This window comes from Brevundimonas sp. ZS04, from assembly GCF_001956865.1.
GTDB classification, from domain to species: domain Bacteria; phylum Pseudomonadota; class Alphaproteobacteria; order Caulobacterales; family Caulobacteraceae; genus Brevundimonas; species Brevundimonas diminuta.
In genome coordinates this window covers 216,288-271,295 of the sequence record NZ_MTHE01000004.1, presented here as the reverse complement: position 1 = coordinate 271,295, position 55,008 = coordinate 216,288, and the positions used below count along the sequence as shown (strand labels likewise).

53 protein-coding genes (2 of these 53 running past the window's edge) are annotated in these 55,008 nt (G+C 67.9%); 22 read left to right on the top strand and 31 right to left on the bottom strand.

Features of this window, described 5'->3' with window-relative positions:
* The 3 genes from BJP32_RS07735 to BJP32_RS07725 all read right to left on the bottom strand — a co-directional run.
* On the bottom strand, nucleotides 1-636 hold the 5' portion of the coding sequence (locus BJP32_RS07735) for a pyrroline-5-carboxylate reductase (protein WP_046651626.1). Its footprint begins 168 nt before the window's first position; 636 of the gene's 804 nt are visible here — the first part of the coding sequence; its start codon is at nucleotides 634-636; its stop codon lies beyond the left edge, outside the window.
* Entirely contained in the window at nucleotides 636-1,139 is a 504-nt protein-coding gene (locus BJP32_RS07730) for a YbjN domain-containing protein (RefSeq protein ID WP_004370784.1), read from the bottom strand. Before BJP32_RS07730 ends, BJP32_RS07735 begins: the two co-directional genes overlap by 1 nt.
* 79 nt (nucleotides 1,140-1,218) lie before the next feature.
* Entirely contained in the window at nucleotides 1,219-1,506 is a 288-nt protein-coding gene (locus BJP32_RS07725) for an accessory factor UbiK family protein (protein WP_046651628.1), read from the bottom strand.
* Nucleotides 1,507-1,685: 179 nt separating this feature from the next.
* On the opposite strand from BJP32_RS07725, the gene lgt reads away from it, so the two are divergent.
* From lgt to pgeF, 4 genes are read left to right on the top strand one after another with little or no spacing between them, the layout of a single operon-like run.
* Nucleotides 1,686-2,558, top strand: a complete 873-nt coding sequence (gene lgt, locus BJP32_RS07720) for a prolipoprotein diacylglyceryl transferase (RefSeq protein WP_076223533.1) — start codon at nucleotides 1,686-1,688, stop codon at nucleotides 2,556-2,558.
* A gap of 7 nt (nucleotides 2,559-2,565) precedes the next feature.
* Nucleotides 2,566-3,639: a class I SAM-dependent methyltransferase gene (locus BJP32_RS07715; RefSeq protein WP_076223532.1), complete on the top strand. Its 1,074-nt coding sequence runs from the start codon at nucleotides 2,566-2,568 to the stop codon at nucleotides 3,637-3,639.
* A 34-nt stretch (nucleotides 3,640-3,673) separates the two neighbouring features.
* A complete protein-coding gene (locus BJP32_RS07710; protein ID WP_076223571.1) occupies nucleotides 3,674-3,922 on the top strand; it encodes a Pathogenicity locus in 249 nt (82 codons plus the stop codon).
* Entirely contained in the window at nucleotides 3,919-4,689 is a 771-nt protein-coding gene (pgeF, locus tag BJP32_RS07705) for a peptidoglycan editing factor PgeF (protein ID WP_076223531.1), read from the top strand. Before BJP32_RS07710 ends, pgeF begins: the two co-directional genes overlap by 4 nt.
* Before the next feature lie 30 nt (nucleotides 4,690-4,719).
* Here pgeF and lpxC read toward each other — a convergent pair whose 3' ends face one another.
* The 8 genes from lpxC to murC form a co-directional block, all read right to left on the bottom strand.
* Nucleotides 4,720-5,619: a UDP-3-O-acyl-N-acetylglucosamine deacetylase gene (gene lpxC / locus BJP32_RS07700; RefSeq protein ID WP_076223530.1), complete on the bottom strand. Its 900-nt coding sequence runs from the start codon at nucleotides 5,617-5,619 to the stop codon at nucleotides 4,720-4,722.
* Between the two features lie 205 nt (nucleotides 5,620-5,824).
* A complete protein-coding gene (ftsZ, locus tag BJP32_RS07695) occupies nucleotides 5,825-7,417 on the bottom strand; it encodes a cell division protein FtsZ (protein ID WP_046651633.1) in 1,593 nt (530 codons plus the stop codon).
* Nucleotides 7,418-7,678: 261 nt separating this feature from the next.
* Nucleotides 7,679-10,999 carry a TonB-dependent receptor gene (locus tag BJP32_RS07690; protein ID WP_052747925.1) on the bottom strand — a complete coding sequence of 1,107 codons (3,321 nt, stop codon included), beginning with the start codon at nucleotides 10,997-10,999 and terminating at the stop codon, nucleotides 7,679-7,681.
* A 397-nt stretch (nucleotides 11,000-11,396) separates the two neighbouring features.
* On the bottom strand, nucleotides 11,397-12,722 hold the full coding sequence (ftsA, locus tag BJP32_RS07685; protein WP_046651635.1) for a cell division protein FtsA: 1,326 nt from the start codon (nucleotides 12,720-12,722) through the stop codon (nucleotides 11,397-11,399).
* Between the two features lie 27 nt (nucleotides 12,723-12,749).
* Complete coding sequence (locus BJP32_RS07680; protein ID WP_076223529.1) at nucleotides 12,750-13,589, bottom strand: cell division protein FtsQ/DivIB; 840 nt, start codon at nucleotides 13,587-13,589, stop codon at nucleotides 12,750-12,752.
* Nucleotides 13,577-14,515, bottom strand: a complete 939-nt coding sequence (locus tag BJP32_RS07675) for a D-alanine--D-alanine ligase (RefSeq protein WP_046651638.1) — start codon at nucleotides 14,513-14,515, stop codon at nucleotides 13,577-13,579. Before BJP32_RS07675 ends, BJP32_RS07680 begins: the two co-directional genes overlap by 13 nt.
* A 255-nt stretch (nucleotides 14,516-14,770) precedes the next feature.
* Nucleotides 14,771-15,691 (bottom strand): UDP-N-acetylmuramate dehydrogenase, encoded by a 921-nt coding sequence (gene murB, locus BJP32_RS07670; RefSeq protein WP_046651639.1) that lies wholly within the window; start codon nucleotides 15,689-15,691, stop codon nucleotides 14,771-14,773.
* Between the two features lie 149 nt (nucleotides 15,692-15,840).
* Complete coding sequence (gene murC / locus BJP32_RS07665) at nucleotides 15,841-17,286, bottom strand: UDP-N-acetylmuramate--L-alanine ligase (protein ID WP_046651845.1); 1,446 nt, start codon at nucleotides 17,284-17,286, stop codon at nucleotides 15,841-15,843.
* A gap of 150 nt (nucleotides 17,287-17,436) precedes the next feature.
* Here murC and BJP32_RS07660 point away from each other — a divergent pair, with 150 nt between their 5' ends.
* The 3 genes from BJP32_RS07660 (at nucleotide 17,437) to BJP32_RS07650 (ending at nucleotide 21,994) form a co-directional block, all read left to right on the top strand.
* Nucleotides 17,437-18,516, top strand: coding sequence for a site-specific DNA-methyltransferase (locus tag BJP32_RS07660; protein WP_040344441.1), 1,080 nt, complete (start codon nucleotides 17,437-17,439; stop codon nucleotides 18,514-18,516).
* 132 nt (nucleotides 18,517-18,648) lie between these two features.
* Nucleotides 18,649-19,740, top strand: coding sequence for a glycosyltransferase family 4 protein (locus BJP32_RS07655; RefSeq protein WP_046651640.1), 1,092 nt, complete (start codon nucleotides 18,649-18,651; stop codon nucleotides 19,738-19,740).
* A 106-nt stretch (nucleotides 19,741-19,846) separates the two neighbouring features.
* Complete coding sequence (locus BJP32_RS07650) at nucleotides 19,847-21,994, top strand: glycogen debranching N-terminal domain-containing protein (protein WP_046651641.1); 2,148 nt, start codon at nucleotides 19,847-19,849, stop codon at nucleotides 21,992-21,994.
* Here BJP32_RS07650 and mutY read toward each other — a convergent pair.
* Nucleotides 21,991-23,013 (bottom strand): A/G-specific adenine glycosylase, encoded by a 1,023-nt coding sequence (gene mutY / locus BJP32_RS07645; RefSeq protein WP_046651642.1) that lies wholly within the window; start codon nucleotides 23,011-23,013, stop codon nucleotides 21,991-21,993. The two genes, BJP32_RS07650 and mutY, sit on opposite strands and share 4 nt — an antisense overlap.
* 21 nt (nucleotides 23,014-23,034) lie before the next feature.
* Between mutY and BJP32_RS07640 the strand changes: the two genes are divergently transcribed.
* The 5 genes from BJP32_RS07640 (at nucleotide 23,035) to smc (ending at nucleotide 29,070) form a co-directional block, all read left to right on the top strand.
* On the top strand, nucleotides 23,035-23,598 hold the full coding sequence (locus tag BJP32_RS07640) for a DUF721 domain-containing protein (protein WP_046651643.1): 564 nt from the start codon (nucleotides 23,035-23,037) through the stop codon (nucleotides 23,596-23,598).
* A gap of 99 nt (nucleotides 23,599-23,697) precedes the next feature.
* Nucleotides 23,698-24,333 (top strand): thioredoxin domain-containing protein, encoded by a 636-nt coding sequence (locus BJP32_RS07635; RefSeq protein ID WP_003163571.1) that lies wholly within the window; start codon nucleotides 23,698-23,700, stop codon nucleotides 24,331-24,333.
* Nucleotides 24,334-24,361: 28 nt separating this feature from the next.
* Entirely contained in the window at nucleotides 24,362-24,967 is a 606-nt protein-coding gene (locus BJP32_RS07630; RefSeq protein ID WP_046651644.1) for a thioredoxin domain-containing protein, read from the top strand.
* Nucleotides 24,968-24,974: 7 nt separating this feature from the next.
* Nucleotides 24,975-25,619, top strand: a complete 645-nt coding sequence (locus BJP32_RS07625) for a DsbA family protein (RefSeq protein WP_052747926.1) — start codon at nucleotides 24,975-24,977, stop codon at nucleotides 25,617-25,619.
* 10 nt (nucleotides 25,620-25,629) lie between these two features.
* Nucleotides 25,630-29,070 (top strand): chromosome segregation protein SMC, encoded by a 3,441-nt coding sequence (gene smc / locus BJP32_RS07620; protein ID WP_046651646.1) that lies wholly within the window; start codon nucleotides 25,630-25,632, stop codon nucleotides 29,068-29,070.
* A gap of 225 nt (nucleotides 29,071-29,295) precedes the next feature.
* Here smc and BJP32_RS07615 read toward each other — a convergent pair whose 3' ends face one another.
* Nucleotides 29,296-30,156, bottom strand: a complete 861-nt coding sequence (locus BJP32_RS07615; RefSeq protein WP_003163575.1) for a WecB/TagA/CpsF family glycosyltransferase — start codon at nucleotides 30,154-30,156, stop codon at nucleotides 29,296-29,298.
* An 89-nt stretch (nucleotides 30,157-30,245) separates the two neighbouring features.
* On the opposite strand from BJP32_RS07615, the gene BJP32_RS07610 reads away from it, so the two are divergent.
* Nucleotides 30,246-30,698 (top strand): hypothetical protein, encoded by a 453-nt coding sequence (locus BJP32_RS07610; RefSeq protein WP_083673925.1) that lies wholly within the window; start codon nucleotides 30,246-30,248, stop codon nucleotides 30,696-30,698.
* Between the two features lie 83 nt (nucleotides 30,699-30,781).
* On the opposite strand, the gene BJP32_RS07605 is transcribed toward BJP32_RS07610, so the two are convergent.
* The 4 genes from BJP32_RS07605 to BJP32_RS07590 all read right to left on the bottom strand — a co-directional run bounded on the left by BJP32_RS07605 (nucleotide 30,782) and on the right by BJP32_RS07590 (nucleotide 34,220).
* Complete coding sequence (locus tag BJP32_RS07605) at nucleotides 30,782-31,204, bottom strand: MucR family transcriptional regulator (protein ID WP_040344688.1); 423 nt, start codon at nucleotides 31,202-31,204, stop codon at nucleotides 30,782-30,784.
* Nucleotides 31,205-31,368: 164 nt separating this feature from the next.
* A complete protein-coding gene (locus tag BJP32_RS07600; protein WP_076223527.1) occupies nucleotides 31,369-32,586 on the bottom strand; it encodes a DUF2336 domain-containing protein in 1,218 nt (405 codons plus the stop codon).
* 60 nt (nucleotides 32,587-32,646) lie between these two features.
* A complete protein-coding gene (cysK, locus tag BJP32_RS07595; protein WP_076223525.1) occupies nucleotides 32,647-33,636 on the bottom strand; it encodes a cysteine synthase A in 990 nt (329 codons plus the stop codon).
* Nucleotides 33,637-33,737: 101 nt separating this feature from the next.
* Nucleotides 33,738-34,220 carry an Lrp/AsnC family transcriptional regulator gene (locus tag BJP32_RS07590; RefSeq protein WP_003163583.1) on the bottom strand — a complete coding sequence of 161 codons (483 nt, stop codon included), beginning with the start codon at nucleotides 34,218-34,220 and terminating at the stop codon, nucleotides 33,738-33,740.
* A gap of 85 nt (nucleotides 34,221-34,305) precedes the next feature.
* On the opposite strand from BJP32_RS07590, the gene BJP32_RS07585 reads away from it, so the two are divergent.
* Nucleotides 34,306-35,217, top strand: a complete 912-nt coding sequence (locus tag BJP32_RS07585) for a DMT family transporter (protein WP_040344449.1) — start codon at nucleotides 34,306-34,308, stop codon at nucleotides 35,215-35,217.
* 133 nt (nucleotides 35,218-35,350) lie between these two features.
* On the opposite strand, the gene BJP32_RS07580 is transcribed toward BJP32_RS07585, so the two are convergent.
* Nucleotides 35,351-36,835: a PAS domain-containing methyl-accepting chemotaxis protein gene (locus BJP32_RS07580; RefSeq protein WP_076223523.1), complete on the bottom strand. Its 1,485-nt coding sequence runs from the start codon at nucleotides 36,833-36,835 to the stop codon at nucleotides 35,351-35,353.
* 189 nt (nucleotides 36,836-37,024) lie between these two features.
* On the opposite strand from BJP32_RS07580, the gene fliI reads away from it, so the two are divergent.
* Genes fliI through BJP32_RS07565 form a run of 3 tightly spaced genes read left to right on the top strand, consistent with a single transcriptional unit; the run spans nucleotide 37,025 to nucleotide 39,871 of the window.
* The gene (gene fliI / locus BJP32_RS07575; RefSeq protein ID WP_076223521.1) at nucleotides 37,025-38,368 is read left to right on the top strand and encodes a flagellar protein export ATPase FliI; all 1,344 of its coding nucleotides are present in this window, start codon (nucleotides 37,025-37,027) and stop codon (nucleotides 38,366-38,368) included.
* 16 nt (nucleotides 38,369-38,384) lie between these two features.
* Nucleotides 38,385-38,798 carry a flagellar FliJ family protein gene (locus tag BJP32_RS07570; RefSeq protein WP_076223519.1) on the top strand — a complete coding sequence of 138 codons (414 nt, stop codon included), beginning with the start codon at nucleotides 38,385-38,387 and terminating at the stop codon, nucleotides 38,796-38,798.
* A gap of 2 nt (nucleotides 38,799-38,800) precedes the next feature.
* Nucleotides 38,801-39,871 (top strand): endo-1,4-beta-xylanase, encoded by a 1,071-nt coding sequence (locus tag BJP32_RS07565; RefSeq protein ID WP_046651653.1) that lies wholly within the window; start codon nucleotides 38,801-38,803, stop codon nucleotides 39,869-39,871.
* A 90-nt stretch (nucleotides 39,872-39,961) separates the two neighbouring features.
* Here BJP32_RS07565 and BJP32_RS07560 read toward each other — a convergent pair whose 3' ends face one another.
* From BJP32_RS07560 to BJP32_RS17890, 6 genes are all read right to left on the bottom strand, one after another.
* Entirely contained in the window at nucleotides 39,962-40,342 is a 381-nt protein-coding gene (locus BJP32_RS07560; protein ID WP_003163589.1) for a hypothetical protein, read from the bottom strand.
* Nucleotides 40,342-40,470 (bottom strand): hypothetical protein, encoded by a 129-nt coding sequence (locus BJP32_RS17820; RefSeq protein ID WP_003163590.1) that lies wholly within the window; start codon nucleotides 40,468-40,470, stop codon nucleotides 40,342-40,344. Before BJP32_RS17820 ends, BJP32_RS07560 begins: the two co-directional genes overlap by 1 nt.
* Nucleotides 40,471-40,557: 87 nt before the next feature.
* Nucleotides 40,558-42,912 carry a bifunctional diguanylate cyclase/phosphodiesterase gene (locus BJP32_RS07555; RefSeq protein WP_076223517.1) on the bottom strand — a complete coding sequence of 785 codons (2,355 nt, stop codon included), beginning with the start codon at nucleotides 42,910-42,912 and terminating at the stop codon, nucleotides 40,558-40,560.
* A 116-nt stretch (nucleotides 42,913-43,028) separates the two neighbouring features.
* On the bottom strand, nucleotides 43,029-43,424 hold the full coding sequence (locus BJP32_RS07550) for a hypothetical protein (protein WP_046651848.1): 396 nt from the start codon (nucleotides 43,422-43,424) through the stop codon (nucleotides 43,029-43,031).
* Between the two features lie 163 nt (nucleotides 43,425-43,587).
* Nucleotides 43,588-44,205 (bottom strand): 30S ribosomal protein S4, encoded by a 618-nt coding sequence (rpsD, locus tag BJP32_RS07545; RefSeq protein WP_003169687.1) that lies wholly within the window; start codon nucleotides 44,203-44,205, stop codon nucleotides 43,588-43,590.
* Nucleotides 44,206-44,563: 358 nt separating this feature from the next.
* Nucleotides 44,564-45,481, bottom strand: coding sequence for a hypothetical protein (locus BJP32_RS17890; protein ID WP_143255440.1), 918 nt, complete (start codon nucleotides 45,479-45,481; stop codon nucleotides 44,564-44,566).
* Between BJP32_RS17890 and BJP32_RS17885 the strand changes: the two genes are divergently transcribed.
* A complete protein-coding gene (locus tag BJP32_RS17885) occupies nucleotides 45,429-45,935 on the top strand; it encodes an amidohydrolase family protein (RefSeq protein WP_083673922.1) in 507 nt (168 codons plus the stop codon). The genes BJP32_RS17890 and BJP32_RS17885 overlap by 53 nt on opposite strands.
* 7 nt (nucleotides 45,936-45,942) lie before the next feature.
* Here BJP32_RS17885 and BJP32_RS07530 read toward each other — a convergent pair whose 3' ends face one another.
* Nucleotides 45,943-46,887, bottom strand: coding sequence for an MBL fold metallo-hydrolase (locus BJP32_RS07530; protein WP_233126768.1), 945 nt, complete (start codon nucleotides 46,885-46,887; stop codon nucleotides 45,943-45,945).
* A gap of 68 nt (nucleotides 46,888-46,955) precedes the next feature.
* Nucleotides 46,956-47,570 (bottom strand): superoxide dismutase, encoded by a 615-nt coding sequence (locus BJP32_RS07525; RefSeq protein WP_076223509.1) that lies wholly within the window; start codon nucleotides 47,568-47,570, stop codon nucleotides 46,956-46,958.
* Between the two features lie 194 nt (nucleotides 47,571-47,764).
* On the opposite strand from BJP32_RS07525, the gene BJP32_RS07520 reads away from it, so the two are divergent.
* Nucleotides 47,765-47,953 (top strand): hypothetical protein, encoded by a 189-nt coding sequence (locus BJP32_RS07520; protein WP_003163598.1) that lies wholly within the window; start codon nucleotides 47,765-47,767, stop codon nucleotides 47,951-47,953.
* 15 nt (nucleotides 47,954-47,968) lie between these two features.
* Here the strand turns inward: BJP32_RS07520 and cckA are convergent, their stop codons facing one another.
* From cckA to fliQ, 4 genes are read right to left on the bottom strand one after another with little or no spacing between them, the layout of a single operon-like run.
* A complete protein-coding gene (gene cckA / locus BJP32_RS07515; RefSeq protein WP_046651849.1) occupies nucleotides 47,969-50,053 on the bottom strand; it encodes a cell cycle histidine kinase CckA in 2,085 nt (694 codons plus the stop codon).
* 59 nt (nucleotides 50,054-50,112) lie between these two features.
* Nucleotides 50,113-51,189, bottom strand: a complete 1,077-nt coding sequence (gene flhB / locus BJP32_RS07510; protein ID WP_003163602.1) for a flagellar biosynthesis protein FlhB — start codon at nucleotides 51,187-51,189, stop codon at nucleotides 50,113-50,115.
* Nucleotides 51,182-51,952: a flagellar biosynthetic protein FliR gene (gene fliR / locus BJP32_RS07505; protein ID WP_046651658.1), complete on the bottom strand. Its 771-nt coding sequence runs from the start codon at nucleotides 51,950-51,952 to the stop codon at nucleotides 51,182-51,184. The genes flhB and fliR overlap by 8 nt, the downstream gene beginning before the upstream one ends.
* Before the next feature lie 22 nt (nucleotides 51,953-51,974).
* Nucleotides 51,975-52,238, bottom strand: a complete 264-nt coding sequence (gene fliQ / locus BJP32_RS07500; protein WP_003163604.1) for a flagellar biosynthesis protein FliQ — start codon at nucleotides 52,236-52,238, stop codon at nucleotides 51,975-51,977.
* Between the two features lie 192 nt (nucleotides 52,239-52,430).
* Here fliQ and BJP32_RS07495 point away from each other — a divergent pair, with 192 nt between their 5' ends.
* The 3 genes from BJP32_RS07495 to BJP32_RS07485 all read left to right on the top strand — a co-directional run bounded on the left by BJP32_RS07495 (nucleotide 52,431) and on the right by BJP32_RS07485 (nucleotide 55,002).
* A complete protein-coding gene (locus BJP32_RS07495; protein ID WP_052747927.1) occupies nucleotides 52,431-53,048 on the top strand; it encodes a hypothetical protein in 618 nt (205 codons plus the stop codon).
* Between the two features lie 135 nt (nucleotides 53,049-53,183).
* Nucleotides 53,184-53,774, top strand: coding sequence for a GTP cyclohydrolase I FolE (gene folE / locus BJP32_RS07490; protein ID WP_076223569.1), 591 nt, complete (start codon nucleotides 53,184-53,186; stop codon nucleotides 53,772-53,774).
* Nucleotides 53,775-53,856: 82 nt separating this feature from the next.
* Nucleotides 53,857-55,002, top strand: coding sequence for an acyltransferase (locus tag BJP32_RS07485; RefSeq protein WP_046651660.1), 1,146 nt, complete (start codon nucleotides 53,857-53,859; stop codon nucleotides 55,000-55,002).
* On the opposite strand, the gene BJP32_RS07480 is transcribed toward BJP32_RS07485, so the two are convergent.
* A protein-coding gene (locus BJP32_RS07480; RefSeq protein WP_003163610.1) for a VOC family protein crosses the window boundary here: on the bottom strand, nucleotides 54,999-55,008 show its 3' end. 374 nt of this gene lie beyond the right edge of the window; the window shows 10 of its 384 coding nt (coding positions 375-384); the start codon falls outside the window, past its right edge; it ends in the stop codon at nucleotides 54,999-55,001. The two genes, BJP32_RS07485 and BJP32_RS07480, sit on opposite strands and share 4 nt — an antisense overlap.

Below are 55,008 nucleotides of genomic sequence, written 5' to 3'. Positions count from 1 at the left end.
CGCCGCAGCCGAACGCAGGGTGGCGCGCGCCAGTCGCGCGGCCGCCTCGGGCGACAGACCTTCGGCCTCCCCGGCCTCGGCCAGGGCGCGGGTGAAGGCGAAGAAATAGGCCGGTCCGCAGCCGGACACCGCCGTCGCCGCGTGCATCAGGGCCTCGTCGTCCAGCAGAACCGTCTCGGCGATCGGCTCGAACAGTTCGCGCCCAACCGCCAGGGCCTCAGCCTCCGCCGCCCACAACGTCGCCACCCCGCGCGCCTGGGCCACGCCGGTCGTCGGCATGACGCGCACGACCGGGCGGCCGTCATAGCCGTCAGAGATCGTCTCGCCGCGCACCCCGGCCATGACCGAGACGATCACGGCGTCCGCCGCCAGATGCGGCAGGACGGCCTGCGCGGCCTCCAGCCATTTGGCGGGCTTCACGCCGATGACGAAGGCGCGGGCGTTCGCCAGTTCCTCCAGCGGCGGATTGATCCGCGCGCCCCTGGCCCGCGCCGCCTCGGCGACCGGCTTTTCAGACGGCGTCAGGATGATCAGATCGGCCGGGTCGACGGCGCCCGTCGCCAGCCAGCCTTCCAGAATGGCCGAGCCCAGGCGTCCGACGCCCTGGAGCACGACCGGACGTCCAGAACCGCTCATCAGGCGTTGCCCACGGTCTCGAACAGACAGGCGTCGATCGCCTCCTTCGGCTTCTTGGAGCCGCGCACCATGAAGTCGAAAGCGGGATAGTAACGGTCCGCCGCCTCGACCGCCGCGTCGATCATGGACGCGGCCTGGGCCAGGGTCGGCCGTTCGGTGTGCGGCAGGGCCAGGGCGTGGCGGAAGACGATCTCGCCCTCGTCCGGCCAGATCTCGAAATGGCCCAGCCAGGTGCGCTGGTTGATCATGGAGACCAGTTCATAGGCCGCCGCGCGCCGCGTCTTGGCCACCCGCAGGTCCAGCGCCAGGCACAGCTGAAGGCAGTCGCCCTCGGGCCGCCAGGCGAACCACAGCTCATAGTCCTTCCAGTCGCCGGCCAGGGCGAAGGCCAGATCGCCCTCGTCCGTGCGGTCGAACGGCAGGTTCTCCGCCGTCAGGACGTGTTCGACCACATCCAGCGGATCAAAGGGCAGGTCGACCTCTTCGGGTCTCACAGCATCCATCAGGCGTTCAACTTCTTCAGCAGCGACAGCGACTCAAGTGAGCGCTTTCGAGGACGGTAGGCGTGTTCGCAGATTCGGCTCAACCGGCTGAATCCGGGGTCGAAGCCGCGTCTGTGGACGATCCCTTGGCGGCCTTCTTCGGGGCGGGGGCCGCAGCCTTCAGCGCCGCGATCTCGGCGCGCAGGGCGGCGATCTCGTCCTTCAGCACATCGAACTCGTCGCGACGGACCAGATCCATTTCAGCGACGAAGCGGTCGGCCTGGGCGCGCCAGGCGGCCTTGGCCTCTTCACCCGCGGCCTGGGCCAGGCCCATGGCGCCGGTGGTCAGCTTGGCGAACTCATCAAGGAGGGGATTGCGCGTCTGCATGGCGGCCTCTTGAGAACTCTCGGGCCATCGGCCCGAACGTGGTTAACGGTGCATTGATTTGGGTAAACCAAATCTTACCTGCCTGCGGCCTATAGACTGCTTCGCGGGAAAAGCGCGCGACGAATGCAGTCCCGCTTGCTAGACGATGGACAACTTCTGAAGGCGCAGACGGAGGCCCCGTGCCCTTTCCCGAATTCGACCCTGTCCTGATCCACCTCGGCCCCCTGCCCATCCGCTGGTACGCCCTGGCCTATGTCGCCGGCATCGTCCTGGGCTGGTGGTACGCCTCGCGTCTGGCCAAGACCGAGCGGCTGTGGGCGCCGGGCAAGTCGCCGGTGAATGGCCAGCAGTTGGACGACCTGGTGCTGTGGATCACGCTGGGCGTCATCCTGGGCGGTCGTTTCGGCTACGCCCTCTTCTACAAGCCGGAGATGTTCGCTCAGTTGTTCACCGGCGACAGCTGGGGCGAGCGGCTGGAGCTGCTGCAGCTGTGGACCGGCGGGATGAGCTTCCACGGCGGCTTCCTGGGCGTCGTCATCGCCATCACCCTCTACGCCAATCGCCAGAAGGTGAACCCGCTCAGCCTGGGCGACCTCATCGCCCCGGTCGCGCCGCTGGGCCTGTTCTTCGGCCGCATCGCCAACTTCATCAACGGCGAGCTGTGGGGGCGCGAAACGACGGTTCCCTGGGCCATCCGCTTCTGCAACGAACGCATCCAGCAGATGTACGGCTTCTGCCCCGCCGGCAACGAACCGCGCCACCCCAGCCAGTTGTATGAGGCGGGTCTCGAGGGCCTGTTGCTGTTCGTCATCCTGTCGCTGGCGATCTGGAAGTGGCGGATGTTCAAGCGTCCCGGCTTCGTCACCGGCCTGTTCCTGCTGGGCTACGGCGTCTGCCGCGCCGCGCTGGAGAACGTGCGTCAGCCCGACGCCGGGCTGGAGAACCTGCCGCTGGGCCTGACCATGGGCATGATCCTGTCGATCCCGATGATGCTGGTCGGCGCCTGGCTGATCTGGCGGGCGCTGAAGAAGCCGGCCGTCACGGAGGCGTAAGACCATCATGGCGGAGACGCTCAAGGACCGCCTGGTCCGCGAGATCGTGCTGACCGGGCCGATGACGGTGGCGGACTACGTCACCCGATGCCTGCACGACCCCAAGGGCGGCTATTACGCCACTCGCCCCGCGCTGGGCGAGCGGGGCGACTTCATCACCGCCCCCATGGTCAGCCAGATGTTCGGCGAACTGATCGGCCTGTGGGCGGTCGAGACCTGGACCCGTCTAGGCGCGCCCGAGCGGGTGCGGCTGGTCGAGGTCGGCCCCGGCGACGGCACGCTGATGTCCGACGTGCTGCGCGCGGCGCGGCTGGTCCCCGGCTTCCTGCAGGCGGTCGACCTGATCCTGATCGAGCCGAGCGGCCCTTTACGCGCCGAACAGGCGCGGCGGCTGGCCGACGCCGACCTGCATCCGCGCTGGCTCAGCGCCCTGCACAAGATCGAGACGGACGCCCCGGTCATCCTGATCGCCAATGAGGTGCTGGACTGCCTGCCCGCGCGCCAGTTCATCAAGACCGAAGGCGGCTGGGCCGAGCGCCGCATCGGCGTCACCGACGCTGATGAACTGACCTTCGGCCTGACCGCCATCGCCGACGGCTTCGAGGCGCCGGGCTTTGACGTCGAGCCGGGACAGATCATCGAGATTTCGGAACAGCAGGCCGCTTTCGGCCGCGATCTGGCCAGCCTGATCCGCGCCGCATCCGGCGCCGCCCTGCTGATCGACTACGGCCGCAGCAAGCCCGAGGCGGGCGACACCCTGCAAGCCTTGCGGCGGCATCAGAAGGTCGATCCCCTGTCGACGCCGGGCGAGGCCGACCTGACGCAGTGGGCCGACTTCCCCCTGGTGCTGGAGGCCGCCGTGCGCGGCGGCGCCGACGTCACCGGCTGCGTCGGCCAGGGCGCCTTCCTGAAGGCGCTGGGGATCGAAGCCCGCGCCCAGCGGTTGATGCAGGGACGCCCCGAAGCCGCGCCGATCATCCAGCGCCAACTGGATCGCCTGACCGCGCCGGACCAGATGGGCGAACTGTTCAAGGCGGCGGCGATCTTTTCGCCCCGTTCACTGGCCCTGCCGGGCTTCTGACGCGGCCCGCCCGATGATGGAGGCTGATGCGCCCATGACCTTCACCGACCACGAACGCCATATCCTGCTGGCGACAAGAGGCGTCGGCCCCAAGGTGATCGAACGGCTGGAGGAACTGGGCGTCGGCGGCTTCGCCCGTCTGGCCCAGGCGGATGCGGCCGTCGTCTGCGCCGGAGCCGCCGCCAGCGTCGGCTCGACCTGCTGGAAGAACAGCCCCCAGGCCCGCAAGGCCGTTCAGGCCGCCATCGACGCCGCCCGTTTCGAACTGGAGGGCGCCGCATGAGCCTGAACCCCATCACTCATCCGCTGCTGACCAAGACCGGGGTTCGCCACGGCTTCTTCACCCGCGCGGGCGGGGTATCGGACGGCCTCTACGCCGGACTGAACGCAGGCGTCGGCTCCAAGGACGACCCGGCCCACGTCGCCGAGAACCGCCGCCGCGTCGCCGAATGGATGGGCGGCGCCGCCGACGACCTGTGCGGCTGCTATCAGGTCCACTCCGCCGTCGCCCGCGTGGCCGAAAGCGGCTGGGCCGGCGAACGCCCCGAAGGCGACGCCGTGGTCGCGGGCGTGAAGGGGCCGGTGCTGACCGTCCTGACCGCCGACTGCGCCCCCGTGCTGTTCGCCGACGCCGAGGCGGGCGTCATCGGCGCCGCCCACGCAGGCTGGAAGGGCGCTCTTGGCGGCGTCATCCACTCGACGGTCGCGGCCATGCAGGCGCTGGGCGCCGAGCCGTCGCGCATCGTCGCCGTCGTCGGCCCCTGCATCGCCCAGGCCTCCTACGAAGTCGGCGCCGACTATCAGGACCGCTTCGCCCACCACGACCCCGGCAGCGAACGCTTCTTCGCCCCCGGCGCGACGGACGACAAGCGCCAGTTCGACCTGCCCGGCTTCGTCCTGTGGCGGCTGGAGCAGGCGGGCGTCGGCGAGGCGGCCTGGACCGGCGACGACACGCGCGCGGATGAAGGACGTTTCTACTCCAACCGCCGCGCCTATCTGGCGGGCGAACCGGATTTCGGCCGGTTGATCTCAGCAATCACGCTCACCTGACCCTTCTCCCCTTGTGGGAGAAGGAAGCAGTCAACCCGCCATCGCCATGTCCGGCACGCGCACCGTTTCGCGCCACGCATCCGGCTGAACCAGCAGGGCGCGGACCAGCTTGTTGTTCAGGGCGTGGCCCGCCTTGACGCCTTCATAGCGACCCAGCAGCGGCGCGCCGAGCACATACAGGTCGCCGATGGCGTCCAGCGCCTTGTGGCGCACGAACTCGCGCTCCATGCGCAGGCCGCCGGGGTTCAGGATCTGACCGCCGTCGATGACCACGGCGTTCTCCAGCGAGCCGCCGCGGGCCAGACCGGCCTGACGCAGGGCCTCGACCTCATGGGCGAAGCCAAAGGTGCGGGCCGCCATGATGTCCGAACGGAAGGTCGCCTCATCCACCACGAAATCCACCACCTGATGGCCGATGACCGGCGTCGGGAAGTCGATCTCGAAGCGCATCTCATAGCGGTCGCAGGGCTTAAGAACGGCGGACTTGTCGCCCTCCTCCACCCGGATGGGCTTCAGGATCTCGATATAGGTCTGGGGCGCTTCCTGACGGCGGAAGCCCGCGCGGTCCAGCAGTTGCACGAACTGCAGCGCCGAGCCGTCCAGGATCGGCAGTTCCGGCCCGTCCACCTCGATCACGGCGTTGGAGACGCCCAGGGCGGCCAGGGCGGCCATCAGGTGTTCGATCGTCGACAGGCGCACGCCCGCCGCGTTCTCGATCATGGTGTTCAGGCGCGCGTCCACGACCGCCTCGCCCGAGACGGGGATGCGGTTGTCGCGGTCGGTGACGTCCGTGCGCACGAAGACGATGCCGTGGCCGGGCGCAGCCGGGCGCACGACCAGACGCACGCGGCGGCCGGTGTGCACGCCGACGCCGGCGCAGATGGCCGGGGCGACGATGGTCTGTTCGTACTGGTCGTTGCGGACCGTCACTCGGAAACTCTCTGTTGCGCGACCCGCCCCAAACGGGACGGTCTTCGCCTCACCTGTCGTTTACGCCTCGGGGCTCAAGCCCGAAATGAAAGTCGGGTTTCGGATTGTTTCGGTTCGGCGACACGTCCCAGCCCCCGTCCCCACACGCAAAAACGCCCCGGAGGTCGACTCCGGGGCGTTTCTGTTTCAGGGCTTCTTAGGCCGATCAGTTCGCGAGGCGGCGGAGAAAGGAAGGGATCTCCAGGTCGTCATCCTCGGACTGGCCCACCTGCGGATCTTGCTGCTGGGGCTGCATCGCCTGGGTCTGGCGCAGTTGCTGGGTCGTGCGGTTCGACGACGGCGGCGGCGCATAGGACTGTTGCTGCTGCGGCTGCTGACGCTTGCGGCCGAACAGGCTCCAACCGCTGCGGCGATGGTCGCGCTCGTCGTAGAAGGGCTCCTCGGCGGGCTGTTCATGACGGGCGGCCGGACGCTGGGCCGGTTGCTGCGGCGCCGGCTGTTGACGCTGCGGCGCGCGATCGAAATAGAGGTCGCCCTGCTCGGAAGAGGCGGCGGGTTGGGCCCGACCGGCGCTCTGCTCATATTCCTCGACCCACGGATCGACGATCGGCTCCAGATTGCGCGGCGCGTCACGGATGACCGGCTCGGGCTTGGCTTCGATCTTCGGCTCAGGCGCGCGCGCGGCCGGAGCTTCATAGACCGGAGCGGGCGCCGGCTGCGGCGCGGCTTCGCGCACCGGATCGATGCGGACTTCCGGCTGACGCGGCGCCGCGTTCGGCAGGCCGCCGGTGCGGCCGAAGCTCCGGCCCTGCGGCTCGATCTGCTGGATGACGGCTTCATCCATGCCGGTCGCGACGACCGAGACGCGGATCTTGCCGTCCAGGGCCGGGTCGAAGGCGGCGCCGAAGATGATGTTGGCGTCGCCGTCCACTTCGCCGGCGATGGCGTTGGCGGCCTCGTCGACTTCCAGCAGGGTCATGTCCATGCCGCCGGTGATGTTCACCAGCACGGCCTTGGCGCCCTTCAGGCTGGTCTCGTCCAGCAGCGGGTTGGCGATGGCGTTCTGCGCCGCCAGCAGGGCGCGGTCGTCGCCCGTGGCCTCGCCCGTGCCCATCATGGCCTTGCCCATCTCGCTCATCACGGCGCGGACGTCGGCGAAGTCGAGGTTGATCAGACCCGGCAGGATCATCAGGTCGGTGATCGAGCGGACGCCCGAGTGCAGCACCTGGTCCGCCATGCCGAAGGCGTCGGAGAAGGTGGTGCGTTCGTTGGCAACGCGGAACAGGTTCTGGTTCGGGATGACGATCAGGGTGTCGACGTAACGCTGCAGCTCGGCCACGCCCGCGTCGGCCAGGCGCATCCGGTGGCGGCCTTCAAAGGTGAAGGGCTTGGTCACCACGCCGACGGTCAGGATGCCGCGATCACGCGCGCATTTGGCGATGACCGGCGCCGCGCCGGTGCCGGTGCCGCCGCCCATGCCGCAGGTGATGAAGACCATGTGCGCGCCTTCCAGGTGCGCATGGATCTCGTCCGCGCTCTCTTCGGCGGCGTTCATGCCGACTTCGGGGTGGGCGCCCGCGCCCAAGCCCTGCGTGATCGTCTCGCCCAGTTGGATGCGGCGGTCGGTCTTGGCGAAGCTCAGATGCTGGGCGTCGGTGTTGGCGACGACGAACTCCACGCCCTCAAGGCCGGAGTCGATCATGTTGTTGACCGCGTTTCCGCCCGCTCCGCCTACGCCGAAGACGACGATGCGGGGCTTCAATTCCGTAGCTTCCGGCCTGACCAGCGAGAGAGACATTGTATTATTCCGACCTAAGGACCCTGCCCTTCGTCCCCGATGCGAACTCCCCGCCGAATCGCATTGGTTATGAGCGCGTTAAGGAAAACCCTGACTGCGTTAACGAAGGGTTACCTCGATAGCGTGAGTCGGACGGAATGATAGTCGCTGCGAACAGCTTGACCGCAGATTTCGTGAACTTTCTTCGGTCTTGGTTCGCCGCGAATGTGAAAAGGGCGGCTCTCTCGAGCCGCCCTCTCCGTTTCGAAAGAGTTGTTCGACTTAGAACAGCTTGTAGTTCAGGCCAACGAAGAAGCGACGCCCATATGGGTCGAAGGTCGATGCGAAGCCCAGGTAGAGCGGCGGTTCGACATCCGTCAGGTTGGTCACGCCAGCGCGCACGGTGACATCATCTGTGACCTTATAGTTGAAGCTTACGTCGTGGCGGACGAAGTTGCCCGTAGTCCACCAGTCGGTCGGGGACTGATCGACGTTGCCCGACGCGATGGCGTCGCGCTTCTTGACCAAGTCCTGCGAAGCCATCCAGTCGGCCAGCCAGCTCACGCTCAGTTTATTGTTGGGCGAAGTCCAGCTCAGGCGCGAGGTGCCCTCTAGCCTCGGGTAGAAGACGTTGGTGGTTAGATCATCGAAGAAGTCACGATTCGTAAGGCTGGTGTACTGCTTCTGCTCGATCAACCACAGTGCGCCAAAGGAGTAATTAAAGCGGCCGAAGTTCTTACCAAAGATTTCTTCGGTATCGAGGCTGTAGGTGGCCGTAATGTCCAGACCGCGAGTTTCCAGCTTAGCAAAGTTCAGCGTCTGCAGGATGAAGCCGCCGATCGGATCGCCAACGGGAGCGCCAACCTTGAAGACGTTGAACGGATCAGCGTCGTTGTTCGGGTTCTCGCGGCGGATCAGGGCGCAGGCCACAGCGTCCAGTTGAGCGCCGTTGACGCACTGGTTAGCGATCTGCTGGCCCGACGGCGTGACGATCACATCGTCGATCGTGATCTCATAATAATCCAGCACCAAGCTGAAGTTCGGGATGAACCGCGGGCGCAGGATCGTCGAGAAGGTGAAGGATTCCGACGTCTCAGGACGCAGATCCGGGTTGCCAGCCAGAACACTGGCGACACCGGCCGAATAGGCGGGACGATAGTCGTCTCCGATACCGACCGTCGCCTGACCGAAGTCATATGCCAGACCCTTCTGGGCAGCCAGAGCCGTACAGTTGGCGATACGATTTGTGCGGATTTCCGCCGCATTATTGCCGCTCAAGGAAGCAATGACACGCGTGTCGCATGGATCGGAGAAGCTGTTCACGAACGTCTGGCCGTAAGGACGGTAGTTTTCGGACAGGTTCGGAGCCCGGAAAGACGTATTGAAGCTGGTCTTGAACATGATGTCCTGGATCGGACGATAGACCAGGCTAAGGCCATAGACGTCGCCCGTGCCCGCAGTCGTATAATCAAACGTGCGGTACGAGCCGTTGAACTCAGCATACTCGCCCAACCAGCTGTCACGGAACAGCGGAATAGCCAATTCTGCGAAGAATTCCGTGGTCTCGTATTCGACACCCAGGAAATCAGCGCCTGTGTTCAACTGCAGCAGGCGGTTGTTCGTGTCGCGGCTACGGCCGACGCCCTCGGTATACTCCCGGCGGTATTCGGCGCCCACCGAGAAGCCGATCTGACCAGCGCCCCAGAAGTCGCCAACCTGACCACCGAAGGTCGCGACCGCGCTTTCCTGCACGTTCTTCTCATGAACCGTTACGCTGGCCGAAATGTATTCGAGAGCTTCAGCCGATTGGTTCCCCATGCCGAAGACGTTCAGCGGCTTACAACCCGCGATTTCCGGGTTGGTGGCGGCATCGATGTAGCTCGTCGTCGTCGTGTTGGGGTTCTGCTCCTGAACCGCAATGCCGCGCGCCGCCAGGTGCTGGACCCGACAGACGATCTCGCCTGGCTTGCCGTTCACAATGCCGGCCGTATCGACGATGGAGTCCATGGCGTGGCCGAAGCGGATCGCATCCGGTCCCGTCTCACGGTTCTTATTGTTCATTTCGCCGTAGGTGTACGACAGACTCCAGTTGGCGTTGTTGATGAAGCCGATACGATCGTAATCGCCTTCGAACGCCGCGACGTAACGCTGGACCTCACGATTGTTGGTCTGATCACGCGGAATGCCGAAGCCGCGGTGCAAGGCGATCGGAGCGGTCACGGCCGTACCCGGCGCGCCCGGCGTCGTGTTCGTCGGATCAGAATAGGGAATGAAGGTGTTGTTGCGGATTGCCGTAGCGAGATTGGCCGGCAGGAAGGCGTTGTCCGTCCGCGTGGCGAACGAACTGGTACCGCCGATCAAGCCCGGAGTATTCCCGTTGTTGCAACTGCGAGCCGCGCCGCCAAACGGCGTGCCGCCGCACGCCAGAGCTGAATCGACAATGAAGATATCCCAGAAAGAGAACTGGCCCTGATCGAAGGCGTCCTCGGTCGTGTATTTCGCTTCAAACGTCGCGCGAATGTTGTCGCTCACCTGCAGGTTGGCGCCGACCTGGTAACGTTGCGCTTCTTGTTCAGGGAAACGGGTCCAGGCGTCAAAAGCCGTCATGTTAGCCAGTTCGCCGTCACCGCCGATATTCCACGGACGGTTGGCGCCGGTGTTGCCGATACGCTGGCCGAAGTCAGCCAGACGCGCCGTGGCGCCGTCAAACCAGTAGGTGTAAGCTGGGTCCACGCTGAAGCAGTTGGACGAGGTCGAGAAGCTGCGGCACGCCGCCACCGGAACGTCCGGATCACCGAACGGGCTGGGGCGTTGCATGTTGGCCAGGGTCGTCGTACCCCAGAGCGGACGATCAAGGCGGCGAGCGTTGAAGAACTCTCCGGTATCTATAAAGCCATCAGCCGCCGGGCCGATGGCCAGGTTGGTCGGGTCGGCGTCAATGCCCAGCCCGACACGACCCCGACGCATCCAACCGATCTGGTTCGAACGAAGCTCATCGGCCTTTTCCCATTCAGCATGGGCATAGACGTTCAGACGATCGTCAAACAGGTTGATGCCGCCCAGGGCCGACACGCGGCGGGTAACGGCGTCGCCGCCCTTGACCAGCTGACCATAGTTGGCGTCGATCTCGAGGCCTTCGTAGTCTTTGCGCAGCGTGTAGTTGACGACGCCCGACACGGCGTCGGCGCCGTAAACCGACGAAGCGCCGCCGGTGATGATCTCGATGTTCTGAATCAGCAGGCGCGGAATCGTCGACACATCGACCGACAACGTGCCGGCCGAGGAGCCGACATGGCGGCGGCCATCAATCAGCGTCAGCGTACGGCCCGACCCGAGGGAGCGCAGGTTGGCGAATTCCAGACCGCCGTCATTCAGGCCCGAGCCCGTCGTATCCGACGGAACCAGCGAGTTGGACAGCGCCGGAATGGTCGCAAGGTAGTCGATAACCGTGGGCATGCCCGTCTCGAGCAGCGCCGCACCGTCGATCTGAATGATCGGAGCGGCCACAGTCGTCGGATCACGACGAATACGTGAACCGGTGACGACGATTTCTTCGACCTGCGTCGATTCTTCCGACACTGGCGGCGTCTGGGTCTGCGCCATGGCAGGCGCAGCGACCGCAACCACACCCGCCAAGACAGTCGTCCCAAACAGGTATTTGCGCTTCAAACTCATAATAGTTGCCCCCAAAAAGCTATGATCAGCGAACGCACGCGTCCGAAACGACGCGCATGCCTAATGACCACATCTAACGGAAAATGGCGGAAGGACAACCATTGTGACCTAAATCAGGCCATTGAGCGTCGGTAATGTAACAATCCCGCCACAGCAAAGACACATACCTAACAACGTTGCTGCTCTTGGAAAGAATTTTTTGAAATTGTTCGAAATCAGAAAAATTCTTTCAGGTATACGCGCGCATCAGCATTCTCTCTAATCGCAGTCAGAGAGAAATAGGGCCGCAAAGCGACGTTATTTAGAATGCAAACCGCGCAGACAGCTACAGATTATCCCGCAGCCAGCCCGCCGCGCGCGCCACCATGCCGCCACGGTGAACCTTTGGCGCATCCGCCGCGGTGATCTGTCGGGACATCAGCTTGCGGGCCGAGACAGCCTCGCGCGGACCGTAGGCGGCGCGCAGAAGGACGCCTGCGGCTGAGCAGAAGGCAGGGCCGGCTGCGGCGTCGGCCAGGTGGGGCGCGCGTTGCGGGCGGCCCAGGCGCACCGGGCGGTCGAAGACGCGCACGGCCAGTTCGCGCACGCCGTTCAGCTGGCTGGCGCCGCCGGTCAGGACCAGCCCCGCGCCGGGTTCGAGGCCCAGTCCGGCGTGCTTCAGGCGGTCGCGCAGCAGCTCCAGCGTCTCTTCCACGCGCGGGGCGATGACGGTCTTCAGCATGGCGCGCGGGACGATGACCGGACCGGCCGAAGCGTCCTCGCCGCGCGGCGGGGCCTCCAGCATTTCGCGGTCTTCGTTGGCGCTGGCCATGGCCGAGCCGTGCAGGGTCTTCAACCGCTCGGCGCCGACGCGCGAGGTCGACAGGCCGCGCGCGATGTCGGCGGTCACATGGTCGCCGCCGACGTTCAGGCTTTCGATATGCAGCAGGGAGCGCCCGCCCCAGACCGCCGCCGAGGTCGAGCCGCCGCCCATGTCGATGCACAGGGCGCCCAGCTCCATCTCATCCTCTTCCAGCGCGGCGAGGGAGGAGACGACCGGCGCTGCGGCCACGCCCTGCAGGTCCAGGTGCGCCAGTTCGAGGCAGTGGCTAAGGGCGTTGAACGAGCCCTCGGACATGGAGACGACCAGCAGGTCCAGTCCCAGAGAGCCGCCGCGCATCGAGCGCGGGTCGTGGACGCCGCGCGCCCCGTCCACCGACCAGGCGATGGGCAGGACGTGGATCGGGCGCCGGTTCGGCAGGCGGATCTGGGCCAGGGCCATGCCGATGGCGCGGGCCAGGTCGGCGTCGCTGATCGGATGCGAGCCAAGCGAGACGCGCGCCTGCACCCGGTGGCTGGCCATCTGGCCGATAGCCGTGGTGACGACGACGCCGGAGACAGGGGCGCCCGCCGCGCGCTCGGCGCGTTCGACGGCGTGGCCGATGGCCTGTGCCGTCTCGTCCATATTGACGATGGCCCCGCCCTTGACGCCGCGCGACTGGACATGGCCGGCGCCGGCGACGCGGATGGTACGGTCGGCGTGGCGCACGCCGTCGGGCTTCATGATGAAGCAGGCGACCTTGGCCTGGCCGAGATCAAGCGCGGCCACGACCGGCGCGCGCGGCGCGCCCCTGCCCTGTTCCGGCTTGATGTCTCGGCTGCGTCCAACCATGGGGTCGTGTCCTAGGAAGTCAGAGGGTCAAACGGCGCCTTCGGAAGGGCGGACGGCCACTTCTTCCGGCGTGCGAAGGTCGATACGGGCGAAGCCCAGGTCCAGCAGGCGTTCGCGCTGATCCAAGGCGTCGAGGCGGATGAGGGCGGATTCCTGATCCACGGCGGGCAGTTGGATCAGGGTGCCGTCCTTGAGGCGCAAGTCCCAGCGGCGCTCGTCCACCCGGACCAGGGCGTCGACCTTGGCCATCAGGCGCGGACGCTGGGCCAGCAGGGGCAGGACGTCGGAGGCCGCCTGATCGGCGCCCTTGCCCACCACCAGCGGCAGGCGCGGGTATCGGCCCGCGTCAGCGCCGGGAATGACGATCCCTTGCGCGTCGATCACGTGGGCCTTGCCGCCCACCTGCCAGACGGCGAGGCGGTCGTGCTCTTTGACGTCGACGATCAGGGTGTCAGGCAGCAGGCGCACCACGCGCGCCTCCTTGACCCAGCCGACCGACTGCACCCGGTCGCGCACGGCGGCCAGGTCCAGGCTGACGATGGGCTGATCGGCATGGACGCCGACGGCGGCGCGCACGGCGGCGGCGGCCTCGGGCGAGGCGCCGGTGACGTGGACCTGACGCACCTTCAGACCCATGCCGGTCGTGACCGAGTCAAAGCGTTCGGTGACGGCCGTCGAGATACGCTCGGCCCGCGCGCCGGTGGCCAGCACGGCCGCCAGTATGCCGACGCCGACCACCAGGGTCGCCGCCACGACGCGCGGCGACATGTCCAGACGGCCGATCTCGGCCGCGCGGCCGGACGGAGCGCCACGCGCGCCGCCCTTGCCCGAAGACTGTCGCCGACCGCCGCGCACTACCGCGGGCATGAGGCGTCCTCCACCATCCAACGAACCAGTTCGCGATAATCCATACCGACGAAGGCCGCCTGCTCGGGAACGAGCGAGGTCGGGGTCATGCCGGGCTGGGTGTTCACCTCCAACAGAACGAGAACGTCGTTAACATCGTCATAACGGAAGTCGGCGCGGGAGACGCCTCGGCACCCCATGGCCGCGTGGGCCAGCTCGGCCTGACGTAAAGCCTTGTCAAAGACGTGCGGCGGCAACTCGGCGGGCAGGACGTGGCGCGAGCCGCCGGGCGCGTATTTGGCTTCGTAGTCGTAGAAGCCCTTGGTCGGGGTGATGTCGGTGATGGTCAGGGCGCGCGGGCCGGTGGCCTCGCCGATCACGCTGACCGCCAGTTCCTTGCCAGGGATGAAGGGCTCGACCATGACCTGATCGCCATAGGCCCAGTCCTCGGCGCCGACCTCGGCCACCGGACGGTTGGCGCCCTCGCGCACCAGAAAGACGCCGACCGAGGAGCCCTCGGCGTTCGGCTTGACCACATAGGGCGGGTCGATGACGTGGCGCGACGCCACTTCATGCCGGCCGAACAGGCCGCCGCCGGGCACGATGACGCCCGCCGCGTGCAGCACGGCCTTGGACTTGTCCTTGTCCATCGCCAGGGCCGAGGCCAGGACGCCGGAGTGGGTGTATGGGATCTTCAGCGTCTCCAGGATGCCCTGGACGCAGCCGTCCTCGCCCCATTTGCCGTGCAGGGCGTTGAAAACGACGTCGGGCTTCAGCGCCGTCAGCACCTGAGCCAGATCGCGACCGGCGTCGACGCGCGTGACCTTGGCGACCTGTCCCTCCAGAGCGTCCGCGCAGCCGCGCCCCGAGGACAGCGAGACCTCGCGTTCCGACGACAGGCCGCCCATCAGGACAGCGACATGGAGGGTGTTCAGGGGCGTACGCATGGCGACATCCGAAGACTAGCCCACCCCTATGCCCTGAATACGGTTAACCGGTTGGAAACGATACGGGGTCGTGGAAGGAAATTCGTCACCTTCTTCCTTCGCCCCTTGAGGGAGAAGGTGGCTTGCGGAGCAAGACGGATGAGGGGTGCGAGGATACGGGCAAGCGGCTGGGATTGGGGCCAGGATTAGGGAACGTCGCGTCGACACCCCTCATCCGGCCCTGAAGGGCCACCTTCTCCCTCAAGGGGAGAAGGGTTACGGACGCCCGATCCGCTTGATTTCCCAGTTCAACTGCACGCCGGTCTTGGCCAGCACATCCGCGCGCACGGCTTCGCCCAGCCCCTCGATGTCAGCCGCCGTGGCCTCGCCGGGGTTGATCATGAAGTTGGAGTGCAGCTCGCTGAACTTGGCGCCGCCGCCCCCATGCGGTGCAGGCGCGGCGTGCAGCTTGCCGCGCCAGCCCGCCTCATCGACCAGCTTCCACGAGGAATGACCGTCGGGATTCTTGAAGGTCGAGCCGCCGGTCTTCTCGCGGATCGGCTGGGTCTTCTCGCGGCGCTCGGTGATCTCGTTGATCCGGGCGGCGACGGCTTCGGGCGCGTCGGGCGTTCCGCGATAAGTCGCCTCGATCCAGATGATGTCGGCCGGGGCGTTAGAATGACGATAGGTATAGCCGAAGTCGGCCACGGCCAGTTCGACCCGTTCGCCCTTGCGGTTCAGGCCCCAGGCGGACACCAGCACGTCTTTCGTCTCGGAGCCATAGCAGCCCGCATTCATCGTCAGGGCGCCGCCGATCGAGCCGGGGATGCCCGCATAGAACTCCAGCCCGGCGATGCCCGCCTTGGCCGAGGCGCGCGCCACCATGCTGTCCAGCGCGCCTGCGCCCGCCGTGACGGTGACGCCGTCGGTCGTGACCTGGCCCCAGGCGCGGCCCGCCAGACGGATCACCACGCCTTCGACCCCGCCGTCGCGCACGATCAGGTTGGAGCCGACGCCGATGGCCGTCACCGGCACGTCCTCGGGCAGGGTCTTGAGGAAGTCGGCCAGATCATCGGCGTCCGCCGGAATGAACAGGGCGTCCGCCGCCCCGCCCACGCGGAACCAGGTGTAGGGCCCCAGCGGCTCGTTCAGCAGCAGCTTGCCGCGCACGGCGGGGAGATTGTCAGTCCAGGCCATCCAGTAATCCGCTCATCCCGGCGGACGCCGGGATCCAGTGCTTTGGCTGCATCCAGCCGTTTGACGTTGATCCGATGTAGGGCGGCAAGGCTTCGTCGTGAAGCTCTCACTAGATCCCGGCGTCCGCCGGGATGAGCGGGAGCATGAGATTAAGCCAACGCCTCCAGCTGCGCCGGCAGGGCGTAGGCCCAGCTGGTGATGTCGCCGGCGCCCAGCAGGACCACCAGATCGCCGGGCTTGGCCTCATCCTTGATGACGCGCGGCAGGACGGCGGCGTTCTCCAGCGCGGCGACGTGGCGGTGGCCGTAGCGGCGGACGCCCTCGACCAGAGCGTGCTTGTCGACGCCCTCGATCGGCTGCTCGCCCGCCGGATAGACGTCGGCGACCAGAACGCTGTCGGCGTCCGAGAAGCAGGTGGAGAAGTCCTCCATCAGATCGCGCAGGCGGGTGTAGCGGTGCGGCTGGACCACGGCGATGACGCGGCCGGTGTTGTCGGCGTTCTGCACCACCTGGCGCGCGGCCTTAAGCACGGCGGCGATCTCGACCGGATGGTGGCCGTAGTCGTCGATGACGCGCACCCCATGAGCCACGCCCGTGGTGGTGAAGCGGCGCTTGACCCCGCCGAAGCCGGCCAGGCCCGTGCGGATGGCGTCGTCATCCACCCCGATCTCGCGCGCCACGGCGATGGCGGCCAGGGCGTTGGAGACGTTGTGCCAGCCCGCCATCGGCAGGTGCAGGTTCTCGATACGCGCAGGCTCGCCCAGGGCGGCCATGCCCTGCCCCTGGATCACCACGTCGAAGCGCGAGCCGTCCGGGTCCATGCGCACATTGTCGGCGCGGACCATGGCCTGAGGGTTCAGGCCGTAGGTGACTAGGCGGCGGTTGTCGATCTGGGCCGCCAGCTTCTGCACCTCGGGGTGATCCAGACAGACCACGCCGAAGCCGTAGAAGGGAATGTCTTCGATGAAGTCGCCGAACGCCTTCTTCACCGCGTCGAAGTCGCCGTAGTGGTCCAGGTGCTCCGGGTCGATGTTGGTGATGATCGCCACGGTGCATTTGAGGCGCAGGAAGGAGCCGTCGCTCTCATCCGCCTCGACCACCATCCAGTCGCCCTCGCCGACCTTGGCGTTGGTGCCATAGGCGTTGATGATGCCGCCGTTGACCACCGTCGGGTCCAGCGAACCGGCGTCCAGCAGGGCCGCGACCATCGAGGTCGTCGTCGTCTTGCCGTGCGTGCCGCCGACGCCGATCGAAAACTGCAGCCGCATCAGCTCGGCCAGCATCTCGGCCCGGCGCACCAGAGGAATGCGGCGTTCGCGCGCCACCGCCAGCTCGGGGTTGGTCGACTTGACCGCCGTGGAATAGACCACCGCCGAGACGCCCTCGGTCACATGGGCGGCGTCGTGGCCGATGTAGATGCGGGCGCCCAGCTTCTCCAGCCGCTCGGTATTGGCGCTGGCCTTGGCGTCCGAGCCCTGCACCTGATAGCCGATCTTCAGCATGATCTCGGCGATGCCGCTCATGCCGATGCCGCCGATGCCGACGAAGTGGACAGGCCCGAGGGCGAACGGAACGGGGCGAAGACGACGGATCATCTTCGCGTCATAGCCCAGACAGTATGTGATTTGCATACCCCTTCGTTCGTTCTCTCATCGCAGAGACAGGGCCGCATCTGAATCTTGGTTACTCCGCCTTAACCGTAAGGATTCACCATAAGCGTCTCATCTGTCCGGGGCCGCTTTTCCATGTCCGAGTTGAAGACCGACGTCATCCTGCGTGGCGACTGCATCGAGGTGCTGAAGGGCCTGCCGGACAAGTCGGTGGACATGGTCTTCGCCGACCCGCCCTATAACCTGCAGCTGGGCGGCGACCTGCTGCGTCCCGACAACTCCAAGGTCGATGCGGTCGACGACGACTGGGACAAGTTCGACAGCTTCGCCGCCTATGACGCCTTCACCCGCGCCTGGCTGGGCGAGTGCCGCCGGGTGCTGAAGGACGAGGGCTCGCTCTGGGTCATCGGCAGCTATCACAACATCTTCCGCCTGGGCGCGGCGATGCAGGATCTGGGCTTCTGGGTGCTGAACGACATCATCTGGCGCAAGTCCAACCCCATGCCGAACTTCAAGGGCACGCGCTTCACCAATGCGCACGAGACCCTGATCTGGGCCGCCAAGTCGCGCGAACAGAAGCGCTACACCTTCAACTACGACGCGCTGAAGGCCTTCAACGAAGACACACAGATGCGCTCGGACTGGACCCTGGCCCTGTGCACCGGCGGCGAGCGGCTGAAGGACGAGAACGGCGACAAGGCCCACCCGACCCAGAAGCCCGAGGCCCTGCTGCACCGCGTGCTGCTGTCGGCCAGCCGCGTCGGCGACGTGGTGCTGGACCCCTTCTTCGGCACCGGCACGACGGGGGCGGCGGCCAAGCGCCTGGGTCGCCGCTTCATCGGCATCGAACGCGACGAGACCTACGCCAAACTGGCTGAGAAGCGCATCAAGGCCGTTATTCCGGCCGCGCCGGAAGACCTGGTCGTCACCGGCTCCAAGAAGGCCGAGCCCAAGGTGCCCTTCGGCGCCCTGGTCGAGGCCGGGCTGCTGGCGCCGGGCGACAAGCTGTACTGCCCCAAGGGCGAGCGCGAGGCGCGGGTGCGGGCCGACGGCTCGCTGGTGTCCGGCGCCCTGACCGGCTCGATCCACAAGCTAGGCGCCCTGCTGGAGAACGCCCCGGCGTGCAACGGCTGGACCTACTGGCGCTTCAAGACGGATACGGGCCTGCGCCCCATCGACGCTCTGCGCGCCGAAATCCGCGCCGGGATGCAGTAAGGCGGCCGCTTCTCACCGCCTCATAACCTACAGGCGGCGTTGAAGAATATCGTTCCGGCAACGCTGGAACCTGGCGATCCTGGGCGGATTGAGGTTTCGGCGTCGCGTCGTCACGCGACGCAGGAGCCTGCCATGAAAATCGCCCAAGTCACGCCCTTGTACGAGGCCGTGCCGCCCCGGCTTTACGGCGGCACGGAGCGCGTGGTCGCCCACCTAACCGACGCCCTGGTCGAGTTGGGCCACGACGTCACCCTGTTCGCCAGCGCCGATGCGCGTACGCGCGCCCGCCTGATTCCGGTTCGCGATCAGGCCATCCGTCTGGACCCCGCCGCGTTGAAGTCCGATCTGGCGGCCCACATGGCCCAGTTGGCCGAGGTGCTGGACCGCGCCGACCGCTTCGACGTCATCCATTTCCACACCGACATGATCCACTTCCCCTTCTTCGAGGGCTGGGCGGACAAGACGGTGACGACCCTGCACGGGCGGTTGGACCTGAAGGATCTGGCCCCGATCTACGAGCGCTGGACGGAGTACGGCCTGGTGTCGATCTCCGACGATCAGCGCCGCCCCCTGCCCCACGCCACCTGGCGGGCGACCGTGCATCACGGCATGCCGGGCGATCTCTATCGCTTCTCGCCCCGGTCGCAGGGCTATCTCGCCTTTCTGGGCCGGATTTCACCCGAGAAGCGGCCCGACCGCGCCATCGAGATCGCGACCCGGCTGAACAAGCCGCTGAAGATCGCCGCCAAGATCGACGCCGCCGATCGCGCCTATTGGGAGGCGGAAATCGAACCTCTGGTGCGCGGCAATCCCCTGGTCGAGTTCGTCGGCGAGATCGGCGATGCGGAGAAGTCCGCCTTCCTGGGCGGGGCCGAGGCCCTGCTGTTCCCCATCGACTGGCCCGAGCCGTTCGGCCTGGTGATGATCGAGGCCATGGCCTGCGGCACGCCCATCATCGCCTTCGCCTGCGGCTCGACGCCCGAGATCATCGAGGACGGGGCCACCGGCTTCCTGGTGTCGACCATGGAGGAGGCGGTCGCCGCCGCCGCCCGGGCGCATCGGCTGGACCGGGAGGCGATCCGGGCGCGGTTCGACCTGCGCTTCTCCGCCACGGCGATGGCGCGGCGATATCTGGACGTCTACGCCGACCTTCTGGCGCAGCGGCCGTTCGCCGCCCCGATGAGGACGATCGAGGAAGAGCGCAGCTTCGCCGCCCTGGCCTAACCCTATCGGCCCGATGACGAACGCCGTTTTCATCTGAACTGAACCGCGCGCCGACCGTTCGCTTCTGATCCCAAGCCGGGGGGACGAACCGCAAGCGGAGACGCTTATGGACGACGCCTATTCGGTCCAGACCACCGCCGCCGACACCAACGACCAGGACGGGCTTGAAACCCTGATGGCGCTGAAGGACGGCGACGCCTTCCTGGTCGCCGATCACTGGGGAGACGTGAAGTCGGGCGCCGACGGCCTGTTCGAGCGGGACACGCGGCTGCTGTCGCGCTTCGTCCTGACGGTCGGGCGGGCGCGGCCGTCGCGGCTCAGTTCGGGCGTGACCAAGGACAACGTCTTCTTCACCTGCCATTCCACCAACCGGCCCCTGCCGCCGATGGGCGGGCGCTCCGCCCCGGCGGGGGTGCTGCATCTGGAGCGGCGGCGCTTCCTGTGGGACCGGCGGCTGTTCGAGCGTGTGCGGATGGTCAACCACGGCGTCGAGGACATCCTGCTGCCGCTGACGTTCGAGTTCGACGCCGACTTCGCCGACATCTTCCAGGTGCGCGGCACGGTGCGGGCACAGCGCGGCGAGATCCATCCGCCGGTGATCGACGGGCGGCGCGTGACCTTCAGCTACACCGGCCTGGACGGCGTGGGACGGACGAGTTGCCTGGCGTTCTCAGAGCCGCCCGCGCGCCTCAGCGCCAATCGGGCCGAGTTCATGTTCAGCCTGCCGCGCGGCCGCAGTCTGGACCTGTTCGTCGAGTGCGGTCTGGACGCCTGCGAACAGCCGGACGAGGCGCGCTGGCGCTGGCACGCCATTCTGGCGCGGCTGGCCATGCGACGACGGCTGCGTCGCGGCGCCATCGTCGAGGGCGGACGCAACCAGGGCTTCAACGACTGGCTGCGGCAGTCGAGGGCCGACATCGCCCTGCTCGTCACCGACCTGCCGACCGGCCCCTATCCCTATGCGGGGACGCCGTGGTTCTCGACCCCGTTCGGGCGCGACGGCATCATCACCGCCTGGCAGATGCTGTGGATCGACCCCGGCCTGGCCAAGGGGGTGCTGACCTATCTGGCCTCGCGTCAGGCGACTGAGACCAACGCCTTCATGGACTCCGCCCCCGGCAAGATCATGCACGAGACGCGCGGCGGCGAGATGAGCGTGCTGGGCGAGGTGCCCTTCGGCCTCTACTACGGCGGGGTCGACACCACCTGTCTGTTCATCGCCCTGGCCGGAGCCTACGCCAAGCGCACCAACGACTATGGGACCATCCGCGCCCTGTGGCCCCATCTGATCGCGGCGGCGGGCTGGATGAGCGACTACGGCGACAGCAACGGCGACGGCCTGATCGACTACGCCCGCGCGGCGGACACCGGCCTGTCGAACCAAGGCTGGAAGGACTCTGAAGACTCCATCTTCCACGCCGACGGCCGTTTTCCCAAGGGGCCGGTCGCCCTGCTGGAGGTCCAGGGCTACGCCTTCGCCGCCTGGAAGGCCCTAGCCGAGATGGGCGCGGCGCTGGGCGACGGCCGCGCCGTCGAATGGGCGGCGCGGGCAGAGGCGCTGCGCGCCCTGGTCGAGGACCGCTACTGGATGGAGGACGAGGGCTTCTACGCCATCGCCCTGGACGGCGACGGGGAACAGTGCCGCGCCGTCGCCTCCAACGCCGGGCACCTGCTGTTCATGGGCCTGCCCTCGCATGAGCGGGCGCGGCGGGTGACGCGACGGATGCTGACGGCCGAGTTCCGTTCCGGCTGGGGCCTGCGCACCCTGGCCAAGGGACAGGCGCGCTATAACCCGATGAGCTATCACAACGGCTCGGTCTGGCCGCACGACACGGCCCTGGCGGCGGCGGGGATGGCCCGTTACGGCGAGCGACACGCGGTCGCCATGCTGCTGGGCGAGATCTACGGCTCGGCCGCCCATTTCCAGATGCGCCTGCCCGAATTGTTCTGCGGCTTCGTGCGCGAGACGGGCGAGCCGCCCATCGCCTATCCGGTCGCCTGCCTGCCCCAGGCCTGGGCGGCGGGGTCGGTCTTCCTGATGATGCAGTCGGTGCTGGGCCTGAGCATCGACGCCGCCGAGGGCCTGGTCGAGGTCAACAATCCCACCCTGCCCGCCGGGCTGGACCGGCTGTCGATCACGCGGCTGAAGGTCGGCGACGGGGTGATCGACCTGCATTTCCAGCGTCTGAAAGGCCACGTCGTGGTCATGCCGCGCGAACGTAGCGGCGCGGTGAACCTGAGGGCGACGGGCTAGGCCGCGCTCAACCCGCGCTCCAGCGCCTTCCTGAACACGGTCGGCAGGGCCTTCGCCGCCTCAGCCGCTGTCGTCCACAGAAAGTCGCCCTGCCCTTCGGCCACATGCACCTCCAGCGTCAGGCTGAAGTGGGTGAAGACGTGTTCGACCGATCCGGCCGCCCGCCAGTCGCCTTCCATCGGCGGAGCAAAATCCGGCGCCGCGCTCCAGTCCGAGGTCGGCAGGCCCGCCATGCCGCCTAGCAGCCCCTTGTCCGGCCGCCGCACCAAAGCGACGCGCCCCGTCGCGTCGGTCAGCACATAGGCGTGGCCGCGCCGATGCGGCCGCTCGGCCTTCTTCGTCTTCAAGGGATAACGTTCGGGCGCCCCTGTCTTCAGCGCCTCGCAGCCGAAAGTCAGAGGACACTGATCGCACAGCGGCGACCGAGGCCGACAGACGCCCGAGCCGAGATCCATCAGCGCCTGCGCCCAGTCGCCGGGTCGGTGGTCGTCGACGAACAGGGCGGCCAGGCGGCGCAGCTCGGGCCGCGCGGCGGGCAGCGGAGTCTCGACCGCGAACAGACGGCTCATCACCCGCTCGACATTGCCGTCGACGACGTTGGCGGGCCGGTCGAAGGCGATGGCGGCCACGGCGGCGGCGGTGTAGGCGCCCACTCCCGGCAGGGCCAGCAGCTCGGCCTCGGTCTGCGGGAAGGCGCCGCTGTGATCCGCCGCCACGGCGCGGGCGCAGGCCAGCAGATTGCGCGCGCGGGCGTAGTAGCCCAGCCCCGCCCAGGCGGCCATCAGTTCGGCGTCCTCGACGGCGGCCAGGTCGCCCACCGTCGGCCAGCGCGTGGTGAACCGCTCGAAATAGGGGGCGGCGTGCGGCACCGTCGTCTGCTGCAACATCACTTCGGACAGCCAGACGCGATAGGGGTCGGTCTTCGCCTCAGCCCCCGGCGGCGCGCGCCACGGCAGGCTGCGCGCATGGGCGTCATACCAATCGAGCAGGGCGGCGCGGAGAGAGGGGACGTCGGTCATCGGTCAGGCTATATAGGACGAATGCGTCGTCCCCTGCCCACCGAAAGCGAAGCGCGCCAGATCCTGGCGCAACGGCGCACGCGTCCCGCTCCGCGCCCGCCGCCTCCGGCTGGTCGGTCGCTGGCGCCGCTGATCAAGAAGCTGGACGCCCAGTTCGGGCGCGGCGCCTCGGCGCTGGAGCCGCGCTGGGTCGAGATCGTGGGCGAACGTCTGGCCCGCGTCACCCGCCCGCAGAAGCTGACCAAGGGGCGCGGCAATGCAGGCGGGACGCTGGAACTGCGCGTCGCCGGCCCCGCGGCCCTGCTGGTCCAGCATCAGTCGGCCGACATCATTCAGCGCGTGAACCTGTTCCTGGGCGCAGGCTCGGTCGAGAAGCTGCGCATCGCCCAGGGGCCGGTGAAGCCTCTGCCCGCTTCGGGCGCCAAGCCCCGCCCGCGCGGCCGCGCCGTCCTGCCGCCCCTCCCCGCCGCGACGGAAGCTGAACTGAACGCTTCGGTGGAGGCGGCGCCCGACAGTCTGAAAGCAGCCCTGGGCAAGCTGGGCCGCGCCGTGCTGTCGCAGCCTCCACGCGACGAGGGGCGTTGACAAACCTTCGCCATCGGCGTTCTCGACATTCAGACGATTTCGCCTGCGCGCACGAATCGCGCGACGTTTCTGAATCTCATTTCTGACAAGGACCAGCCGATGGCCCCGATCTTCAAATACGCCGCCATGAGCCGCCGCGCGGCCCTGTCCGCCGCAGCCCTGGCCTCGATGGCCGTGCTGGCGGGCTGCTCGGCCGGCGGCGCTGGCGGCGAGGTCGAAGGCGACATGGCCAAGGGCGCCCCCGAAGGCGCCAAGGTCACGGTCGTGGAGTACGCCTCGGTCACCTGCGGCCACTGCGCCGTGTGGAATGAAGAGGTCTGGCCCGAGTTCAAGACGAAGTACGTCGACAACAACAAGGTCCGTTTCGTCTTCCGCGAATTCCCGACCCCGCCCCAGGACATCGCCGTCGCCGGCTTCCTGATCGCGCGCTGCGCCGGTCCGGACAAGTATTTCGACGTCGTCAGCGACATCATGGCCAGCCAGAAGGAATGGCAGGCGGGCGTCGCGCCGCGCACCACCCTGTTCCGCGCCGGTCAGGCGGCAGGCCTCAGCGAGCAGCAGATCAACGACTGCATCCGCGACAAGGCCGCCATCGAGGCCATGGAGAAGCGCATCCAGGCCGGCATCAGCGCCGGCGTGACCGGCACGCCCTACTTCACCGTCAACGGCGTGAAGGTGGCGGACAGCTCGCTGTCGGGCCTGTCGGAAGTCATCGACGCCGAGCTGGCGAAGTAAGTCGTCCAAACGGGAGGAGGGGGCGGACATGATGAAACGTGCAGCGGTCGTCGGCATGGCGGCCATGGCTTTGATCTTGTCCGCCTGCAACCAGAGCGGCGGAAGCGGAGCGGCGGCGACGCAGGGCGATATGGCCATGGGCGCGGCCGAGGGGGCCAAGGTCACGGTGGTTGAGTACGCTTCTACCACCTGCGCCGGGTGCGCCGCCTGGAATGAGACAGTCTGGCCTGACTTCAAGGCCAAATATGTCGACAACAACAAGGTTCGTTTCGTTTTCCGGGAGTTCCCCACTCCGCCCCAAGATGTTGCCGTGGCGGGGTTCCTGATCGCCCGCTGCGCCGGAGACGATAAGTATTTCGAGGTCGTCGACCACCTGATGCGGGCGCAGACTGAAATGCGCAACGGCGTCCCGCCGCGCGAGATACTGCTACGCACCGCCCAGGCCGCTGGCCTCAGCGAAGCCCAGTTCCAAGAGTGCACCACCGACAAGGCCGCCGTCGCCGCCCTGGAACAGCGTATCAAGCAGGCGTCGGCGGCAGGCGTGACCGGTACCCCGACCTTCATGGTCAACGGCCAAATCGTGACCGACAACTCCCTGTCCGGTCTGTCGGCCAGCATCGATCCCCTGCTATAGAATCCGCATGACTGTTCGCCTCCTGCACCTTCTGTCAATCGTGGCCCTAGCCAGCCTGAACACCGCTCCAGTCCTGGCGCTCGATCCGGCTATGACGCGCGCCTCCGCGACGGCGGCCGTGCCCGCTGTCACGGCGGCGGACCGCGTGATGGGCCAGGCCGATGCGCCGGTGACGGTGATCGAGTACGCCTCCTTCACCTGCAGCCATTGCGCCCATTGGACCAACGACATCCTGCCGCAGTTCAAGGCCCGCTATATCGACACGGGCAAGGTGCGGCTGGTGTTCCGCGACATGCCGACCCCTCCGGCGCAGATCGCGGCGACGGCGGCGGGCATCGCGCGCTGCGCCGCTCCGAACCGCTTCTTCGACGTGGCCCACAGCCTGATGAGCGGTCAGGCCGCCGCCTTTGAAAAAGGCGACGCCCGCGACTGGTTCGCCGCCGCCATCGCCGCCAGCGGCCGCACTCAGGAGCAGATCGAAGCCTGCATGAAGAACCCCGCGACCAGCCAGGCCCTGCAGGCCGAGGTCGACGGCGCCGTGGCGGCGGGCGTGACGGGCACCCCCTCCTTCTTCGTCAACGGCAGGCGGATCAGCGACCATTCGCTGGAGGCCCTGTCGGCGGCCATCGACCCGCTGATCCGGGCGCGCTGATCGAGACGCGATGCAGTTCCAGCGCCTCCGGCTCGTCGGCTTCAAATCCTTCGTCGACCCGGCCGAGGTGCAGATCGAGGCCGGGCTGACCGGCATTGTCGGGCCGAACGGCTGCGGCAAGTCGAACGTGCTGGAAAGCCTGCGCTGGGTCATGGGCGCCAACTCGGCCAAGGCCATGCGCGGTCAGGGCATGGAGGACGTGATCTTCGCGGGCGCCGCGGGCCGTCCGCCGCGCAACCACGCCGAAGTCCAACTGACCATCGACAACGCCCAGAAGCGCGCGCCCCAACCCTTTACCGACAGCCCCGTGCTGGAAGTCTCGCGCCGCATCGAGCGCGGGCGAGGTTCGACCTATCGCATCAACGGCAAGGAGGTGCGGGCGCGCGACGTGCAACTGCTGTTCGCCGACGCCTCGACCGGCGCCAACAGCCCGGCGCTGGTGCGTCAGGGCCAGATCAGCGAACTGATCGCCGCAAAGCCGCAGAACCGCCGCCGCATCCTTGAAGAGGCCGGGGGCGTGGCGGGCCTGCACACCCGGCGCCATGAGGCGGAGCTGCGGCTGCGGGCGGCCGAGACCAACCTCGACCGGCTGGACGACATCGGCAAGGAGTTGGAGTCGACGCTGAACCGGCTGAAGCGCGAGGCGCGTCAGGCAGAGAAGTACAAGAAGATCTCCGCCGAGATTCGCGCCCTGCAGGCGGCCTTGCTCTACGTCCGCTGGACCGACGCCAAGGCGGCGGCCGAGACGGCGGCGGCCGAACTGCGTGAGGCCGACCGGCTGGTCGCCGAGACGACCACGGCGGCGGCGGCGGCCCAGACGGCGGCCCTGAACGCGCAGGAGGGCCTGAAGCCAGCGCGGGAGGAAGACGCGGTCGCCACCGCCCTGCTGAACCGAGCCATCATCGAACGCGACCGGCTGGACATGGCCGAACAGGCCGCCCGCGCCGAGGTCGACCGCCTGAAGGCCGAGGTCGCCCGCATCGAGGCCGACCGCGTGCGCGAGGACGGCATGGCCGCCGACGCCGGGCGCGAGCTGGAACGACTGGACCGGGAACTGGAGAAGCTGAAGGCCGAGATCGCCGCCGCCCCCGAGCGCGGGCCAGAGCTGGAACGCGCCCTCTTGGAAGCCGAAGACGCGCGCAAGGCTGCCGACGCCGAGGTCGAACGACTGGCCGGAACGCTGGCCGCCATCGAAGCCCGCGCCAACGCCGAAAGCGCGCGGAAGCGCGACGCCGAGGCCCGGCTGGCGCGCGTGAAGGGCCAGCACGAACAGGCCCGCCGCGAACGCGGGGCGCTAGGCCCGCTGGAGACGCCCGAGATCGAAACGGCCAGGGCGGCGCTGGAGACGGCGCAAACCGACCTCGCCGCCGCGCGCGAGGCCGTCGAGGCCGCCGAGGCCAAACGCAGCGACATCGCCCGCGCCGAGCAGGAGGCCCGCACGGCCGCCCGCGCCGCCGAGGACCGGCTGGGCCGCCTGCAGACCGAGGCGCGCGGGCTGGCGCAACTGCTGGTCACGGGCAAGCGCGAACATCCCCCAGCGCTGGATCAAGTGTCGGCCGCCAAGGGGTATGAGGCCGCGCTGGCGGCGGCGCTGGGCGATGATCTGGACGCCGCGCTGGACGCCCGCGCCCCGGCGCACTGGGCGGGCGCCGACGCCGCGCCGCCGGACTGGCCGAAGGGCGTCGCGCCCCTGTCCGCCCATGTGACCGCGCCGGATCAGTTGGCGGCGCGTCTGGCCTTCTGCGGCGTGGCCCCGCGTGAGCGGATCGTCGAACTGGCCCGCGCCCTGCCGCGCGGCGCGCGCCTGACGACGGTCGAGGGCGACCTCTATCGCTGGGACGGCTTCGTCAGCCGCGCCGAGGCGCCGCGCCCCGCCGCCGTACGTCTGGCCCAGCGCACCCGCCTGTCGGAACTGGAAGCCGAGATCGACCTCGGCAAGCCCGCGCTGGAGACGGCGCAAGGCGCGCTGAAGGCGGCGGGCGAAGCCTTCCGCGCCGCCGAGGAAGAGGTGAAGGCCGCGCGCCTGCGCCCCTTCACGCTGGACAAGCAGGTCGTCTCGGCGCGCGACCGGCTGGAATCCCTGATGCGCGATCAGGCCCGCAAGGAGGCCCGCGCCCAGTCGCTGGACGAGACCGTCGCCCGACTGGACGGCGAAGTGCAGGAGGCCGAGGCCGCCTTCGCCGAGGCCAGTTCGGTGGAATCGTCCTCTGACGTCGTGGTCGGTCTGCGTCAGGAGCTGACGGAGGCGCGCGGCGGGGCCGAACGCGCCCGGCTGGCGGCGCAGGCCGCGCGCTCGACCCGCGACGAGGAGGCCCGCGATCGCGCCATGCGCGAGCAAAGGCTGGGCAGTCTGACCCGCGCCCGCGAGGGCTGGGTCACGCGATCCGGCGACAGCGCCGCGCGCCTCAAGACGCTGGAGCGCGACGCCGAGAAGGCGCAACTCGCCCTGACCAAGGCCGAGGCCGCGCCCGCCGGTTTCGCCGAGCAGCGCAACGCCCTGATGGACTCTCTGGCCGAGGCCGAGAAGCGCAAGCAGTCGGCGACCGACGCCGTGGCCGTCGCCGAGGCAGGCGCGCAGGAGGCCGACCGCGCCGCGCGCGCCGCCGAAACGGCCGCCTCTCAGGCCCGCGAGAGCCGGGCGGGCCTTCACGCCCGCGCCGAGGCGGCCGCCGAGAAGCTGGCCGAAAGCGCCGCCAACATCCGCGAGACGGCGCAGATGTCGCCCGAGGAACTGGGCAGGAAGCTGACCGACGACGCCATCGCCCGGCCGCCCGACGCGGCAGGCGCCGAGAGCCTGCTTTACGGCCTTGAACGCGAGCGCGAGGCGCTGGGCGCCGTCAACCTGCGCGCCGAGGAAGAGGCGGCCGAATACGGCGACCGGCTCAGCGCCATGAAGACCGAGCGCATCGACCTGACGCAGGCGATCGCCAAACTGCGCGACGGCATCGACGAACTGAACGCCGAGGGGCGCGAGCGGCTGATCGCCGCCTTCGACGTCATCAACACCAACTTCAAGACCCTGTTCGAGGCCCTGTTCGGCGGCGGTCAGGCCGAGTTGAAGCTGGTCGAGAGCGACGATCCGCTGGAGGCGGGTCTGGAGATCTACGCCTGTCCGCCCGGCAAGCGGCTGTCGGTGATGAGCCTGATGTCGGGCGGCGAGCAGGCTCTGACGGCGGCGGCGCTGATCTTCGGCGTCTTCCTGGCCAATCCGGCGCCGGTCTGCGTGCTGGACGAGGTGGACGCTCCGCTGGACGACGCCAATGTCGACCGCTTCTGTCGGATGCTGCACGAGATGCGCAGCCGCACCGACACCCGCTTCATCGTCATCACCCACAACCCGGTGACCATGAGCCGGATGGACCGCCTCTACGGCGTCACCATGCCCGAACGCGGCATGAGCCAGCTGGTCAGCGTCGACCTGCAACAGGCCGAAGAGATCGTCACGGCCTGACCTGGAGGCGCAGGGTCGAAGCGGACGCGAAAAACAGAGTCCAATTCGTCTGAATCGTCTGAAATCGGCGCGGTCGTCTCCTTGTCAGCCCGCGCCGTCGTCGGCGTGCTGAGGAGTATGCGGGATGGCTAGAGAACGGCCGGTCGATCCCGTCCAGTCGAGACAAAGGCCTAGGAATTCAAAGCCTCGACCAGCGTCATTGCGATGGCTGACGAGAGGCGCGGTTCAGCGTTTCCTGCGCCGCATGGCCTCTCGCACATCCGCCAACGCCGGGCCGATCAGGAACCAGGGCTCGATGCAGTAGCGGGTGAACAGCCGCTTGGGATCGGCGAACAGGCGGAACAGCCATTCGACGCCCAGCCGTCCCATCCAGCGCGGGGCGGCCTTCTGAACCCCGGCCTCATAGTCGAAGGCGGCGCCGACCGGCAGGATCGGAACCGGCGGCAGGGAGGCCAGATTGTCCGCGATCCACAGTTCTTGGCGCGGCATGCCCATGCCGACGAACAGCACGTGCGGGGCGAAGTCCTTGATCGCCGCCAGAACCGCCGTGTTGCCCAACGACCCCGGCGTGGCGTCGAAATAGCCGCTGAGCCCCTTCACCATTGCGCCCGGATAGCGGGTCGTCAGTCGCCGCGCCGCCTCTTCGGCCACGCCGTCCTCGCCGCCGACATAGAGGACGCGCCAGCCTTTGCGGTCGGCCAGGCTCCAGAAATGATCGCGCCAGTCCAGATAGGTGCAGCGGTGCTGCGGACGCGCCGGATGCCCCAGCAGACGGGCGAAATGGATCAGCGGCGTCGAGTCCAGCTCGATCAGATCGGCCGCGTCGTACAGGCGCCGCATCCCCGGCGTGCGCCGGATCAGATAGAGGCTGTGCAGATTGTGGTTGGCGACGACGCTCTGCACGCCCGCCTCGACGCTGCGTTCGACGTGCAGCAGCACCTCTTCAGGACGCACCAGGTCGACCGGCTCGCCCAGCAGGGTGATGCGTTCTTCCGGACGGCGCGTCTGACGAAACGGCGCACGAACCCGTCGCCGCCGATCAGGCGGAGGGCCGGAAGGATCGAAACCGGAAGGCGCGTGGTACATGACGTCTGTCTAGCGCAGCCGTTTCAACGGCGGGTATGCGGACAGGGTTAACCGCCGCCGCTCGTTCGGTCATGTAAAAGGACGTCATCTTGCCCCTCGCCCTGCTGTTGACCGCCGCCCTCGCCGCCGCGTCCGCCCAGGAGACGCCCGAGATGGAGTTGGCCCTGACCGGCGTGGGCCGGTTCGCGGTCTTCGCGGATCGGGCCTCGATCATGCCCGACGGCGACGGCGTGCGGATGCGGTCCCTGCAGGTCAGCGAAGAAGACATGATGATCGGCGGCGTCGCCTATGTCGGGGGCTGGTCCTGGTGGCGGTTCGACTGCGCCGCGCGCACGGCTGACCGTCTCGACTTCGCCTCCCTGCGCGCCGACGGGACGGAAGGGCCGCGCACCGCCGAAACCGCCCCGCCCTACGCCATCGCCCACGGCGGCGACGCGGACGAACTGGCCGCCGTCGCCTGCGGCTCAGTTCGCCCCGAGACGTTCGCCTCCAGCGCGGCGGAGGCCGTGCTCATCGGCCGGGCGCGAATGACGGAAGACTGACCCTCTGCATTGACCTTCTGACAGCAAAACGCCCGCCCTTCGACCGAAGAGCGGGCGCTTCATGTCTTGGTCGCTGAGTAGAATTACTTACGCGACGCGCGGGCCGGCTTACGACCGCCTTGGCCCAGACCCATCTGCTTGGCCAGTTCCGAACGCGCCTTGGCGTAGTTCGGGGCGACCATGGGATAGTCTTTCGGCAGACCCCACTTGGCGCGGTATTCCTCGGGGCTCATGTTGTATTTGGTGCGCAGGTGACGCTTCAGCGACTTAAACTTGCGGCCGTCTTCCAGGCAGATCAGGAAGTCAGGCGTGATCGACTTGCGAACCGGGACCGCCGGTTCCTGGGGCTCGGGCTCGGGCTCGACCGGAGCCACCGAAACGCCCGACAGAGCGGCGTGGATCTGAGCGATCAGACCCGGCACGGCGTCCGCCGAAACGGTGTTGTTGCTGACATAGGCCGACACGATGTCAGCGGTCATCTCGAGCAGTTCGGGTTTTTCTTCCATCTGCATCAGCCTCTTGCATGCCCCATTTTCAATCGACTGATCTGAATCGACCTGCCGTCGATCAGTTTCATACTTATGTTTCACATTGAAAGCAATGCAACGCGCGTTGCTCGCTTATGAAGCGAAATCAACGCCTGAATTCAGCTCGCACAGGAATGGCGATTTCAACGACCGAAGTTATCCGCCAAGGCGAGAGCCGCCGCACGCTCTGGCGCCGAGTATTCGTCGACCGCCTGGTCTTCCCCGTCACGGATCGCACGCAACAAGGCCGGCGTCAGGGCCGATGACAGCGACCAGTTCCAGTAACGCAGCACTGTCTGAGCGCGATCGACCGCCAGCATTTCATAGGTCAGTTGAACACGATCCCAGTCGGGATGCGCCGCGCCGTCGGCGGTCGTCTCAGGCCGCCGCATGGATCGCCACAAGGCCCGAAGATTTGGCCGCGTCAGCCCTGTCGCCTTACACAGTATAGCTACGGGTTCTCCGCCAGGATCGCTCATGATCTTGGCGGCGGTCAGCGGTTTGACGCCTGACAGATAGCCGATCTCGCTGACCAGTTCGCGCGACAGGCCCTGCGCGGCGGCCGCCGCCACGGCGGCTTCAAGATCAGCAAAGGGGCTCTTCTCAATCGCGGCGCGGTTTCTCTGGCGCCGTTCGATGAACTGAAGGGCCTTGCGCGCCACGGGATCATCCCAGCCCTCGGCCGCCGCCATGGCGAAGACGTCCTCGACGCTGGTCTGCATCACTTCGCGCGAGACGGCGAACCGTTGCAGGATGACGCGTCGCTCGTCCGGCCCGCACCACCAGAACATGACATAGGCGCCGGAGGGTCTTAACTCGTGTCGCTTCAGCAAGGCCGCGCACAGGTCGCGCGACGAGCGGCTGAGGGCGATCACGCCCTCAAGGCTGGTCTGGGTCAGACGGGCGGAGGGGTTGGCCAGTACGGCGGCGATCACCGCCTCCTCGCCCCAGCTCAGAAGGGTGTCCGTCACGGCCTCGGACAGGTCGCGCCGCGTCGCCATCATCAGTCGATGCTGGATCGTGGCGTCTCGCGCGCAGCCGATCAGGTCCGCATCCGACAAGGCGGCGCAGTCTTCCAGCAAGGGCGCCGCCACCTGAGGCTCGTCACGAATGAGCAGGCGCTTCAGCGCATCCGGCAACTCGCCCGAGGAGGCCAGGCGCAGGGACACGCGACGACGTTCCTCTAGCGGCGCCGGGCGCAGGACATCGACCAGAAGATCGCCGGCCACCGCCCGCTCGAACGCATTGATCCGGCTGGCGGGCAGGCTGACGACATCGGCCAGCCGGCGCAGCAGCACCTGCCGCGCCGTACGGCCGCGCGGCGCGTGCGTATCTTCCAAACTGGCCTGGATCTCGCCCATGCCCGCAGCCTAGACGCCAGCGGTTAACCAGCAGTGCAGTTGCGGGGCCCGGACGCGCCGTTACAGCCCTTCGAACAGGGCCGTCGACAGATAGCGTTCGGCGAAGCTGGGGATGATGGCCACGATGGTCCGGCCCGCATACTCATCCTGGGCCGCCAGGCGGAAGGCCGCCGTCAGGGCCGCGCCCGAGCTGATGCCGACCGGGATGCCTTCCTCGCGCGCGGCGCGGCGGGCCATGTCGAAGGCGTCCTCGTTCGTGACCTGCTCGACGCCGTCGATGACCGCGCGGTCGACCACCGCGGGGACGAAGCCCGCGCCGATGCCCTGAATCTTGTGCGGACCGGGAGCGCCGCCCGACAGCACGGGCGAGGCCGTCGGCTCGACCGCGATCATCTTCACCGAGGGCTTCTTCGCCTTCAGCGCATGGCCGACGCCGGTGATGGTGCCGCCGGTGCCGACGCCGGACACCACCACGTCCACGGCGCCCGCCGTGTCGTTCCAGATCTCCTCGGCCGTCGTGGCTTCATGGATGGCGGGGTTGGCCAGGTTCTCGAACTGGGCCGGGCTGACCGAGCCGGGGATTTCCGCCAGCAGTTCCTCGGCGCGGGCGATGGCGCCCTTCATGCCCTTTTCGGCGGGCGTCAGTTCCAGCCGCGCGCCCAGCAGGGCCAGCATCTTGCGCCGCTCGATCGACATGCTCTCGGGCATGACCAGGATCAGCTTATAGCCCTTGGACGCCGCCACGAAGGCCAGGGCGATGCCGGTGTTGCCGCTGGTCGGCTCGATCAGAGTGGCGCCCGGCTTGATCTTGCCCAGTTGCTCCAGCGCCTCGACCATGGCCACGCCGATGCGGTCCTTGACCGAGGCGATCGGGTTGAAGAACTCCAGCTTGGCCAGAACCGTGGCCTTGGGCTGCAGCGCCGCCGTCAGATTGGGCAGCCGCACCAGGGGGGTGTCGCCGATGGTGTCGACGATGCTGTCATAGACCCGGCCCCGGCCCGCCTTCTTGTGGCGGCTGGCGTCATAGGCGGCTTGAGAAGCGTCGGACATGGGAAGGTCTCCGTGCGGCGATGTCGGCTCAACAGATAGGCCTTATACGCCGCGAGCAAAGCAGACCCGCGCAGGAATTCTGACGCAGGCTTTAGATGATCTCATCGCACCAGGGCGCGACGGGCGGGATCGAAGGGCAGAACTTCGCGGATCGAGATCAGGGTCTTGAAGGCGCGGACGCGCGCGTCGTCGTTCAGCATCTCGCGGGTGAAGACCTCATAGGCCTCCATCGTCGGCACCACGACATAGAGGATCAGGTCGGTGTCGCCCGTCACATACCAGGCGGCCTGAACCTCCGGTCGGGCGGTCAGCTTGTCGATCAGCGCGTCCAGCACGGCGGTGCCTTCGCGCTCCATCTCGACCAGGACGTGCATGGTCAGGGCGCGGCCCAGTCGGGCCGGGTCCACCACGGAGACGTCGGCGATGATGACGCCCTCGTCGCGCAACCGCCGCAGCCGCCGCGACACCGCCGATTCCGACAGGCCGACCTTTTCCGCCAACACGCGCGCGGGCTGAAGATTGTCGCGCCGGACCAGGGCCAGCAGTCGGCGATCGAAAGAATCGAGATCGATGTTTTCTTGCATCTGATACAAACATACGCCTGTTTCTTGCGTCATGGCAGGTGAAATCAGCGAGAAACACAGACGGGTTTTGGCTAGGTTCCGCGCCATGTCCTCCCTGACGCTCGCCCTTCGCACGCCGCGCATCGCGGCCATCCTGCCCTATCTCGCCCTGATCGGCGGGATGGTGTCGCTTTCGGCCGGCACCTCCTTCGCCAAGACGCTGTACCCCATGGTCGGACCGGCCGGGACGGCGGCCCTGCGCGTGGGACTGTCGGCCCTGTTCCTTCTGCTGGTCTTCCGCCCCTGGCGCAGCGCCTTCACGCGCAGCGACCTGCGCGCCCTGGCCGTCTACGGCGGCGTCATGGGGCTGATGAACCTCAGCTTCTACATGGCGCTAAACACCATTCCGCTGGGCGTCGCGCTGGCGATCGAGTTCATGGGACCGTTGTCGGTCGCCCTGTTCAACTCGCGCCGCCTGATCCATTTCGTCTGGGTCGGCCTGGCGATCCTGGGCCTGGGCCTGCTGTTGCCGCTGGACGGCAGCGTGGCGACGCTGGACCCGGTCGGCTGCGCCTATGCGGCGGCGGCGGCGGTGTTCTGGGCGGGCTACATCGTCTTCGGCAAGCGCGTCAGCCACCTGCCCAGCGGCGCGACGGTCGCCATCGGCATGTCCGTGGCGGCCATGACGGTGGTGCCGTTCGGCATCGCCGGCGCGGGCCTGGCCCTGTTCGACCCGAGGATCCTGGTCCTGGGTCTGGTGGTCGCCCTGGTGTCCAGCGCCCTGCCCTATACGCTGGACATGATCGCCCTGCGCCACATTCCCAAGCGCACCTTCGGCGTGGCGGTCAGCGGCGATCCGGCCATCGGCGCCCTGGCCGGGCTGTTCGTCCTGGGCGAGCACCTCAGCACCCTGCAATGGCTGGCCATCGCCGCCATCATCACCGCCTCGGTCGGCGCGGTGCTGACCTCGCCTTCCGATGAGGCTCAGCCGCTGCAAGATCCGGCCGCCCCCGCCTGACGACAGACGCGCGCCCATGAAGTTCCTGCTGTCCCGGCTGCAACGGCCGGTCCCCAACCTGATCGCCTGCCTGGTGTTCGGCGCCGTGCTTGCCCTGTTGATGCGGGGCGCGGTGAAGCTGCTGTTCTAAACTCTAGAACTCCGTCCATTCCTCAACCGCCGGGCCGTTGACCACGGCGCGCAGGCGAGCGCGCTGCGCCTCCAGCGCCGGCGGCGGGCCGCCGCGCTTCGCCAGCTCGCGCACCACGCCGTCGTCGGCGCCCGTGCGGAAGCGACCGACCAGTTCGGCCAGATGCTCGGCCTCGGTCTTCAGATTGGCCGCCGCCGCCGTCGTCTGCTCGACCATGGCGGCGTTCTGCTGGGTGACCTGATCCATCTGGTTCACCGCCTGATTGACCTGGCCCAGGCCCGAGGCCTGTTCTTGAGCCGATGCGGCGATCGCAGCGACCAGGGCGTCCATCTCATCGACCTGCTCCGCGATCGTCTCCAGGGCGCGGCCGGTCTCGGCGACCAGTTCGACGCCCTGCGCCACCTCGGCGCCCGAGGCGGCGATCAGGGTCTTGATCTCCTTGGCGGCCTCGGCCGAACGCTGGGCCAGGGCGCGCACCTCGGAGGCGACCACGGCGAAGCCGCGCCCGCTGTCGCCCGCCCGCGCCGCCTCGACCCCGGCGTTCAGGGCCAGAAGATTGGTCTGGAAGGCGATCGCGTCGATCACGCCGACGATGTCGCTGATCTCGGCCGAGCGGCGGCTGATGCCGTCCATGGCGGCGACCGCCCGGCGCACGACCTCGCCCGAGCGATCCGCCTCGGCGTGGGCCTGAGAGGCGACGGACGCCGCCTGACGAGCGCCCTCGGCGCTGCGCTGAACGGTGGCGGTGATCTGATCCAGCGCCGCCGCCGTCTCTTCCAGACTGGCCGCCTGCTGTTCGGTGCGGCGCGACAGGTCGTCCGACGCCCGGCTGATTTCATCCGAACCGCCGCGCAGCGTCGTCACCGCCGCCAGCACCTGCTCCAACGCCGTCCTGAGACTGGCCACAGCGCCGTTGAAGTCGACCTTCACGGCCTCATGGGCGCCTTCCATCTCCTGTTCGATGGCGGCGCGCAGATCGCCGTCCGACAGACGCGAAAGCTGTTCCGCCAGGGCGCCGACCAGTTCCGCCTGCGCCGCCTCGACCGCGAGACGATCCCGCTCGGCGCGCCGCGAGGCCTGTTCGGTCTCAGTGATGTCGACAGCCAGCTTGACCACCTTCAGCGGCCGCCCCGCGTCGTCCAGCACGGGGTTGTAGGAGGCCTCAAGCCAGACCTCGCGCCCGCCCTTGGCCATGCGCCGGAACTTGCGGGCGACGAAGCGCCCCTCGTTCAACTCGCGCCAGAAGGCGGCGTAGTCCGGCGCCGCCGCCTCGGCCGGGTCCATGAACATCCGGTGATGCTGGCCCCGGATCTCGTCCAAGCCGTAGCCCATGGTCTGCAGCAGATTGTCGTTGGCGTCGCGGATCGTGCCGTCCAGGTCGAACTCGATCACCGCCTGGGATCGTCCGATCGCCGCCATGCGGCGGTCCAGCTCCTCAAGCCGCAGCTGGTCCGCAGCCTGTTTCACGCGACGACTTCCACTGAACATCCGAACCGCTCCCCTTCAGAACAACGGTGATGACCCAGACCCGCCTGCGGATAGTAGCGATACCAATGGTTTCATAATTATTATAAAACACGCATAGATTGATATTCCGGCCGCATTTCATCGCCCGTTAACCATGATGGCGCATGAGCGTGTGGATCGGCTGCGCCTCTTGCGGCCAAGGGGCCCTCTTTGCGCAATCTCGTCGCCGCCGTTGAAGCGATCGACCCGCTGGTCGTCACCGGCAAGGTGGCGGGCGTCAGCGGCCTGTTGATCGAGTCGCGCGGCGGACTGTCCCGCCTCGCCGTCGGCGCGCGCGCCGAGATCGAGCGGCGCGGCCAGCCCCCTCTGCCCGCCGAGGTCGTCGGCTTTCGCGAGGCCAAGGCCCTGTTGATGCCCTTCGGCCCGGTCGAGGGGGTGGCGCCGGGCGCCGACATCCGCATCATCGACGCCGCCGCCAGCGTGCGCCCGACCGCCGCCTGGCTGGGCCGCATCATCGATTCCTTCGGCGAGCCGATCGACGGCCTGGGGCCGTTGACGCCGGGCCTCGTCCCCTACCCCCTGCGCGCGCCGCCGCCGCCGGCCCATTCGCGCGGCCGGGTGGGCGAGCGGCTGGATCTGGGCGTGCGGGCGATGGACGTCTTCACCACCACCAGCCGGGGCCAGCGCCTGGGCATCTTCGCCGGTTCGGGCGTGGGCAAGTCGGTGCTGCTGTCCATGCTGGCGCGTCAGGCGACGTGTGATGTCGTCGTCGTCGGCCTGATCGGCGAACGGGGCCGCGAGGTCCGCGAGTTCATCGAGGAGACTCTGGGCGAAGAGGGGCTGAAACGCGCCGTCGTCGTGGTCGCCACCTCAGACGAGCCGGCGCTGAAAAGGCGTCAGGCGGCCTATATGACCATGGCCGTGGCCGAGTTCTTCCGCGATCAGGGGCTTGAGGTGCTGTGCCTGATGGACAGCGTCACCCGCTTCGCCATGGCCCAGCGCGAGATCGGCCTGGCCGCGGGCGAGCCGCCGACGACCAAGGGCTACACCCCCACCGTCTTCACCGAACTGCCCAAGCTGCTGGAGCGCGCCGGGCCGGGGCCGATCCGGCCGGACGGGACCGAGGCGGGGCCGATCACCGCCCTATTCACCGTGCTGGTGGACGGGGGCGACCATGACGAGCCGATCGCCGACGCGGTGCGCGGCATCCTGGACGGCCACATCGTCATGGACCGCAAGATCGCCGAGCGCGGCCGCTTCCCCGCCATCGACGTGCTGAAGTCCGTCAGCCGCACCATGCCCGGCAACCAGTCTCCGCCCGAGCGCGAACTGAACCGCCGCGCGCGCCAGTGTCTGAGCGCCTATTCCAACATGGAAGAGCTGATCCGCATCGGCGCCTATCGCACCGGGGCCGACCCCATCGTCGACCGCGCCATCGCCCTGAATCCGGCCCTGGAAGGTTTCTTGACCCAGGACAAGGACGACGTGACGCGCCTGGCCGACAGTTTCGACAGACTTGAAACCATCCTGAACCAGGGCATGGTGGACCAATGATCACGGGAGACGACGCATGACGGCCTGGGCCCAATCCCTGATCCGCATCTCCAACTATGAGGTCGAGACGCTGCAGAAGCGGCTGGCCGAAATCAGCGCCCGCAAGGCCGAGGCCGAAATGCGCGTCGCCGTGCTGGACGCCGAGGCTGAGGTCGAGCGTGACAACGCGCGGCACGATTCGTCCTCCGGCATGATGTTGCAGGCCTATCTCAACGGCTGGAAGCAGCGCCGCGCCGACGCCGAGGCCGAGGTCGCCGCGATCGCCGCCGAGGAAGAAGGCGCCCGCGACGCCCTGACCGGCGCCTTCGAGGAGTTGAAGAAGTTCGAGCACGTCGCCGAGACCACCCGGCTGAACAAGCTGACGGCCGCCGCCAAGCGCGAGGCCGCCGCCTATGACGAAATGGGCCTGCGTCGCCGCGCCGAGGGCTAGACGTGATCGACCGTCGCGCCCTGCTGGCCTCGACCCTCGCGCTTGCCTCCTGCGGCGCGGGCGAGGCGCCCGCCACGCCGCCGACCGGCCCTGTTCGGCCGCTGAAAGCCGTCGCCCCCTTCCCGGTCGGAACCGTCGCCATGTCCGGCCAGCTGTCGGATCAGGACTGGTTCCGGCTGGTCTCCACCCACTTCTCCCAGCTCACGCCCGAGTGGGAGATGAAGATGGAGTACATCCTCCAGAAGGACGGCTCCCTGCGCTTCGACGCGCCGGACCGCATCGCCTATTTCGCGCGCGATCTGGACATCCGCCTCTTCGGCCACGCCCTGATCTGGTACGCGCAGGACCACCCGTGGTTCACCGCCCTTGTCGACGACCGCCCGCGCTTCATCGCCGAGCATGACCGCTATATCGCCGAGGTGGCCGGGCGCTGGCGCAGTCAGATCGTCGGCTGGGACGTGGTCAACGAACCGGTCGAGGATGACGGAAGCGGCTATCGCGACTGCGTCTGGAGCCGGGGCCTGGGCGGCGTGGACGCCTATATCATCCGCGCCTTCGAACAGGCGCGCATCGCCGCGCCTGAGGCGACCCTGTTCCTGAACGACTACAACCTGGAGAACACGCCCAAGAAGGGCGCGGCCTTCCTGCGTCTGGTCGAGCGGCTGCTGAAGGCGGGCGCCCCGGTTCAGGGCATCGGCATCCAGTCCCACCTCGACATCGAAATCCCCAAGGGCCGGATCGCCGCCTTCATGAATGAGGCCCGCCAGTTCGGCCTGCCCATCCATGTCTCCGAACTGGATGCGTCGCTGAAGCGCGGCGGCCGGATGCCGGACCTGCGTTCCCGCGCCCAGCGCCGCGAGCAGCAGACGGCGCGCGTGGCGGAACTGGCCGAGGCCTTCATGAGCCTGCCCCCCGCACAACGCTTCGCCTTCACCGTCTGGGGCGTGCGCGACAGCGATTCCTGGCTGCGTCGCGGCGAGAACGACGACGGCCGGGACAGCCCCCTGCTGTTCAATGATGAGGGGCAGCCGAACCCGCTGTTCGGCGTCCTGTCCGGCGCGTTCGACGCCTGACGACGAAGGAAAAGGGGTGCGGAACGCAAGTCCCGCACCCCCTATATGTCCCGACCGACGAACGGTCCCCCCTCGAAGAGAAGGCGACGCCTACAGGCTGATCGGGTTGATCACCCGGACCGGCTGGCCCGCTTCCAGGCCCAGTTCGGCATAGGTCCAGCTGACCGTCACGCCCTCGGGCGCGAGGGCGCGGCACACGTCAGGCGTGCGACGCACCAACTTCAGCTCAGCCGGATCAGAGTCCTTGATCTGCACTTCGAAACTGGACGCCTCGGTGCAGCCGTTGGACCCGACCACGACGTTCAGGCGCTGGCCGTCGAAGTCGACGCGGCGCACCGCCTCCACGACTTCCGTCTTGGCCATATTGGGCTCCGTGACGACCGAAACCTTCTCGCCGCCCCCATTGGAATAGATGACGCAACCGCCCAGCAAGGGCAGCAGGGCGACGGCGGCCAGCAGAGCGCCGCGCATCAGGCGCCTTCCGCCGGCGGCGTGTGGATGACGCGCGTGGTCGGCTTCTCAGTGGCGATGATGATGCAGCCCGACAGAGCCGGCGCGGCGACAGCCGCCAAGGCCAGGGCGATGATGATGCGGCGCATGAGACGCGTCCCTTTTTTTAACTTGGCCGCACCCTGCCAGCGCCGGGTCGCAGGGTCATGTGAATAATCGGCAAGGATCGCCGCCCGTCACGCGGCTGTCGCCGTCTCCTCCAGGTCGATCCAGGCCGCGCCGTGGTGCAGGGCGTCGGCTTCGGGTTGGGGCCGGCCGAGCAGGTAGCCCTGCACCTCATTGCAACCCTGGGCGCGCAGGAAGGCCAACTGCTCGGCGGTCTCGACGCCTTCGGCCAGCACCGGGATCGACAGGCTTTCGCCGATGGTCAGAACGGCGCGGATGATGGCCCGCGACTGCGGCGCCTCGCCGTCCAGTTCGGTCATGAAGGAACGGTCCAGCTTGATCTTGTCGAAGGGGAAGGCCTTCAGCGTCGACAGCGAGGAATAGCCCGTCCCGAAGTCGTCCATGGCGATGGTCACGCCCAGCGCCTTCAGCTGACGCAGCACATGGGTGGTGCGCGCCATGTCGGTGATCATGGCCGTCTCGGTGATCTCCAGCTCCAGGCGCGACGGCGCAAGGCCGGTCTCCAGCAGGATCTGATGCACCAGACGAGGCAGATCGACGTGGCTCAACTGCACCGGCGACAGGTTGACCCCGATGCGATGCGGCTCCTCCCAGGCGGCGGCCTGGCGGCAGGCCTGACGCAGCACCCACTCGCCGATCGGCAGGATCAGGCCGTTCTCCTCGGCCACGGGGATGAAGTCGGCCGGCGAGATGTAGCGGCCTTCATCGTTCTTCCAGCGCAGCAGGACTTCATAGCCGGTGGCCTTGCCGGTCTCGACCGAGGCCTGGACCTGATAGTGCAGCTCGAACCGCTCATTCTCGAGCGCCTCGCGCAGGGCCTGGGTCACGCGACGGCGGGCGCGGACCGCCTGGTCCATGTCCGCCTCATAGAAGCAGACGTCCTGGGTCAGCGACGCCTTGGCCCGGTACATGGCCAGGTCGGCGTTGTTGATCAGGGTGGACACGTCCTGGGCGTCTTCCGGCCACAGCGAGACGCCGATGCTGGCGCCGCACGACACGTCGGCATGGTCGAGCGTCACGGTCTGGATCACGGCCTGGCGCAGGCGCTCGGCCACCGCGCGGGCTTCGTCGCGGGTCGCGACCGAGGCCAGGGCCAGGAACTCGTCGCCGCCCTGGCGCGCGATGAACTCGCCCTCGCGCAGGGCGCCCTTCATGCGTTCGGCGATGATGCACAGAAGCTGGTCGCCGACCGCGTGCCCGTACAGATCGTTGACCTCCTTGAACCGATCCAGGTCCAGGGCGAACAGGGCCAGGCTCTCGCCCTCGGCCGCCGTCTGCTTCTGGCGCGTCAGCCGCTCCAGGAAGGAGGCTCGGTTGGGCAGGCCGGTCAGGCTGTCGTTGCGGGCCAGGTGGGCGATGCGACGTTCCTGGGCCATGCGGGCGCGCAGGTCGCGCACGGCGTAGATCATGGTGCGGCCGCGCGCCGTCAGGTCGCGCCGGGCCGACAGTTCGACGGGAATCTCCTGACCGCCGGCCATCAGAATGGTCTGGGTCACAGCGCCGTCGTCGAGACGGTGGGCGTCCTGCACCCAATCCCCCAGATCGGCGCCGATCAGGCTGTCACGGTCGGTTCCGGCCAACTCGGCCAGGACTTCGTTGACGGCCACGATGACGCCGTCGCGTTCGATCGCCATGCCGTCGACGCCGGTCTCCAGCAGGTACTGCAGCCGCTCGCGGTTCAGCGCCAGGGCTTCCCGATCCAGGGCGTGGCTGGCGGCGCCGGCGCCCAGCACCAGCAGACCGACGCCGGCGACGCCCAGCGCCAGCACATGGCGCGCGTCCTCGCCCGTCAGCATGCCGTCCAGCGGTCCCAGCGGAATGACGGTCATCGCCGCCATGGCCGTGAAGTGCAGGCAGACGATGCCCAGCACCATGGCCGCCCCGCCCTTCAGCCGCGCGAAGCGTTCTTCGGTCGAGGCCAGGCGGAAGGCCAGGGCGCCGAACGCCACCGAACCGATAATGGAGACCGCCAGATAGACGGCCGACCAATGCACCACGCCCTCGACCGACAGGGCGGCCATGCCGACGAAGTGCATCCCGGCCACAGCCATGCCGAACAGGGCGCCGCCCGCCTCGACGGAGAAACGGCGGCGCATGGAGGCCGTCGCCAGGGCCAGGCCGACGCCCAGGACCGCCACCGCCAGGGAGACGCCCGTCAGCATCGGCTCATAGGCCGTCTCGACGCCCGGTCGATAGGCGATCATGGCCACGAAATGGGTGCACCAGATCGTCGCCCCGCCCGCGACGGCGCCCAGGAACAGCCACGACACACGCGACAATCCCCCGTTTTCACGAACGCGCCGCAACAGTCCTGTTGTGATGAAGCTGCCCAGCAGGCAGATCAAGGCAGCCAGGGCGACGAGCCCCAGATGGTGCTCGTCAGTCAGACAGGTCAGGACACGCATGGAAGACGCCGTAGGGAATAGGGAGTCTGATGTCCTAAAAGCCAAGGCGTTAACCCTGGCTGTCTCGATATGAATAACGAAAATTGAAAAAAGCGGCCCTTAAGCCGCTTCAGCCTCTACTGGCTGACGGCCGCGGCCTCGCCGTCCATCATGTAGGGATTGTTGACCAGAACGTTGGCGCCGGGCGGAAGGCCCAGTTCCTTGAAGGTCCATTCCATCTGCACCCCGCCCCGGACCGGACGGCTGCAGCGATCCTCGTCCAGACGACGCAGGGTGATGACCGCCGAATCCTTGAGCTGGGTGATGAAGGGCTTGACGTCGCTCTTGTCGGTGCAGCCGTTCGAGCTGACGCGGAACACGGCCAGATCGCGGGTGAAGGCGGCGGCGTGGATCGGCTCCAGCTGCCCCGGCATGCCCTCGGTCCGCACCAGGGCGCCCGGCTTCGAGGCGCACCCGGCCAGGGCCGCGACAGACAGCCCCACGGCAACGCAGAAAGCGATCCGATATCTCATCTCGGCCTCCTGCGGCTCGATCCTGACAGCGAGGGGCAACATGCCTTGGTTTGGCCCAAAAGGGAACCGCCGCTGCGTCTGATTAAAAAAGAGGCCCCGGCGAGCCGGAGCCTCTTTTCTTGTCTTGAACCACGACCCGACGGATCGGGCGGGATCGTCGAACTTACGAGGAGTAGTATTCGACGACCAGGTTCGGCTCCATCTTCACCGGATAGGGCACGTCGGACAGTTCCGGCACGCGGCCGTAACGGACCGAGAAACCACGATCGCCCAGTTCCAGATAGTCAGGCAGATCACGCTCGCTCGACTGCTGGGCTTCGAGCACCAGCGCCATGTTGCGCGACTTTTCCTTGACCTCGATGACCTGGCCCGGCTTGACGCGGTACGAACCGATGTCGACCTTCTTGCCGTCGACGGTCACGTGGCCGTGCGAGACGAACTGGCGAGCAGCCCAGACGGTCGGGACGAACTTGGCGCGGTAGACGATGGCGTCCAGACGCGATTCCAGCAGACCGATCAGGTTTTCCGAGGTGTTGCCCTTGCGACGGGCGGCTTCGGCGTAGGTCGCCGCGAATTGCTTCTCGGTGATGTTGCCGTAGTAGCCCTTCAGCTTCTGCTTGGCCTTCAGCTGCAGACCAAAGTCCGAGACCTTGGACTTGCGGCGCTGGCCGTGCTGGCCGGGGCCGTAGGAACGCTTGTTGACGGGAGACTTGGCGCGACCCCACAGGTTTTCACCCATGGCCCGGTCGAGTTTGTACTTGGCGCTATGGCGCTTGGACATGTGTCACTCTTCATCATGATGCGGCCCGGCTGCTCCCCGATTGGAGCGGCGATCTCAACGGCGGTCCACGCATCGTCCGTAATAGACATCGCGCCTCGGGCGAAACCCGGTGCGAGAAGGCCGGGCTTATGAAGGCGACGGCCCCTGGAGTCAATGTCGGCGGCCTCTCCTCCTAGATGACAGAAAGGAAACTTGAGCCTGAAGCTGCTGTTCGTGCAGTTGCCGCCGACAAGAAGAAACGACTCGGGAGGCCCTCGGCATGACACGCAAACCCTGGCTCACGGCGGCGGCCCTGGCCGTTCTGGCGGCGACGGCGGCGCAGGCGCACGACGCGAACCGGCCCTCCGCCCTGGTGGTCTCAGGCCGGGTCATCGACGGCTCGGGCGCGGCGCCGATCGTCGGAGGGCGGGTGGTGGCCGTGGACGGCATCATCGCCTGTGTCGGCCGCGCGGCCGACTGCCCGACGCCGCCCGGCGCCGCCGTCATCGACGCCGGCGACGGCAGCATCATCCCCGGCCTGATCGACCTGCACGTCCACCCGCGTCCGCACTACTACGGCTGGTTCCTGGCTTCGGGCGTGACCACGGTGCGGTCGGCCAACACCACAACGGAGATGGCCCGCGCCCTGAACGACCTGCCCGCGCCGCACGCACGACTGGTCTGGGCCGGGCCGATGCTGGACGGCGAGAACAGCATCATCAAACGCTTCTATCCCGAGGCGACGCCGGACGCGCCCTCGCCCGCACGCGCCGCCGACGGTCCCTCGCTGGATGGAGTAGAACTGCTCATCGCCGCGACGCCCGAGCAGGCCGTCGCCGCCGTCGACGCCCTGGCCGCTGAAGGCGCCGACTGGGTCAAGCTGTACGAGCAGCTTCCGCCCGACGCCTTCGCAGCCGCCGTCCGACGCGCGAAAGACCTGGGGCTGCCGACGATGGCCGACCTGGGCATGGCCTCGACCCGCGGCCTCAGCGACGCCGAAGTCGACCTGCTTCAGGCCGTCGCCCTGGGCCTGAACAGTCTCGAACACGCCAGCGGCGCGGCCCTGGCCTACCGCCGGCTGGGCGGCGACCTGGAGGCGGAAAGCCTGGATCCGGCGCTGATCGATCAGATGGCGCGCGCCCTGCTGGCGGCGGATACGGCGCTGATCCCCACCCTGTCCGTCTTCCATTTCACCGCCGAGACGCAGTCGCCCGATCCGGTGCTGACCGATCTGCCGCTGGGCGATGCGGCAGGGACGGTCCGCGACGGCCTGGATCAGCAATGGCGCGGCGTGCATCAGCATTTCCACGCCGATGCCGAGAATAACAGCAAGGCGAGGCAGGACGCCCGCGTCGGCGCGGCCGTGGCCCTGCGTCTGGCCCAACTGGGCGGCCGCATCGGCGCCGGTTCGGACACGCCCGCCGGCGCCCTACAACCTGCCCGGCGGAGGCCTGCACCTGGAGATGGAGCTGATGACCCGCGCGGGCCTCAGCCCCCTGCAGGCGCTGTCGGCCGCGACGGGAACGGCGGCCGACATCCTGAAGCGCGACGACATCGGCCGCATCGCCGTGGGCCGCCGCGCCGACCTGCTGATCGTCGAGGGCGACCCATCGCGCGATATTCGCGACACGCGCCGCCTGCGCCACATCGTTCTGGACGGCCGCGCCTATGCGCCGGACGCCCTGAAGCGTCAGGCGATCACGGACGGCGAGGCGCGGCTGGCGGCGCTTCTGGCGGAAGAAGGCGATTGAGCGCCGATCAGACGGCGGGCCCCGCCTCCGCGACCCATGCGTAGCCCTCGCCCCGGCGCTCGATCTGACCCAGGCCCGGGAAGGGGAAGTGAACGCCGTACAGACGCAGCCGTTCGGTCGCGCCGCGCTCAAGAATCTCACGCCGCGTCGCGGCCCCCGCAGCGCGGTCGCTGTCCCAGACCAGGGCCAGGTCGGGACGAGGAACCGAAATGATGGAGCTGTGCAGGGCGTCGCCGAGATAGAGCAGACGCTCGGAGCCGGAGGCGATTTCATAGCCGGAGTGGCCCGGCGTGTGCCCCTTCAACGGCACGGCGCGGATCGAGGGCGTGACCTGCGCGCCCGGCTGGAAGGTTTCGACCTTCGACTTAATGGCCGCCACCAGAGGCCCGGCGCCGTGCGCTTCGGCGCCGGCCTGGGCCGCGTCCCATTCCGGCGCGCTCATGCGGATCACCGCATTAGGAAAGACCAGGGCGCCCTCGGCGTCGACCAGGCCGCCGACATGGTCGCCGTGGGCGTGGGAGATCAGAACGTCCGTCACCTGCGCCGGCTCGACGCCCGCGGCCCGCAGCGAACCGACCAACAGATTGGCCGTCCCCATCTGACCGCCCGCCCCGGCGTCCATCAGCACCACGCGATCGCCGTCGCGCACCAGCAACGGCTGCACCGGCAGATGGACCGCATCCGTCGGCGCGCCGCCCGCCGTCAGCAGGGCGGTGATCTCTTCAGCCTTGGCCCCGGCTTCGACCCACGGGGTTTGCGCCACCGGCACGACGATCTCGCCGTCCCGCAGAGCCGCCAGCTTCAGCTCGCCCACCGTAAAGGGACGCACGTCGGGCGAGGCCGCGGCGACGACCGCCTGTCCTTGCCCCTGTTCGCTGGACTTGGGCTGCTGCTGGCAGGCGCCGGCGCCGATCAGAAGACCCAGCACAAGCCCCGAAGCGGCCAGTTTCAAATATGGAGTCATCCTCGCCCCCCGAAAGAAAAACGCCCCGCCGGGATCGGCGGGGCGTCTGGTCTGCATCAGCCCTTGGCGGCTTCGTACAGTTCGTTGACCTTGTTCCAGTTCACCACCGACCAGAAGGCCTTGAGGTAGTCGACCCGGCGGTTCTGGTACTTGAGGTAGTAGGCGTGCTCCCACACGTCGGCGGCCAGCAGGACGGCGCCCTTCTCGGCCGCGTCGTCCATCAGCGGGTTGTCCTGGTTCGGGGTCGAGGTGACCTTCAGCTTGCCGTCCTGAAGGATCAGCCAGGCCCAGCCCGAACCGAACTGACCGGCGCCGGCGGCGTCGAAGTCAGCCTTGAACTTGTCCATGCCGCCCAGTTCGGCGTCGATCTTGGCGGCCAGTTCGGCCGAGGGCTCGCCGCCCGCGCCGACCGGGGCCAGCAGCTCCCAGAACAGGCTGTGGTTCCACACGCCGCCGCCGTTGTTGCGGATCGACTTCGGCAGCTTGGACATGATCGCGAAGATGTCTTCCAGCGACTTGCCCTGCGCCTCGGGCGTGGCGTCGACGAACTTGTTCAGGTTGTCGACATAGGTCTGATGGTGCTTGTCGTGGTGGAAGGTCATCGTCTCCTTGTCGATGGCCGGCTCCAGCGCGTCATAGGCGTAGGGCAGCGGGGGCAGGGTGAAGGCCATGGGAGACTCCTCTTTACGGCGTTTGATTCCTCTGGACCCTATCTAGGGCCGCGCGCGCCAGACCCAAGCCTTGAACGTCGCCTTTGTTCACAATTCTCGGGGCGAAGCCGCTTTTCGGAACCGAAAGAGCGAAACAGCCGTTTCCCGAACGCCCCAGACCCTCTTTTCAGGTCGCTTACTCAGGGGGATGCGTCATGCCTGATCGCGCCTCTTCGCGAAACGCCCTGCTGTCGGACGCCGAAGCAGAAAGCCTACGTCTGCAACTGCTGGAAGTGATTCCGCGCCTTCGCCGCCATCATCTGCTGGACCTCGCCGACACCCTGCATGAGGCCGCGCGAGAACGCCGCTGGTCGCCGGAGGAACGGCTGGACATGAGGGCCTGACGCCCTCGCCCGTCGTCAGCCCGCGTGCAGTTCCTGCTTCACCCGTTCGGCCAGGGTCTTGATGTCCAGCGGCTTGGGCAGGAAGGACACGCCGACCTCGTCCTGCAACAGGTCCGAGAAGTCGCTCTCGGCGTAGCCCGAGATGAACATGACCGGGGCGTCGCCCAGGAAGGGCCGCGCCTTCCTGAGCAGCGAAGGCCCGTCCAGCCCCGGCATGATGACGTCCGAAATCAGCATGTCGATCTGGCCCGCCCACTCCTCGGCCAGGATCAGGGCCTCCTCGCCGTCGGCGGCCTCGATCACCTCATAGCCGCGCTGTCGCAGCAGGCGGGCGGCGATGCCGCGCACGGCGGCCTCGTCCTCCACGAACAGAATGCGGCCCGCGCCTGACAGGTCGCGCGGCGCCTTGACGACCTTCTCGACCACGGGGGCCTCGACCAGCTCTTCGGCCGTGGCGGCGGGCAGGAAGATGCGGAAGGCGGCGCCGGCGCCGTCCAGATTGGCGACGGTGATGTGCCCGCCCGCCTGCTGGGCGATGCCGTAGACGGTGGCCAGCCCCATGCCCGTCCCCTCGTTCACCGCCTTGGTGGTGAAGAAGGGCTCGAAAATCTTGTCCAGCAGGGCCGTCGGCACGCCTGGGCCGGTGTCCGACACCTCGATCAGGGCGACCTCGTCGGTCGCCTCGCGCCAGCCCATGTCGCGGGCCTGAGCGCCGGTCAGACGGCGGGTCTTGATCGTGACCACGCCGGCGCCGGGTTCGACCACGCCGCGCATGGCGTCGCGGGCGTTGACGGCCAGGTTCATCACCGCCGTCTCCAACTGGCTCTTGTCGGCCAGCACCAGCGGCAGGTCGCGGCCGTAGTCGGTCTCCAGACGCACGTCCTCGCGCAGCAGGCGGCGCAGCAGGACGGCGAACTCGCCGACCAGTTCGCCCAGATCCAGCCGCTCGCGCCGCACCGTCGACTTGCGCGAGAAGGCCAGCAGCTTGCGCACCAGATCGGCGGCGCGGATGGCGGTCTGGCGGATCTCGTTCAGCCCTTCATAGGAGGGATCGCCGACCGGGTGGCGCTCCAGCAGGCCCGACAGTTGCAGTTGGATCGCCGTCAGCAGGTTGTTGAAGTCGTGCGCGACCCCGCCCGCCAGCTGGCCCACGGCCTGCATCTTCTGGGCCTGCGACAGCTGCAGCTCCATCGACTTCTGCGCCGCCACGTCGAACAGCCAGACGCGGCGCCGGTCGCCCTCGGGCGCGACATAGAGGTGCAGCTGGCGATCCGGGTGGGCGCGGGCGATCAGCTCGATCGGGCCGGACGACCCGGCCTCCAGCTTGGTTCTGGCCTCGGCCACGCCCGCCGGGTCGAACAGATGGCCGAAGGCGGCGTCGCCCGAGGCCGCCGGGCCGGTCAGCAGGGCCAGGGCCGCGTTCGGCTCCTCGACCCGGCCCGCGAACAGGTCTTCGCCGCCGATGACGGCCGAACCGAAGGGCGCGCCGGCGGCCATGGCCCGCGCCTCGCCGGTCGGGGCGGCGGGCTGGGGCGCGGCGGGCGCGGACGGCGCCAGCGGCAGGACGGCCTCCGGCGCGGCGCGGACGAGGAAACGCCCCTGCCCCGCCTGGCCGATCAGCACCTCGATCTCGCGCGCGCCGATCTGGACGATGGCGCGGCCCTGATGCCCCTCGCGCGCCTGGGCGAAAGCCATGTAGAGGGCCTGGGCGGATTTCCCGCCCCCCTTGCCGGCTCTGGGCAGGGTGGTGACGGTCCCGTTCTCCTCGGCCCAGGCGGCGTTATAGGCCAGCACCTGGCCTGACGGCTGCACCAGGGCGGCGGGCTCGGCCATGGCGTCCAGCATCTCGACCGCCGTATCGCCTGAAGGCGAGCGACGCTCTGACCGGCCGAACGCCGACAGCCAGATCAGCGCCGTCGCCCCCGCCGCGAAGATCAAGATCAGCCCCGGCGCGGTGAAGGCGCTGGCCCGGAACGCCGGATAGGCGATGGCCGCGATCGCCAGGGCGAAGCCGACCGCCATCACGACCAGCCACGGATCGAGGCGCGGGCGGCTCGCGATGCTGGTCTTCTGGCGGTCTTGCGGTCGGGAAATGGTCATGGCGTCTCGCCCGCGCGAATCAGGGTTCGTCAGCATACGCCGTTCCTCCGCCGTCGCCTTCATCGCCGCTTCCTTTGCTGCATGACGAAGCCGATGACCTTGGCGGCCGCCTCGAAATGTTCGCGCGGGATGACGCCGTCGACCTCGACCGCCGCATAGAGGGCGCGGGCCAGGGGCACGTTCTCGACGATGGGCACCTTGTGCTCCCTGGCCACCTCGCGGATGCGCAAGGCCAGGGCGTCCACGCCCTTGGCGACGCAGACCGGCGCGCCGTCGCCCTTGTCCGGCTCATAACGCAGGGCGACCGAATAGTGGGTCGGGTTGGTGATGATGACGGTGGCGTCCGGCACGGCCTGCATCATCCGCTGACGGCCGCGCTGCATGCGGATCTGGCGCAGCTTGGCCTTGACGTGCGGGTCGCCGTCGGACTGTTTGAAGTCTTCCTTCAGCTCTTCCTTGGTCATCCGCATCCGCTTGGCGAAGCGCATCCGCTGCCACAGGTAGTCAGCCCCCGCCGTCAGCGACAGGAACACGAGGGCCGACAGCATCAACGCCAGCGCCAGGTCGCGCGCGAACGGCAGGATCATCGCCGGGCTCATGGCGGCCAGGTTCTCAAGCTCGCGCGCGTGAGGCTTCAGCACCCACCAGCAGACGGCGCCGATGGCGACCAGCTTGATGAAGGTCTTGAGGAACTGCACCAGGCCGTCCGGGCCAAAGATGCGCTTGAAGCCTTCCAGCGGATTCACCTTGGACCACTTCGGCTTGACCTTGTCGGCGGTGAAGATGAGGCCCGACTGAGCCAGATTGCCGCCGACCCCGCCCAGGATGACCGCAAACATCAGGGCCGCCAGGAACGGCGCCGCCGCCCAGACGGCGTGCATGCCGATCTCGACGCCTCCGCCCGCCTCCAGCCCGCCGATCATGGCGTGCGGCTGGGCCAGGAAGGGCGTCAGCGCCTCGGCGATCCGGGTCGAAAACCAGCCGCCGCCCGCCAGCAGCACGCCGGCCGCCCCGGCCAGAGACAGGGCCGCCGCCACGTCCGGCGACTTGGCGACATCGCCCTTTTTCCGCGCCTCTTCGAGTTTTCGCGGGGTGGCGTCTTCTGTTTTCGACTCGGGATCGGGGCCGTCAGCCAACGGCGCCTCCCGTGAAGAAGGCCGCCACCGAACGGTAGCGGTCGATGAAGACGGTCCCCACCACGCCCAGGCTGAGCGTGAACACCGACAGGCCCAGGATGACGCTCAAGGGCGCGGCGGCGAAATAGACCTGGAAGCTGGGCATGACCCGCGCCACCAGGCCCGAGGCCAGGTTGAAGATCAGGGCGAAGACCAGCACCGGCGCCGCCAGCTGCACCCCGAGCATGAAGCTCTGGCTCAAGGTCTTCACCGCCATCTGGGTGAAGTCCGACACGATCAGCGGCTTGGCGGGGGCGATGGCCTCATACGATCCGACCATGCCGCCGATGAACAGGTGATGGGTGTTGGTGGCGAACACCAGGGTCACGCCCAGCAGCATCAGAAAGGCCGACAGGGTCGTGCCCGGCTGGGCCTGCAGCGGGTTGGCGGTCTGGGAGAATCCCAGCGTCGTCTGCAGGGAGACGATCTCGCCCGCCGTGGTCAGGGCGGTCATGAAGCTGCGCAGGATGGCGCCGATGGCCAGGCCGGTCAGCACCTCGCGCATCACCCAACCGACGGTGGCGCCCAGGGTCGCGGGCAGGGCCGGCAGGCTGGCGCCCACGATGGGCCACAGCGCCAGCGACAGCACCAGGGCCAGCGACAGGCGCACCCGCGGCGGCACATAGGATTCGCCGAAGCCCGGCAACAGCATCAGGACCGCGCCGACGCGCGCGAAGATCAGCCCCCCGGCCCAGACCTGTTCCGCCGTGGCGTAAGGCTCCATGTCCCTGCCCTACAGCCTCGCCCTACATGCCCGCGATGCGGGCGGCGATCTCGCGCATGAAACCGCCCAGCAGCGCGCCCATCAACGGCAGGAACAGCAGCAGGGACACGAAAATGGCGATGATCTTGGGCGCATAGACCAGGGTCTGCTCCTGGATCTGGGTCAGGGCCTGGAACAGGCCGATGGCCACGCCGACCACCAGGGCCACGATCAGGGCCGGCAGGCACAGCTGGATCGTCAGCCACAGGGCGTCGCGACCCACATCCAGAACTTCCGCGCCGCTCATCGCCGATCCCCGAAGCGCCCCGAACACAAGCACGGGACAGTGGGCAGAAAATGCCGACAGGATGGTTAACGCGACGTTAGGACGATGCAATGAGACCGATGTTCCGGTCGATGCCGGTTCATTCGATTGACAACAGCGGCGACTAGACGAACGTTTTCACCCTCCCCCCGATCAACGCCTGAAGGATGCCTCATGAAACCGTTCCTGCGTCTCGCCTCCGTCCTGATGGTCGCGACCTCGGCCTTGCTGGTCGGCGCGTGCGACAACAAGGCGCCGGAACAGACTGAAACAGCGACGGCTCCGGCCGAGGGCGCCTCGGCCGGAGCCGGTCCCTTCGACGTGAACAGCGTGGCCCTGTCGACCGCCAGCCTGGGCGACTTCCCCTATCTGCGCCTGCCCGAGGGCTACAAGCCGCAGAACAGCGAGGCGCACGACTTCGCCGACTTCCCCTTCTGGACCGGCGCCCGGTTCGAAATGATCGAAGGCCGGGTTCATCAGACCCAGATCACCAACGACACCGGCAAGAGCTTCTCGCGGCTGGAGTTGCTGCGAAACATGGAGCACGCGCTGAAAGAGGCGGGCGCCGTTCGCATCTTTGACGGCCAGATTCCCAGCGACGCCGCCCACGCCCTGCCCGAGGCGGTGCAGATGGCGGCCCTGAACGGCATCGGCGACATCTATAACGGTCCGTCGCAGACCTGGGTGATCCGTCAGGCGGACCGCACGGTCTGGGTTCACCTGTATGTCGGCAGCGCGCAAGGCTCGATGGCGGTGGTCGAAGCCAAGGCCCTGGCGCCGACAAGCCTGTAGCCGACAACGCCGGCGATGAAGGCCGCGCCCACAATCGCCGCGTCGAACTGGTCCGCCTGCCCTGATCGGGGCAAAAGCCGTTTTAAACAGCGGCGCCGTTTCCAAAACCTGTGCAGGGGAGGTATGCAGCCTGTCATGAGCGACCAGACCCCCTCCTCCCCCGCCGTTTCCCAGGAAGAAGCCGAAGCCGCCGTCCGCACCCTGATCCGCTGGGCCGGCGACAATCCTGAGCGCGAAGGCCTGATCGAGACGCCCAAGCGCGTGGCCAAGTCCTATCGCGAGCTGTTCCAGGGCTATGAAGTCGAACCGCGCGACTATCTGGAGAAGACCTTCGAGGAGGTCGGCGGCTATGACGAGTTGGTGGTCCTGAAGGACATCCGCTTCGTCAGCTTCTGCGAGCATCACATGCTGCCGGTGGTGGGCAAGGCGCACGTCGCCTATCTGCCGACCGACCGGGTCGTCGGCATCTCCAAGCTGGCCCGCGTGGTGCGCGGCTACGCCCGGCGCCTGCAGATTCAGGAGAAGATGACCTCCGAGATCGCCAACGCCATCCAGGACGTGCTGCGCCCCCACGGCGTCGGCGTGGTCATCGAGGCCGAGCACAGCTGCATGACCATGCGCGGCGTGGACGTCCCCGGCGCCAGCCTGATCACCAGCTGCCTGCTGGGCGTCGTCCGCGAAGACCCCCGCACACGCGAGGAATTCCTGCGTCTGGTGCGAGGATAAGAGATCCTGCCCTCCTTCTCCCCGTGAGAAGGAGGGCAACGGCCCCGTTCTTGCGTAACAGCATTCGAACAAGGGGGTCGTGATGCTGCAGAACGTGTTTTCGTCCCGGAATGAGCCGCCGCCGATCATGCGCGGCGGTTGGCTGGACGCGCTGCGTTTCATCGTGGCCGCCCTGATCATCCTGCATCACTTCCAGATGTCGGCGCCCGTCCCCTTGGCCGAAGGGCTGCATCCCGTGTTCGAGCGCGGCGGCTTCCTGCTGACCAACTTCTTCCTGATCGACAGCGGATACGTGCTGATGCGGGTCTATGGCCGCGCGGTCGGCTCGGGCCGGATGTCCAAGACCGACTTCTTCATAAAGCGGGCCTTGAGGGTCTATCCGGCGCATCTGATCGTGCTGGGCCTGCTGGTGGCGCTGGTGCTGGCGGCGACCGCCGCGGGCATGCCGCCCAGCCATCCCGAGTGGTTCGCCTGGGATCAGCTTCCCGCCCAGGCGGCCCTGGTGCAGTCGTTCGGCGTGCACGGCGGCCTGGGCTGGAACGCCCCAACCTGGTCGATCTCGGCCCTGCTGGGCTGCTACGTCGCCTTCCCCTTCGTGCTGCGGGGTCTCAGCCGGATCGGGCCGTGGACGGCGCTGATCCTGGTCGTCGTCGGCTATCTGGCCGCCAATGAACTGAGCTGGGCGATCCTGAAATATCCCGTCTATCAGATGCCGCTGAACCTGGGCATCTGGCGCGCCCTGCCGCTGTTCATCCTGGGCATGGGGCTGGCCTGGTTCGCGCAAGGCGTGTGGATCAACGCCCGCATCGCCGGCTGGGCCGGGGTGCTGGCCGCCGTCGGCCTGGCTGTGGCCCAGTATTTCGACAAGAACGCCCTTCTGTCGCTGGTCTTCATCTCCATCATCATCCTGGCGGCGGGCGCCGTGCCGACCAAGCGGCCGTCGAAGCTGGTCGAGGCGGCGGCCATGGTCTCCTTCTCCATGTTCATCTCGAACGAGGTCGTGCGCATCGCCTGGTTCGGCCTGGCCGAGGCCTTCGCCGACAAGCTGGCGCTGGGCGAAGCCTGGCGCTGGGGCCTGTGGGCTCTGGGCGTGCTGGCGGCCTTCGTCTTCGCCTTCGGCCTGCACTATCTGATCGACCAGCCGATCCAGAACCGCATCCGCGCCTGGCTGAAGGCGCGCGGCAAGGGCGCCGCCGTCAGCCAGCCGGTCGTCTCTCTGGAGGGCTAGGCCCCG

What these genes read in the sequence shown, in the direction of transcription:
- BJP32_RS07485 (WP_046651660.1), top strand. Translation starts at nt 53,857, where the DNA reads ATGCTGCAGAACGTGTTTTCGTCCCGGAATGAGCCGCCGCCGATCATG.
- BJP32_RS07590 (WP_003163583.1), bottom strand. Translation starts at nt 34,220, where the DNA reads ATGCAAGAAAACATCGATCTCGATTCTTTCGATCGCCGACTGCTGGCC.
- BJP32_RS07520 (WP_003163598.1), top strand. Translation starts at nt 47,765, where the DNA reads ATGCCTGATCGCGCCTCTTCGCGAAACGCCCTGCTGTCGGACGCCGAA.
- cckA (WP_046651849.1), bottom strand. Translation starts at nt 50,053, where the DNA reads ATGACCATTTCCCGACCGCAAGACCGCCAGAAGACCAGCATCGCGAGC.
- BJP32_RS07550 (WP_046651848.1), bottom strand. Translation starts at nt 43,424, where the DNA reads ATGAGATATCGGATCGCTTTCTGCGTTGCCGTGGGGCTGTCTGTCGCG.
- BJP32_RS07570 (WP_076223519.1), top strand. Translation starts at nt 38,385, where the DNA reads ATGACGGCCTGGGCCCAATCCCTGATCCGCATCTCCAACTATGAGGTC.
- folE (WP_076223569.1), top strand. Translation starts at nt 53,184, where the DNA reads ATGAGCGACCAGACCCCCTCCTCCCCCGCCGTTTCCCAGGAAGAAGCC.
- cysK (WP_076223525.1), bottom strand. Translation starts at nt 33,636, where the DNA reads ATGTCCGACGCTTCTCAAGCCGCCTATGACGCCAGCCGCCACAAGAAG.
- BJP32_RS07655 (WP_046651640.1), top strand. Translation starts at nt 18,649, where the DNA reads ATGAAAATCGCCCAAGTCACGCCCTTGTACGAGGCCGTGCCGCCCCGG.
- BJP32_RS07495 (WP_052747927.1), top strand. Translation starts at nt 52,431, where the DNA reads ATGAAACCGTTCCTGCGTCTCGCCTCCGTCCTGATGGTCGCGACCTCG.
- BJP32_RS07675 (WP_046651638.1), bottom strand. Translation starts at nt 14,515, where the DNA reads ATGCGTACGCCCCTGAACACCCTCCATGTCGCTGTCCTGATGGGCGGC.
- smc (WP_046651646.1), top strand. Translation starts at nt 25,630, where the DNA reads ATGCAGTTCCAGCGCCTCCGGCTCGTCGGCTTCAAATCCTTCGTCGAC.
- BJP32_RS07650 (WP_046651641.1), top strand. Translation starts at nt 19,847, where the DNA reads ATGGACGACGCCTATTCGGTCCAGACCACCGCCGCCGACACCAACGAC.
- fliQ (WP_003163604.1), bottom strand. Translation starts at nt 52,238, where the DNA reads ATGAGCGGCGCGGAAGTTCTGGATGTGGGTCGCGACGCCCTGTGGCTG.
- BJP32_RS07680 (WP_076223529.1), bottom strand. Translation starts at nt 13,589, where the DNA reads ATGCCCGCGGTAGTGCGCGGCGGTCGGCGACAGTCTTCGGGCAAGGGC.
- BJP32_RS07715 (WP_076223532.1), top strand. Translation starts at nt 2,566, where the DNA reads ATGGCGGAGACGCTCAAGGACCGCCTGGTCCGCGAGATCGTGCTGACC.
- mutY (WP_046651642.1), bottom strand. Translation starts at nt 23,013, where the DNA reads ATGACCGACGTCCCCTCTCTCCGCGCCGCCCTGCTCGATTGGTATGAC.
- ftsA (WP_046651635.1), bottom strand. Translation starts at nt 12,722, where the DNA reads ATGGTTGGACGCAGCCGAGACATCAAGCCGGAACAGGGCAGGGGCGCG.
- pgeF (WP_076223531.1), top strand. Translation starts at nt 3,919, where the DNA reads ATGAGCCTGAACCCCATCACTCATCCGCTGCTGACCAAGACCGGGGTT.
- BJP32_RS07660 (WP_040344441.1), top strand. Translation starts at nt 17,437, where the DNA reads ATGTCCGAGTTGAAGACCGACGTCATCCTGCGTGGCGACTGCATCGAG.
- BJP32_RS07710 (WP_076223571.1), top strand. Translation starts at nt 3,674, where the DNA reads ATGACCTTCACCGACCACGAACGCCATATCCTGCTGGCGACAAGAGGC.
- BJP32_RS07730 (WP_004370784.1), bottom strand. Translation starts at nt 1,139, where the DNA reads ATGGATGCTGTGAGACCCGAAGAGGTCGACCTGCCCTTTGATCCGCTG.
- fliR (WP_046651658.1), bottom strand. Translation starts at nt 51,952, where the DNA reads ATGGAGCCTTACGCCACGGCGGAACAGGTCTGGGCCGGGGGGCTGATC.
- murC (WP_046651845.1), bottom strand. Translation starts at nt 17,286, where the DNA reads ATGATCCGTCGTCTTCGCCCCGTTCCGTTCGCCCTCGGGCCTGTCCAC.
- ftsZ (WP_046651633.1), bottom strand. Translation starts at nt 7,417, where the DNA reads ATGTCTCTCTCGCTGGTCAGGCCGGAAGCTACGGAATTGAAGCCCCGC.
- BJP32_RS17885 (WP_083673922.1), top strand. Translation starts at nt 45,429, where the DNA reads ATGCGGCAGGGACGGTCCGCGACGGCCTGGATCAGCAATGGCGCGGCG.
- BJP32_RS07525 (WP_076223509.1), bottom strand. Translation starts at nt 47,570, where the DNA reads ATGGCCTTCACCCTGCCCCCGCTGCCCTACGCCTATGACGCGCTGGAG.
- BJP32_RS07625 (WP_052747926.1), top strand. Translation starts at nt 24,975, where the DNA reads ATGACTGTTCGCCTCCTGCACCTTCTGTCAATCGTGGCCCTAGCCAGC.
- BJP32_RS07725 (WP_046651628.1), bottom strand. Translation starts at nt 1,506, where the DNA reads ATGCAGACGCGCAATCCCCTCCTTGATGAGTTCGCCAAGCTGACCACC.
- BJP32_RS07605 (WP_040344688.1), bottom strand. Translation starts at nt 31,204, where the DNA reads ATGGAAGAAAAACCCGAACTGCTCGAGATGACCGCTGACATCGTGTCG.
- BJP32_RS07630 (WP_046651644.1), top strand. Translation starts at nt 24,362, where the DNA reads ATGATGAAACGTGCAGCGGTCGTCGGCATGGCGGCCATGGCTTTGATC.
- BJP32_RS07585 (WP_040344449.1), top strand. Translation starts at nt 34,306, where the DNA reads ATGTCCTCCCTGACGCTCGCCCTTCGCACGCCGCGCATCGCGGCCATC.
- rpsD (WP_003169687.1), bottom strand. Translation starts at nt 44,205, where the DNA reads ATGTCCAAGCGCCATAGCGCCAAGTACAAACTCGACCGGGCCATGGGT.
- BJP32_RS07640 (WP_046651643.1), top strand. Translation starts at nt 23,035, where the DNA reads ATGCGTCGTCCCCTGCCCACCGAAAGCGAAGCGCGCCAGATCCTGGCG.
- BJP32_RS07600 (WP_076223527.1), bottom strand. Translation starts at nt 32,586, where the DNA reads ATGGGCGAGATCCAGGCCAGTTTGGAAGATACGCACGCGCCGCGCGGC.
- BJP32_RS17820 (WP_003163590.1), bottom strand. Translation starts at nt 40,470, where the DNA reads ATGCGCCGCATCATCATCGCCCTGGCCTTGGCGGCTGTCGCCGCGCCG.
- BJP32_RS07560 (WP_003163589.1), bottom strand. Translation starts at nt 40,342, where the DNA reads ATGCGCGGCGCTCTGCTGGCCGCCGTCGCCCTGCTGCCCTTGCTGGGC.
- BJP32_RS07615 (WP_003163575.1), bottom strand. Translation starts at nt 30,156, where the DNA reads ATGTACCACGCGCCTTCCGGTTTCGATCCTTCCGGCCCTCCGCCTGAT.
- BJP32_RS07690 (WP_052747925.1), bottom strand. Translation starts at nt 10,999, where the DNA reads ATGGCGCAGACCCAGACGCCGCCAGTGTCGGAAGAATCGACGCAGGTC.
- BJP32_RS07555 (WP_076223517.1), bottom strand. Translation starts at nt 42,912, where the DNA reads ATGCGTGTCCTGACCTGTCTGACTGACGAGCACCATCTGGGGCTCGTC.
- murB (WP_046651639.1), bottom strand. Translation starts at nt 15,691, where the DNA reads ATGGCCTGGACTGACAATCTCCCCGCCGTGCGCGGCAAGCTGCTGCTG.
- BJP32_RS17890 (WP_143255440.1), bottom strand. Translation starts at nt 45,481, where the DNA reads ATGCACGCCGCGCCATTGCTGATCCAGGCCGTCGCGGACCGTCCCTGC.
- BJP32_RS07580 (WP_076223523.1), bottom strand. Translation starts at nt 36,835, where the DNA reads ATGTTCAGTGGAAGTCGTCGCGTGAAACAGGCTGCGGACCAGCTGCGG.
- BJP32_RS07635 (WP_003163571.1), top strand. Translation starts at nt 23,698, where the DNA reads ATGGCCCCGATCTTCAAATACGCCGCCATGAGCCGCCGCGCGGCCCTG.